We start from the raw sequence: 57,671 nt of genomic DNA, 5'->3' as shown, positions 1-57,671 counted from the left end.
CCGCCTGTTGAGTACCAAGTTCAATGGCGCGGCTGGTGCCGACGGCATGAGCGCATACACCAAGACTAAGCCCCATGGCCGCAGGACTGTCCATCCTGGCGGTTTTCAGCAGCGGCGGAATGATCAGAGCGCCGAAAACGCCAGTGATAATCACGAAGGCTGACGCCAGAGCACTGATACCACCCAACTGCTCGCTGAGGGTAACGGCTACCGGAGTGGTTACCGATTTCGTCGCCATCGTCGCAGTGACGGCCAGATCCCCGATCCAGATATCTGCGAGAATAACGGCCAGCCCCACTGTTGTTCCGCTGCCCAGAGTGATGGCCAGTGAAATACGCAGCCATTCCTTCTTCATTGCATGGATAAACTGATAGAGGGGCACGGCCAACATGACGACCACTGGGCCCAGCATCAGATGCAGATACTGGCCACCTTCCATATAGGTTTCAAAGGGCACGCCGGTGGCCTCTAATACCGCAGACACCAGAATAATGCCGGTGAGAATCGGTGGTAGAAATGCGCTGTTACCTAACAGCCGGTAGAGGTGTTGCCCGATGATAAATGCCGCTATGGTCAGAGTCGCCCAGAACAGTGGCATCTGCAGCAGTTGACTGAACATCAGCTCTTCCTCTTCCAGTTCATGATGAACGCACAGACCAAAGCACCGGGAATCAGACTGACGGCAAGAATGACTAACAGCGCGACCCCGTTTTCTTCGAGCAGCGCTTTCTGCGTCACAATGCCTACGCTCACCGGAATAATAAATAATGGCAGTAAGGGAGAGAGTGTCTTACTGATGTCCGTCAGACTGGAGGGCGTTCGTCCCCGAAGTACCAGAAAAAACAGCAACAGCAGCATGCCGATGATGGAGCCGGGAACAGGCAGAGTGAACTGCGCCTGGATTAAGTTCCCTGCTACTAGGAACAGCAGAAGTATCAGAAGGCCGGTCATGGATGCCCATCGAGGAATAACGTGTGACGCTATTGTAGCGGCGCATGTCAGTCAGAAGAAGGGACGAGGGTAGATACTAAGGTCGGATGGCGAGCAATGGCAGACAGGTTCCGTGATTCCTGGTCCTGTCACCGGGTAGCTGCTTGTAAAGTCGGTGGAGGGGAAAATGCTGTTTTCATTTATCTGAATGAAACCTCCAGACAATTCTGATGTGATTCATCCCTTATCCGTCTGCCACTGTTTTGGATATTGAAGATCTTGCTTGAGGGCATTTAATGGGAGGAGCAGAGCTATAAGCCCCGCACCGTCTCCAGTATTTTTGCATACTGATCATGCTTATCAGGAAACGCCAGCATCGCTTGCAGAGTCTGAATGGTCGCTGCCATTTTTACTGTATTCATTGCGCTCTTGTGCTCACTCTCGGCGATTGCCTGTAGTGAACTTACAAAGGCGTCCATCACTTCACGCACGGCATGATTGAAGCGGTCCGCAGACCCGAGGTTGCTATCGAGAGCGAATGTTATGGCCGCTTCGATCGATTCCTTAATATCCTGCTGTATCTCTTCATTGCCGGCGGTCAGGGCTTCGGTCTGTTGCTTGAGTGAGTCTCCGATCTCCGCAGTCTGGTTGGCGGGGGCAGACGTGTCCCCATTAATGGACTCATGCGGGTCTTTTTCTGTATGGCAGCTTTTATTGTTATCTGCAGTGGTTTTCACATTGGACGAGTTACTTTTTTCGAACTGGGCCGCTGTACTTGCCGTGTCGATGCTGTAAAGGGTTGCAATACCTTGAGTAAGAGCCGCTTGTGCGGTCACGGATGTCTGCTGCTGGGCTGTGGTGGCATTGTGCGCCGCGTTAGAAAGCGCCTGAGCCGTTGCCTGGTAGATGTTACTCATCGCCACTGCGGGTGCATCAGCAATGACTTTCACGTTGCTTTGAGTGACGGAATCTGTGATCTGATCGTTAACTGCGGTAGGGAAAGCCATGGGATTAATCCTTTAAATTTGATTAATCCCACAGTAAGGCGGTTTCTGGTTCTGGGTGAAGTCAGAACGCGCCAGCAACCCGGAAAAATATTCCGTAGGTTGCGTAGAAACTTTCAGATCCATACTCCGCCTCAACACCAGGGCCTGTGTCATAGTCGGATTCAAAGGCGTAAGTGTTGATTGTTCCCTCTACTCCAAGGCTCGCGCCAATGATGTAGTCAGCAACCGGAGCGACGGCCTGAAATCCAACGCCATAAGTGCTGCTGATTGACAATAGAGAAGTGGCTCCAGAGACGTTCAGCGCCGTGCCTTCTCCGGGGTTGCCAGTATCGGCTGCAACCTGTTGGGTTGCATTCTCATAGTCAGTTTCGACCTGATCGCCCGGTGTATAGGTCGAAAATCCAAGAAGCATATCAAGGTCCAGGAAGAGGCCAACATCCCGCTTTCCCGTCCTCGCTACTTTATCGAAACTGTTCTTCAGTGAATCAACGCGAAGCCAAAGACCCAGCGTTTCAATTGTGCCTTCTGCGTCGATCGCCTGGTAAGGATAATTACCCTCATCGTTGTGATTTTCAAACTCGCCTGTGCGGGGGTTAAAGCCAAATTCAGAATTCTGATTTGTATCTACGTCGAGAATGACCGGAAATACGTTTTTCTCATAGCCGATTCCAACATAACGATCGCCGTAGCGTTGTACCCCCACTGCGAGAAACTGAGACTTACCGTCGAACTCCGGATCTTCCGGAAGCAGCGTCTGAAACAGATCGTCAGGATCCTGATTTCCGGGAAATCTTGCTTCGTCAGTCTCTGAAAAACGCCCTTTGATAGAGCCTTGGCTGGTGACCAGCATGATGCCTCCCCAGTTAAAGATAGCCTTGAGCTGATCGATTTCTTTCTCTGCATCGAGGAGCGCAGATATCTCAACAGAGAATTTCTTGCTGGTGGGACTGGAGTATGTGAGCTCGGTGAAGGTGGTCGAATCAAACGTCACGCTGTCACCAGGAAAAACAACAGAGTCTTCGTCACCAAACGGGGTAACCTGTGTCTGTTTGAAAGAAACGAACTGCTTTTCGAGTGCGTGACTGCTAAGAGGCACTAGCGCACCAATCATCGTGGTCGCTATTCCAAGGCCAATGCGGCTTGCTGGTATAGGTTTGCGTTTCATAATGCTTCCCGGCGTATCTTTGTTCTTAGGCGATATTATGAGACAGATAGAGCCAGATTTCAGAGGGCAACTTGGGACAAATGTCAGGGATGATATAAAAGCACAGAGGAGTTCCTTACTCAGAGAGAGTAAGTGGTGCGGAAGGAGAGACTCGAACTCTCACACCTTGCGGCGCTGGAACCTAAATCCAGTGCGTCTACCAATTTCGCCACTTCCGCACAGAAGAGGCCGCGATTCTACGCAAAATGCAGCGTAATGCAAGCTACCTTGGCGTGTTCTTTGGAGTCGGGTATCGTACAGGCACTTTGCAGACAGGACGTGCTCCATGAATCAACCAGAGACCCGCCTTCATACCAATATTTTCCTGATTGCGGCGGCGTTTGTGATCGTCATCGCGGGTGTGAAAAGCGCCGCGAGTATCCTGATCCCTTTCCTGCTTTCTATCTTTATCGCCATCCTGAGCGCGCCTGTGATGCGCTGGCTGACGCGGCACCGGGTGCCTGAAATTGCAGCTGTGCTTCTTATCCTGGTGGGCTTTCTGCTGTTCGGGACGATTCTGGCAACCTTTGTTGGGCGAACAATCAATGCCTTCTATCAGGATATGCCCCTCTATGAGAGTAAACTTCAGGCACTGGTCGACCAGTCGGTTGCCTGGCTGCAGGCCAATGGCATTGATGTTTCTGACAATGTCCTGCGCGAATACGTGAACCCGGGTGCGGTCATGAAAATGGTCGCCAATGTGTTTAATGGCCTGGGTGGTGTGCTGGCTAATACCTTTCTGATTCTGTTTACCGTTATCTTCATTCTTCTGGAGGCCGCCGGCTTTCCTGAAAAGCTGCGCCGTGCGCTTGGGGACAAAACGCAGGCTGTTCAGCATTTTTCTCGCTTTTCTCAGCTGGTGCAGAAGTACCTGGTGATTAAGACTCTGGTGTCGCTGATGACAGGCGCGACGATTGGTGTGGCACTCTGGGTGATTGGTGTCGATTACGCTGCAATGTGGGCTCTGGTCGCGTTTCTGCTGAACTACATCCCGAATATCGGTTCCATTATCGCAGCGGTTCCGGCGGTGCTGGTGGCTTTGATTCAGTTGAGTGTGGGCGAAGCAGCGCTGACTGCGGCGGTCTACGTTATCGCCAATACCTTTTTCGGTAATATTGTTGAGCCGAAAATGATGGGACGCACACTGGGTCTGTCGACGTTGGTGGTGTTCCTCTCTCTGGTGTTCTGGGGATGGGTGCTTGGGCCGGTGGGAATGTTGCTGTCGATACCGCTGACCATGGTAGTCAAGATCGCTCTCGAAGTGAATGAACGTACCCACTGGCTGGCGACGCTGCTGGATCAGTAGGGCTGAGTCAGCTCGGGTGGTTAAGAGTAAAAAAGGGTAAATCGCTCTGGGCGGCTTTTCGGGCCAGAGGTACTCTGATGTCAGAGGTGAATTATGAAATCCGTACTGCTGATCGATGACGATCTGGAACTGGGCGAACTGCTCAAAGAATACCTGGCAATGGAAGGCTTTGAGCTGACTGCAGTCCAGGATGGTAAAACGGGTCTGGAACAGGCGTTATCCGGTAACTACAGCCTGATTCTGCTCGACGTTATGTTGCCCAAACTGAATGGATTTGAAGTACTGAAGGAACTGCGCCGTAAGTCTTCGATACCGGTCATTATGCTGACCGCACGGGGTGAAAGTGTCGATCGGGTGCTGGGGCTTGAGCACGGTGCCGACGACTATATTCCCAAGCCATATCATCATCATGAACTGATGGCGCGCATTAAAGCCTTGTTCCGGCGTATTGATATGTCTTCAGACCCGCAGGCCGCGGCCAGTCAGCTTCTTGAGGTGGGTGAGCTGGTGCTGAACCCGGCAACGCGCAGCGCTACACGTTCGGGAGAAGAGTTACCTCTGACTGGCGCTGAATTTGGTGTTCTGCAGTGTCTGATGGAGCATGTGGGTGAGCTGGTGGATAAAGACACTCTGTCACTGGCGGCGCTCGGACGTCAGTTGATGGCCTATGACCGTTCGATCGATATGCACGTCAGTAATCTGCGTAAGAAACTGGGTAAGCGTCCTGATGATTCTGACTGGATCAAAACGGTGCGTTCGCGCGGCTACCTGTTGGTTCGCGTGTGATTTTTCTGTCTGACATTTCCCAGCGGGGCGATCGCTGATGGTCCGCTGGTATCGTTCACTTTTCCTGCGCATTTTTCTCTGGTTCTGGTCGATCGTTATTCTGGCGATGGGCGCTGCCGTGGGGACCATCCTCTGGCTTGAGGACAACTACTACCGTACGGCGACACCTCAGGAGGTCAGGCACCTCGCTCTGCTGATTGAAAATCAACGTCCGGTACTGGCAGAAGAACGCCGGCTGTGGAGGCGTTTGCGCCCGGGCTGGAATCTGGTGATTACTCCCATCGACAGTATCGGGCAGCTGCCACACGACCTTGAACAGTTCGCTGACGCGGCGGCAGAACAATCAGAAATCCTCTGGGGTCAGGATGATGGCTATCTGATGATTGGCCCGGTGACACGCGGTGGTTATATCTACGTTGCCGTGGCCCGCAAAGATATGCAGTACATTCTGCAGGAAGAAGACCGCTGGGTGGTTCCTGTCGTTATGGCCGTGGTGGTGACCTTACTGTGTTTCCTCCTTGCCTGGACTCTGACGCGACCTGTTCTGCGGCTTCAGCGTGCGGTGCGCAGGCTGGCCGGTGGGGATTTCGATATGACCGCGCTCAGTGACAGTTACCGCAGGCATGATGAAATTGGCGCCCTGACGGACGAAGTGATCAGTATGGCGGCGTCTCTTCAGAGTCTGCTTCACAGTCACCAGCAGCTGCTGCGCGATGTGTCTCATGAGTTACGTTCACCTCTTACCCGTCTGCAGATCGCACTGGCCATTGCCCGGAAGAAAGATACCAACGATGTGCTGGTTGCTGAACACGACCGGATTGAGAGAGCGGTTGGGCAGGTTGATAACCTGATTGGCCAGATGCTGGACCTTGCTCGTCTGCAGCAACAGGATGAGACAGAGCTTCTGATCGAGAGTGACGATCTGAAAGGCCGGTTGACCGAATGGCTGGACGATGCCGACATCGAGTGTCGCAGCAGAGGGCTGACGGTACGCAGGCACTGGTCGTCGGGTGCCGTTGATGCCGATTGGGACTGGCTGCTGGTCGAGCGGGCGTTCGATAATATTCTGCGTAACGCGATCCGCTTCTCTCCCGAAGGGGGAGATCTGCTGGTGGGTTGTGATGTGCGGGATGGCGTAGCGTCCATATCGGTGCAGGATCAGGGGCCCGGTGTTCCGGAGGAGGAGCTTGGCCGGATCTTTGACGCTTTCACTCAGGTCGACAGTGCGCGAGACCACGCCGCCGGCGGATACGGTATTGGCCTCGCGTTGGTGAAACGGATCACCGAGCTGCATAGTGGGCTGGTCATCGCTGAAAACGTCGCGCCCGGGCTCAAAGTTACGCTGCGCCTGCCCCTGAACCCCGAAAACACTCCGAAGCCGCGTGGCAGCTGACTTAAATCACCTTTTGTGGTGGATTTTGCTGGAAGTTTGACCAGTTTTTTGTTATCAAGTACGGCCTTTGTCTCTGCGCTGCCGGGAATAGCGGTGTCAGTGACTACACAACACAAAAAAAGCGACGAAAACTGGACGAGCACTATGTCAGAAGATTTCAAACAAGCGGCTCTGGATTACCATCAATTTCCTAAGCCAGGAAAAATCAGTGTCGAGCTGACCAAGCCAGCTCAGACTTCGCGTGATCTGTCACTGGCATACAGCCCGGGTGTGGCTGAGCCGGTCAAGGAAATCGCCGCAGATCCTGAGAATGCTTATAAGTACACAGCGAAAGGTAACCTCGTCGCTGTAATCTCTGACGGCACTGCCATTCTGGGTCTTGGTGATCTGGGCCCGCTGGCTTCCAAGCCAGTTATGGAAGGCAAGAGCCTGCTGTTCAAGCGCTTTGCTGGTGTTGACTCCATCGATATCGAAGTTGAGTCAGAAAGCCCGCAGGCGTTTATCGACACCGTTCGTCGCATTGCAAATACCTTTGGCGGTATCAACCTCGAAGATATTAAAGCGCCAGAATGCTTTGAAATTGAGCGCACTCTGATCGAACAGTGTGACATCCCGGTATTCCACGATGACCAGCACGGTACAGCGATCGTAACTGTGGCCGGTGTACTGAACGCGCTGGAGATCGTCGGTAAGAAGATCGAAGACGTTAAGATGACAGTACTGGGTGCAGGTGCTGCGGCAATTTCGTGTTCTAAACTGCTGATCCTGGCAGGCATGAAGCCAGAAAACATCTTCATGTGTGACCGTAAAGGTGTGATCCACTCTGGTCGTGACGATCTGAACCAGTACAAAGCTGGCTTCGCAATCGACACAGACAAGCGCACTGTAGACGATGCTCTGGATGGTGCTGACATCTTCCTGGGTCTGTCTGGTCCGAACATGGTGACTGGCGAACAGATCAAAACCATGGCTGAGAACCCAATCATCTTCGCTTGTGCGAACCCGGTTCCAGAAATCATGCCAGACGTAGTAGCAGAAGCACGCCCTGATGCCATTATGGCAACTGGCCGTTCTGACTTCCCTAACCAGGTAAACAACGTACTGGGCTTCCCATTCATCTTCCGTGGTGCACTGGACGTTCGCGCTAAGCGTATCAACGAAGAAATGAAACTGGCTGCTGCTAAGGCGCTGGCTGACCTGGCGAAAGAGCCAGTGACTCAGGAAGTGCTGGATGCTTACGGTCTGGATTCTCTGGAATTCGGTCGTGAGTACATCATCCCTAAAGCGGTTGATTCCCGTCTGCTGGGTGCAGTCTCTACTGCTGTAGCGCAAGCGGCGATTGATACCGGTTCAGCGGCTGGTCCGCTGCCAGCAAATTACCCACTGAAGTCTATCGACGACATCTGATCAGTCAGAATCAGTGAGTAACAAAAAAGGCCGCTTATGCGGCCTTTTTTATTGCTGTCATATCGTTGGATTTCCACTTTCGCGGAAATGACATGCGCACTGTCATTCCCGCGTAGGCGGGAATCCATAATGAATCTACAAGCATAAAAAAACCCGGCATCGGCCGGGTTTTTTGTGAGCCTTAAAAAAGCTTATGCGCTTTTCTTTGGCTTAGCACGCTTACGCTCGTTTTCGGTCAACAGCTTCTTACGCAGACGGATGCTGGTTGGTGTTACTTCAACCAGTTCGTCGTCTTCAATGAACTCCAGAGCCTGTTCCAGTGTGTGACGCACAAATGGAGTCAGGGTCAGGGCTTCGTCAGTACCAGATGCACGGACGTTGGTCAGCTGCTTCGCTTTGGTTGGGTTAACCACCAGATCGTTGTCGCGGCTGTGCAGGCCAACGATCATACCTTCGTACACTTCAGTCTGAGGGCCGATAAAGAGGCGACCACGATCCTGCAGTGTGAACAGTGCATAAGCCAGAGCCTTACCAGCGACCATGGATACCAGTACACCATTGTGTCGGGTAGCACCAAGAGACGCCTGAACCGGACCGTAGTGATCGAAGACGTTGGTCAGGATGCCTGAGCCAGAGGTAAGGGTCAGGAACAGACCGCGGAAACCGATCAGACCACGTGCAGGAGCAATGAACTCCAGACGAACGCGGCCTTTGCCGTCCGGGACCATGTTGGTCATTTCGGCACGACGGTTACCCATCTCTTCCATGATAGAGCCCTGGTGCTCTTCTTCGATGTCGATCACGACCTGCTCGTACGGTTCCTGCAGTACGCCATCAACTTCTTTCTGTACAACTTCCGGTTTACCGATCGCCATTTCGAAGCCTTCGCGACGCATGGTTTCAATCAGTACAGACAGGTGCAGTTCACCACGCCCGGATACTTTGAATTTTTCAGGAGTCTCGCCGTCTTCAACGCGCAGAGCTACGTTGTGGATGAGTTCCTGCTCCAGGCGGTCTTTGATGTTCCGTGAAGTCACGTACTTACCTTCTTTACCAGCGAACGGAGAATCGTTCACCTGGAAGGTCATGCTTACGGTTGGCTCATCAACAGACAGTGGCGGCAGAGCTTCGACATTACCAACTGCACACAGGGTGTCGGAAATATTCAGACCATCGATACCAGAGATACAGACGATGTCACCTGCAGTTGCTTCAGCAACATCGACACGGTTCAGGCCGTGGAAGCCCTTCACCTGTTGAATACGGCCTTTGCGGATCTTGCCGTCGATATCAATCAGCTGAACGTCGGTGCCGGGTTTGAGTTTGCCGCGGGTAATACGACCCACACCGATAACGCCGACGAAGCTGTCGTAATCCAGAGCAGAAACCTGCATCTGGAACGGGCCATCAATTTCAACTGCTGGCGGCTGTACGTGGTCCACGATCATCTGGAAAAGAGGGGTCATGTCGTCAGCCATATTGTCCGGATCATCACCAGCAATACCGTTCAGAGCTGAGGCGTAGATAACCGGGAAATCGAGCTGTTCTTCGGTTGCGCCCAAACGGTCGAACAGATCGAAGATCTCGTCCATTACCCAGTCAGGGCGTGCGCCCGGACGGTCGATTTTGTTGATAACAACGATAGGGCGCAGGCCGCGCTCGAATGCCTTCTGGGTTACGAAGCGGGTCTGAGGCATCGGGCCATCTACCGCGTCTACCAGCAGACATACAGAGTCCACCATAGACATTACGCGTTCAACCTCGCCACCGAAGTCGGCGTGTCCAGGGGTGTCTACGATGTTAATGCGGTAGTCATTCCATTTGATGGCGGTGTTTTTCGCCAGAATGGTAATCCCGCGCTCTTTCTCCTGATCGTTGGAGTCCATCACGCGCTCGCCGCCCTGGTTGCGATCCAGAGTGCCTGACTGTTCAAGCAGTTTATCAACCAGGGTAGTTTTACCGTGGTCAACGTGGGCGATGATGGCGATATTTCTGAGATTCTCGATCACAACAGTTGCCTTCAGTATTGTGAGCACCTGAGGGCTCTGCGATGGCAGGGTCAGGAGCCGGTTAAAATTTGAGCGCGGAGTATACCTGAATCACCCCAGATCCGGGATATTTCTTTGATTGTATGGGTGAAGTTTTTCCATATGTCATTGCTGACGTTCAGCCCATGTTGGGCCAGATCAAAAAAGCCTGCGTTTTGCACCAAAGAGCATATACGGCGGGTGGGCAGTGAACCTATAATGTGCGGGCTTGCATACGCAGACCAGCTGTAGAAATCCGATTGAACCAAACTGGTGCAAATATTGTTATATATGCACAAAAGTGGTGCAAATAAGGTGTGTGTTCGTTCCCTGGGCCCAGTATTTTCAAGGGTTAGCAGGGTGTCCAAAATGGCACACTAATTGCTCTATCTGTGAGCATGGTAAGCCGGGGTGATCCCCCGAACTCATTTGAACCAGCATCTGGAGAAAAACAATGTCAGAGAACACTCTGAATCTGATCAAAGAAAATGACGTGAAGTGGGTTGACCTGCGCTTCACTGACACCAAGGGTAAAGAACAGCACGTAACCATCCCTGCCTCATACGTTGACGAAGATTTCTTCGAAACTGGCCAGATGTTTGACGGTTCTTCTATCGCTGGTTGGAAAGGTATTAACGAATCTGACATGATCCTGATGCCAGACGATTCTACTTGCTTCCTGGACCCGTTCACTGAAGACGCTACCCTGATCCTGCGTTGTGACATTGTTGAGCCTTCTACTATGCAGGGCTACGAGCGTGATCCACGTTCTGTTGCTAAGCGCGCTGAAGAATACCTGCAGTCTACCGGTCTGGGTGACACTGCTTTCTTTGGTCCAGAGCCAGAATTCTTCATCTTTGACGACATCACCTGGGGCGCTGACATGCAGGGCTGCTTCGTGAAAATCAACTCTGACGAAGGTGCATGGGCGACTGCTTCTAAAGTAGAAGGCGGCAACCTGGGTCACCGTCCACGCGTTAAAGGCGGTTATTTCCCAGTACCACCAGTAGACAGCCTGCACGACATCCGTGCTGCTATGTGTAACACCCTGATCGCTGTTGGTCAGGACGTTGAAGTACACCACCATGAAGTGGCAAACGCTGGTCAGAACGAAATCGGCGTTAAGTTCAACACTCTGGTTAAGAAAGCTGACGAAGTTCAGATTCTGAAGTACGTTGTTCACAACGTTGCAAACGCATACGGCAAGACTGCTACCTTCATGCCTAAGCCAATCGTTGGTGATAACGGTTCTGGTATGCACGTTCACCAGTCCTTCTGGAAAGACGGCGAAAACATGTTCGCTGGTGACGGCTACGCGGGTCTGTCTGAAACTGCTCTGTTCTACATCGGCGGTATCATCAAGCACGCTAAAGCACTGAACGCGTTCACCAACCCGTCTACTAACTCTTACAAGCGTCTGATCCCAGGCTTCGAAGCTCCAGTGATGCTGGCATACTCTGCCCGTAACCGCTCTGCTTCTATCCGTATTCCTTACGTTGCGTCTCCAAAAGGCAAGCGTATTGAAGCTCGCTTCCCGGATCCAACCGCTAACCCATACCTGGCGTTCGCAGCAATGCTGATGGCTGGTATCGACGGCGTTAAGAACAAGATCCACCCTGGCGATGCAGCTGACAAAGATCTGTACGATCTGCCAGCTGAAGAAGCGGCTAAGATTCCACAGGTTTGTGGTTCTCTGCGTGAAGCTCTGGACAGCCTGAAAGCAGACATGGACTTCCTGACTGCGGGTGACGTGTTCACTGCAGACATGATCGAAGCATACATCGATCTGAAGATGGAAGAAGTGTACCGTGTTGAACATACTACTCACCCAGTAGAATTCGATCTGTACTACTCTGTGTAATCTCCGGATTATCCAGCAGTGATAAAGAGGGTCGCTTCGGCGGCCCTTTTTTGTGCCTGTCATTTAACCAACCGCGACACCCGCTCTCAAAACTGGATAATAGCGCCCTGAATCCGCTTTTCATTGGTGCGCCCTTATGCAGATCAAGGTCAATTTTCTCGACAACCTCCGTCTCGAAGCCAAATTCGATGACTTCACTGTGGTGACTGACCAGCCTATCCGCTACAAGGGTGATGGGTCTGCGCCCAGTCCGTTTGATTACTTTCTGGCTTCGTCTGCGCTCTGTGCGGCTTACTTCGTTAAGGTTTACTGCCTGGCGCGGGATATCCCGACCGAGAACATCCGCCTTTCCCAGAACAATATCGTTGATCCTGAAAACCGCTATAACCAGATTTTCAAAATCGATGTAGAGCTGCCAGAGAATATCTCTGAGAAGGACCGTCTTGGCATTCTGCGCTCCATCGACCGTTGTACCGTTAAGAAGGTGGTGCAGACCGGGCCTGATTTTCAGATTGATGTGGTTGAAAACCTCGACGAAGATGCACAGGCGCTGTTGCAGGCACCGGAAATGGAAGGCGAAGGCACCAGTATTCTGGGTAAAGACCTGCCGCTGGAGCAGACCATCGCCAATATGACTGGCCTGCTGGCGGATCTGGGTATGAAGATCGAAGTGGCGTCGTGGCGCAATATCGTGCCGAACGTCTGGTCGCTGCATATCCGCGATGCGGATTCGCAGATGTGTTTTACCAACGGTAAAGGCTCTACCAAAGAAAGCGCTCTGGCGTCTGCGCTGGGCGAATTTATGGAGCGCCTGAACTGTAATTTCTTCTATAACGACCAATATTTCGGTGAAGAGATTGCTAATGCCGAGTTTGTGCATTATCCGGATGAAAAGTGGTTCCAGCCGGGGCCTGAAGACGAGCTGCCGGAAGAAATTCTGGATGAATACTGCCTCGATATTTACAACCCGGATGGCGAGCTGTGTGGCTCGCATCTGTACGATACTAATTCGGGTAATGTCGAGCGCGGTATCTGTTCTATTCCGTATGTTCGCCAGTCGGATGGCGAGACGGTGTATTTCCCGTCTAACCTGATTGAAAACCTGTTTTTAAGTAACGGTATGAGCGCGGGTAATACTCTGGCTGAAGCTCAGGTGCAGTGCCTTTCTGAAATTTTTGAGCGGGCAGTAAAGCGTGAAATTCTCGAAGGTGAGCTGGCGCTGCCAGATGTTCCTGAAAGCGTAATAAATAAATACCCGTCGATAGTCGCGGGTATTAAAGGCCTCGAAGAGCAGGGCTTTCCCGTACTGGTCAAAGATGCCTCGTTGGGCGGTCAGTTCCCGGTGATGTGCGTAACGCTTATGAACCCACGTACCGGCGGTGTCTTCGCTTCGTTTGGTGCGCACCCAAGCTTCGAGGTTGCACTCGAGCGTAGCCTGACAGAGCTTCTTCAGGGGCGCAGCTTTGAAGGCTTAAACGATCTGCCAGCACCAACCTTTGAAAGTAATGCGGTGACTGAGCCAAATAACTTTGTTGAACACTTTATTGATTCAACCGGGCTCGTTTCATGGCGTTTCTTCAGTGCAAAGTCCGATTATGACTTTGTTGAGTGGGATTTCACTGACAACGGCCAGCGCAACAATATCGTCGAAGCAGAAGCCCTGTTTGGCATTCTTGAAGACCTCGGCAAAGAAGCCTATATGGCGACGTACAACGATCTTGGTGTGCCTGCGTGTCGTATTCTGGTGCCGGATTATTCTGAAGTGTATCCGGTCGAAGATCTGATCTGGGACAACACCAATAAAGCCCTGTATTTCCGTGAAGATATTCTGAATCTTCATCGCCTTTCTCGTGAACAGCTCGAAGAATTAGTTGAGCGCCTCGAAGAAAGCGAACTCGATAATTACACCGATATTACGACGCTTATCGGTATCGAATTTGACGACAATACTGTCTGGGGCCAGCTCACGATTCTCGAATTAAAGCTGCTTTGTTATTTAGCGCTGGATCGTCTTGAAGAAGCCAAAGAACTGACCGAAACCTTCCTGCAATACAATAATAATACGGTTGAGCGTGGGCTGTTTTATCAGGCATTAAACTGCGTGCTCGAAGTCGCACTGGATGATGAACTGGAGCTGGAAGACTACCTGCACAACTTCACGCGAATGTTTGGTCAGGAGCGTTTAAATGCCGCTGTCGGTTCCGTCGATGGTTCGGTGCGCTTCTATGGTCTGACGGAAACGAGCATGAAGCTGGAAGGACTGGATCGTCATCTTAAGTTGATTGATAGTTATAGAAAGCTGCATGCGGCGCGAGGGAGAGCGTGACACAGTACTGGGGATATATTGTTGCGGCTGTACTATTTTCGCCGTTAATACTTCATCTGTTTAAACCACTGGTTGGCGCCAGTAAGAATGAAGTCAAAGATACCTTGTATAAGGTTGTTAAGGATGAAGATAAGGTGCTTTGGCGGGGAAATCTGAAAGGGGTCGCAATAGCCCAGTTTCTGGAGTTCCGGGTGTTGCTTTATCTGTTTATCATTATTGGTCTGATTCTCGTTGTGGGCACGCTATTTCAGGAGATTGGGCTTGGTGTTGCTAAGATTCTGAGTAAAGACTGATCTGGTATTTTACTTATAGCGTCGCTGCTAGCCGAGCTTTTATGTCTACTATTAATCTTAACGGGAGGCTGCTCTAAGAAATATGTCGTGAACTTCCATTGATGGTAGGGATTGGGCTTTAGTTGTAGACAAGGTGCGCAATAAATGTACAATGTATGCCAAGTGTAACCTTGTGTAATTTGGAAAGTCACGAATGGATGCAGTGGAAAGGATACCAAGCGGGCTAATTTCTCTCGCTATCACCCTTCATATCCTCAAAGTGAATGTGAATCTTGAGCAGGTTAGGCATGAGTACTGTGCTGGCCGCTCCGACATTGATGATGTTGGGATGCTCAAAGCTATCAAAGCGCACGATTGTAAGTCCAGAAGGATATCAGTAAAGAAAGACCGGCTGTCCAAAGTACCGGTGCCTTTCATTGCAAAAGATAACGATGGAGAGTATTTCGTCGTTGGAAAGTCCGAAAGCGAAGGCGTGCTGGTGCAGGTGCCCGGCCAAAAACCAGAAGTTCTTAGTGAAGATCAATTTTGGGCGAAGTTTTCAGGCGCAGCCATTCTTGTAAAGAAGAAAAATTCACTAGTTGAAGACGGCGTAAAATTCAGCCTGTCGTGGTTCTTAACAGCTATCCGTAAGTATAAGGGCCTTCTCTCCGAGGTTATTGTTGCCTCTATATTTGTACAGATGTTTGCTCTCATCACGCCTTTAGTATTTCAGGTTGTGATGGATAAAGTTCTGGTGCACAGCAGTGTTTCAACTCTTAATGTCTTGGTTTTTGCGCTGATAGTTATCGCTGTTTTTGAGGCAGTCACTGGAGGATTGCGAAACTACCTGTTCTCACACACGGCTAGCCGGGTCGATGTCATCCTCGGAGCCAAGCTCTTCTCGCACCTGATGAGTCTCCCTATTTCATTCTTCACATCCAGGCCTGTAGGCCAGATCGTTGCCAGAGTGCGCGAGTTAGAGACGGTAAGGTCATTTTTGACAGGAAATGCTTTGACTGCGGTTATTGATTTACTGTTTTCTTTCATATTTATAGCTGTAATGCTGATGTACAGTGTTGATTTAACCTTAATTGTACTCGCGTCATTACCCATTTACGCACTTATATCTATCGTTATTACCCCTCGACTTAAAGCACGAACTGAAGAAAAGTTTCAGCGTGGGGCTACCAATCAAGCGTTCTTGACGGAGTCTATTGCTGGCATTGAGACGTTGAAATCGATGTCTGTTGAGCCGTCCACGAGAAACAAGTGGAATCAGCAGTTATCTGAATACGTATCGTCTTCATTTCGGGTTGTTAAAATTAGCAATATCGGCTCTCAGGCTATTTCTGTGGTTGGAAAGATCGTGACTGCGCTGCTTCTTTGGCAGGGGGCGAAGTTAGTTATGGCTGAGGAACTGACGGTTGGTGCTCTGATTGCTTTTAACATGCTTGCTGGGCAGATAGCTCAGCCGATACTTCGGCTGTCTCAGCTGTGGCAAGATTTTCAGCAATTCAGAATATCACTTGATCGACTCGGAGATCTGATTAACACACCTGCCGAAGTATATGGCAAAAGCACCAAACAGCCTGATCTTAAATCCCACGGTATCGAAATGAAAGGTGTGGTTTTTCGGTATGCACCGAATAAACCTGAAGTGCTGAGAGACATTGATATAAATATTAAACCAGGTGAGACGATTGGCATTGTCGGTAGCTCCGGCTCCGGGAAATCGACAATAAGCAAACTCTTACAGCGTTTGTACATTCCTGAGCTTGGCTCAATCAAAATTGGAGGTGTTGACATTTCAGGTGTCGACATCGCGTGGCTTAGGCGTAAAGTTGGCGTTGTCATGCAGGACAGTAAGCTTTTCGAGATGTCCGTGCGAGATAATATCGCGATATCGGATGCTGTTATGCCGATGGAGAGGGTTGTACAGGCAGCAAAGTTAGCTGGAGCCCATGACTTTATTTCTGGATTGCCTGAAGGGTACGACACCCTTCTTGGTGAGAACGGTGTAGGTCTTTCTGGAGGACAGAGGCAGCGGATTGCTATTGCACGAGTTCTGGCGACCAACCCTGGAATCCTTATTTTTGATGAGGCTACCTCGGCGTTAGATTACGAATCAGAAAGCGTCATACATCAGAACATGGGAAAAATCTCTCAAGGGCGTACAGTGATCACCATTGCTCATCGCCTTTCATCTGTGCGGAATTGTGATCGAATAATCACAATTGAGAAGGGACGAATTGTAGAGGTCGGTAGCCATGACGAGCTGATGAGAAATAGCAGCGGCAGGTATTTCTATCTTAATAACCTTCAGCAGAGTAAGGGTGTTGAAGAGGCTACTGCATGAAATACCTCTTTTCATTTTATAAGGCATTTAAAAGAAGAATTGTCGGTCAAGACAGCTATGAACATGATTTCTTACCAGATGTTTTGGCTGTTATGGCAACGCCACCTAGTAGGGCATCCAGAATGCTACTCTGGACGATACTTACCTTTTTCGCAGTCGCGATACTTTGGTCGATTTTTGCAGAAATGGACGTCGTAGCTACTGCACAGGGAAAGCTCGAACCTGTTGGTAGCGTCAAAGTGGTTCAGGCGCTCGAAGCCTCAAAGGTTAATCGCCTCCATGTAACTGATGGTAAAAGTGTCAGGAAGGGAGATGTATTGCTGGAGCTGGACCCTACAGATCCTGAGACTGATCGGCGTCAGGTTGAGCTAGAACACGATCTGGCCCTTGCAAAAAGATATCGCTACGAAAAACTAATTGCTGCTGTTGAAATGGAGAGTGTGCAGATCGACAGTGGATTCCTTGTTGGTTGTAGCGATACTACCGGGCGTGATTATTGCTCCGATCAGGAATCTGTCTACAGAAAAGAGCTTCAAGCATATGTTGATAAATACAGCTTGATTGAGCAGGAAATTAATAATCGAAAACTAGCGGTTGAATCAGCAAAAACTGAGTTGAATTCAACCAAACGCATACTATCAATATCTTCAGATGATTTTGACTCGAAGAAGGCACTATTTTCTATTGGAAGTATATCCAGGAATCAATGGTTGGAGGCCAAGCGGCGGTTTCTTGATGACCAAGCAAGGTATTATGCTGCTGAATCTCAACTACGAGAGTCAGAGAGTACACTCCAGAGCGGGTATAAAGAGCGGGAAGATTTTAAGTCGACAAAATTATATGAGTATCACGAGGGGCGTGAGGATATTGCCTCCAAGATCAAAAGCCTGGAACTCTCTATAGTAAAGGCGAAAGAGAGAGAGTCTAACCGGTATCTAACCTCGCCGGTCGATGGTGTTGTTTCTCAGCTCAAAGTAACAACGGTGGGGGGCGTAGTGACACCAGCAGATATTCTAATGGTGATTGTACCTTCAGGCACTGAATTGCAGGCAAATGTCTCTCTCAAAAATCTGGATGTCGGATTTGTAGAACGTGGTATGTCTGCCAATATCAAAGTGGATAGCTTCCAATACACCAAATATGGGTCTATAGCCGGAGAGGTATCGACTATTTCAGCAGATGCTGTGATGGACGAAGCGGTTGGCTGGGTGTACCCGATAAAGATTTCGTTACAAGAGCAAGAAATTCAGGTCGGGGAAAAAATGATCCCGTTGTCTGCAGGGATGACGGTTTCTGCTGATTTGAATATTGGTAAGCGACCAGTAATCGAGTATTTTTTAACTAACTTTGTGGAATACGTCGATGAGTCTTTCACTGAGCGTTAAAGTTACACTCTGGAGTCTGCTGCTATTAGCCTTGGCAGCATACAGTTCATCTTCCTTCTCGCTGCCACTGGGTGACTATTTTGCTGCTGCGCTTGATTATGATCAGGAGTTCAGAAGAGTCAAAGAAGAGAAAGCCATTGATATCTATACAGAAGATACGGGTTATTTGGAATATCTCCCCGAAGCAGACTTGTCTTATGACTACTCCTACACTGAGGCAAATGACTCGGGAGAGGTAAGTGCTTACTCCAGTCAGGGGGACTATAAAAGGCGCTCTTTATCTGGGCGAGTAGTTCAGCCCATATACGATAAATCGAAAATTGAAATTATATCTGCACAGAAGTCAAAACAGTCGCTATACGGGGCTGAGATTGAATCTGCGAAAACTCACCTGTTAGATAGAGTATTCAGTGCCTATCAGCAACACTACTTGGCTAGTATATCGCTCAGAAACTCTGAAGAAATTCTGGGTTTGGAGCGTGCTCGACTCGCTCGTATCGAAGACGGAGCATCCTTAGGGGTTTCTAATGACTTAGAGTACATTGAGGCAGAGATACAGTTCAGTCAGGCCGTGGCTGACGTTGAGCGCTATGCTTCGGAGCTTCAGGAGGCTGAATCACTGTTGGAGATGTATACAGGGTATACAAGGCTTACTGCCGGTGTCGAATGTGAAGGTGCGCCCTCATTTCTTGCTCCTGTTGAACTGAATGACATGTTACTGATGGTTGATCAGTATCCAAGTATTGAACTCCTTCAGCGCGAATTGGAAGTGCTTGATAGCGAAGCAGCTAGAGCTAAATCACGCTTTTTTCCCACTGTTTATCTGAGTTATGAACGATCACGCTCGGAAACCATTAATGGATCTTTCGATGGTTCTATCAGTAATACTTCTGTGGCACAGCTAGGGGTCGATATTCCTCTTTTTGCTTCTTACTCGTCATATCGTCAAGTCTCGTCCTACTCCAGAAGGTCTGCGCTTTATTCTCAGCTATTAAGGCAGACAAGGTTAAATAGTATAAAAACTATTCGAAGTTTGTATTCACGGTATAAAAGAATGGAGGCGTCTTTTGATGCCACGAATGAGGCTTATGTCAGAAGCTCTGATTTGCTCACTATACGACAACAAGAGTACGAGTTAGGTCAGATTAGCACAGCAGAACTTGATAATTATATTCAGCAGAACTTGCAGGTCGCTCGGAAGCGTGGAGAGGTTTGCATGGCATTGCTGGGTATTCGCGTAGATATAAGTATTGAAACTGGTAATTTTAGTTACCTACTCATGGAATGATATGAAGAAGATTATATTTTTATTGGCAGCCGTATCGCCCTTAACTTTTGCATCTGACTATGATCACGATGGAATACCAGATTCTGTAGAATTGGGCATTGAATTCATACTGAGCGGCAGTGATGCTGACGCAGATGGTATTGATGACGCTATAGATTTTGATATTCAAGGCGGCACCGATGATAACTCTGACGGTGTAAGTGACGAATATGGAATTATAGATACTGATTCTGACGGTATTCTCGATTTTATGGACAGAGATTCAGATTCAGACTGTATTCCTGATGTTATTGAAGGCGCGTCAGATCATGATTTTGATAACATCCCGACCTATCTGGATTCTGACAGTAATGGTGATGGCCTACTGGATACTTCCACTTCGGGATGTAGTTTTTCTGATCAGGATGGCGATCAGATTGATGAAGCATACGATGTTGATTCGGATGGTGACGGTATAGTTGATCCAGGTAAGGCCGGAAGTCTTGAGTCGGGTGTTATAGATAATGTTATTGTCGACACGGATACTAATCTTATTCCCGATCATTTACAGATCGATCTCGACGGAGATGGTATTCCTGCATTTATCGAGTCTCGTGCAAGCTTTTCAGACTTTGATAATGACGGTATTGATGACGAATTTGATACTGACCTTGTGAGCCAGAACGAAATAGATATACGATTAGATTTTGATAATGACGGCGTTATCAATGCGGAGGATAGCGATAGTGATAATGATGGAATCTCAGATGCAGATGAAGCCAATATCGATTTCCAGGATGCAGATTCAGACCAGTTGACCGACCAGTTTGATTCCGATCTGGACGGTGACGGCTCTGCCGACATTGGCAGAGCAGACACAGATAGCAATGGCGTTCTGGACGATTATTACGGTGTGGATAATGACCAGGATGGCTTACCCGACTTCCTTGACCGGGATTCTGACGGAGACCTGATCCCAGACGTGATTGAGACTGCCAGTGATTTCGATGGAGACGGAACCCCAAATTACCTGGATTTAGATTCAGATAACGACGGGGTTCGAGACGATCAGGAATACGGTCTTTCAAATGATGACTATGATTCCGACGGTATAGTTGATGAACTGGATTCCGACGCAGACGGAGGGGGGAGTGTCGATTTCGGTAGGCTCGATGCTAACAATGATGGCGTAGATGATAATTTCAATTTCGATACAAACAGCAGTGGATCCCTCGACTACCTCGAAGTTTTTATTCCAGAAGGCTATTCATATTACGGTGATGCTGATCAGGATGGCATCCTGAATAGTGAAGAGCTTGCTTTTATATTTACGGACGTTGATGGTGATGGCATCGACGATTCCATCGATGCAGACAAAGATGGTACTCCCGGAGTCGATGCTGGAAGCACCGATGAAGACGGCGATGGCATTGATGAGACGCTAGTTCTCGATACAGACTCCGATGGCATGCCTGATTCTCTGGATTCAGACTCTGACAATGATGGTATAGACGATTCAGTCGAGTATGGCATTGAGTTTAAAGACATGGATGAAGATGGTATCCCGGATGCCGTTGATTCAGATCTTGATGATGACGGTGTAAATGACGGTACTTACACTGATGATAATAACGACGGCGTTGCTGACGGTGTGAGTGCATTGGATAGTGATTCTGATGGTACTCCTGATTATCTTGATCCCGACTCCGATGATGATGGCCTTCCAGATGCTATCGAGGGGCAGGATGATACGGACGTTGATGACCTACCGAATTATCTTGATACAGACAGCGACAACGACGGTATTTCAGATACCGTCGAAGCTTCACTATTCAGAGAAGACTCTGATGGAGATGACATTGACGACTTCTTTGATGCCAGCCTGGATGGAGACACCTTCGCCGATGTAGGTCGCTCAGATGATGATGCTGATGGCGTGAATGACTCCAGTATTCTTCCTGATACTGATCAGGACGGTACACCTGATGTATCGGATATCGACAGTGACAACGACTACATTCCCGATGCGATCGAAGGGAATATGGATACTGATGAAGATGGCATCATAAATTCGCGGGATACCGATTCAGATGCCGATGGGCTATCAGATGCAGTCGAAAGTGGTGCCTTACGCCGTGACACAGATGAAGATGGTATCGATGATGCTTATGACTTGGACGCAGATGGTGGTGGCAGGTTGGATATCGGAAAAACGGATGTGGACGGATCAGGGTATTACGAAGAAGGCTTGCTCGATAATAACGCCAACGGTGTGTACGACTACCTTGAAGTCGCTGAGGGTGAAGTTACAACGCCTGCAGCGACAGACAGTGATTCAGACGGCATACCAGACAGCGTAGAGAGTAACTATACCGGCAATGATCGTGACGACGATGGCATCGACGATTTCATTGATGCTGATCAGGATGGCACCCCAGGCACCGATGAAGGAAGTACCGACCAAGACGGCGACGGTATAGACGAGACAAAAGTCCCGGATACAGACAAAGATGGCACGGCGAATTATCTGGATACAGACAGCGATAACGATGGTATCTCCGATCGCGAAGAATCTGGGATAACGGGCCGCGACTCTGACAATGACGGTATTGACGATTATTTCGATGCAAATGCCGATGGTGATACCCAAATTGACTCTGGCAAGTCAGATGAAAATGAAGACGGTCTTGATGACGGCGCCATTGGGATTGATAGCGACGCTGATGGCTTTCCGGATTACGTTGATCGTGATTCAGATGGCGATTTAGTCCCTGATTTTATCGAAGGAACGCAGGACAGCGATAGCGATGGTATTCCAGATTATCTTGATGACGACTCAGATAACGACGGCATATCAGACACAGAAGAGAGTGGCTTGGAAGAAGTCGATACCGATAGCGACCAAATCGTTGATGAACTCGATACCGATATTGACGGAGGCGGTGGTATCGATTCAGGTAAAGAGGATGCTGATAACAATGGCATCGTGGATGACTACTCCTTCGATAAGGATCGAAACGGCACCAGCGACTTAATTGAATTCCCAGCAGAAGCGGTGTCGCCATATGGCGATGCGGACCTCGATGGTATTTTGAATATTGTGGAATGTCCGTTACCTGATGGCCGGGAGCTGTCTGAATTTCCTGTAGAGTGCCCTAACACAGACGGTGATGAACCTTCTGACGATCTGGCGAATACAGGGGGGCTCGATATCTTCGATACAGACTCCGATGATGACGGTGTGCTGGATGCCCAAGAGCGTGGCAATAACTCAATGGTACCCGTAGATACCGACCGGGACGGAATCCCAGACTATCTGGACCTGGACAGCGATAATGACCGGCTGAGTGATTTTACTGAATCTCAGTCCGACGAGGGTGTGTCAGACATCGATTCAGACGGCATCCCTGATCGGGTAGATAACCTGTTTGGTGAAAACGACTCAGATCTTGTGCCGGATCAGATAGAGTGTCAGTTTTATCCACAATGCCCAGACACCGACGGAGATGGCTACCCAGACTACACAGATAATGACAGTGATGCCGATGGCCTACCTGATCGTCTTGAAACCTTTGCATTTAGTGATTCTGATGTTGATGGTATAGCCGATATCTTTGATGCAGACAAAGATGGTAACGGCTTGGTTGATGATGATGCTTCAGATGAGAATTCAGATGGTGTAAAGGATAGCTATCGTCTTGCTGACTTCGATCTGGATGGAATGCCTAACTATCGGGATACCGACTCCGATGGCGATGGCGAAAGTGACACAGACGAAAGTATTGCATTAGTTATTGATACCGACGAAGACGGCATTGATGATGCGTTCGACTCAGATGTGACTTCGGGGCCAGACAATGACTTCGACAGCATTGATGATGAAGTGTTGGTAGCCATAGGCCTGGATAGCGACGGCGATGGAATCCCCGACTATGCCGATACGGGTACTGATACCGATGGTGATGGCTACCCAGACACAGAAGAATGCACAGAATTCCCAGCGTGTTTAGAGTTTGATGACGACGGCGATGGTATTCCCGACTACCTGGACGGTGATGCCGAATACAACCTCGATAGTCAGCAGGGAGCAGGTGCAACGGGCTTGCTACTTATATGTCTCGGGGGACTGTTAGTTCTGCTAAGAAGCCGCGAGCAAAAAGTCGCAGCGCTTTTTTTATTTACGGTGAACGCATCAGCGATAGAGATAGGTGCTTCAGGTAATGTTCAGTCTTTGCCATACCTCGATAATGGTAATATTGAAACTGAACATCAGTGGCAATCAGGGTACGGTGTCTTTGTATCGGATGAGATGGCTAATAATCTCAACTGGTATCTGGGGGCAGTCCAACAAACACCGAAAACACAAGAGCTTGGTAATGGCGGAGATATTCTAATCAAATACCGCAGCATAAATTTGGGTATTGAATCGATTTTTTCATATGAGTTGCTGAATACCCGCCCCATCCTGCAATTGGGCGGTAGTTATCAGCGACTGCATGCTGAGGGCGACATTAATTATCAAGAAAGGGATTACTTTTCTGCTCAATTTGGAGTGGGCATTTTGACTCGCTGGAGCGAGAATACAGGAAGCAGACTATTGGTGATTTCTGATCCTAACATCGATCGCCCTCAGGTTGCCTTTTCACTTGCTTATCGGTTCGGCCAAACAATTCCCCAGCTTTTACAGAACACTAAGCAGCAATTGTTTAGCGAGGATAGATCGCGCACGTATGAGAAGGTCCAAAAAATTGAAGACGATAGTGCATTATGTGAGCTTCAGGAAGGGTATTCAGTAAATTCAGCACTTCGCTGGCAGGATGGCGTACTGACGAATCGGGCGAATGCTTATCTGGCGACATTGGCGGGGTTTCTACGACTACCTGAAAATCAGGGCCGACGAATTGAGGTGGAGGTCTATGATCGTAGCTCTGCAATTAACTCAATACAGATACTCGAGTATACGGAAGAAAAAGCTAAAGAAATCAAAGAGGTACTTGTAGGTGAGGGAGTATCGCCTTCTCGTATTATCTATCAGGGCTATGGAGTGGATTTAAACGCTGATCTTGCCCCAAGTCAGGAATTCCAGATAAAGCTTCTCGGCAGTGAAATCTGTCGTGATTAAACATATGACTCAATAAGTCCCTTTGGATACTATTGATAAAATTGACAGCCAGGGAGTGGCGATAGCGGCGCTCTTTGTCAAAGACAAGTACATGGAGTAGCGAATGAGCGCCACCTATCAAAAGACATCTTCTGCAACACAGTTCGAAGTTCAAGCTGCCGGTGAAAAGACATTGGCCACTGTCATTGGTGAAATAGTGTGGCTTTTCAGCCAGTCTGCTTCACACCGTCACCTGTCCATCGGTGACCTCGAATGGGCGGTGATGCCCCCAGTCCTGTTAGATCAATACAAAATCTTCAAATCAGAAGGCCAGGTCGTTGGGGTGGCTCTCTGGGCCTATCTTAGTGAAGAAGCAGAGAAAAAGTTAATGGCGACAAGCCGTTTGGCTCCGCAAGACTGGGGGAATGACGCAACCATCTCAATAGAAGATGGTATTACTCCGAATGAAGGTGGAAACCTTTGGTTAATTGAAGCCCTGGCACCGTTTGATAGTAAAGAGAATAATCACCAACAGCAGATGCTAGTAGACTTGCTAGAGCAGGATTTTTCCAATTCTAAGTTGAAAACAATTCAGATAAATCCGAAGACAGGTCAGAAAGAAGTTTTAGAAATTAAAGGAGCTACACATGTCGACTGACATTTCTGATAAGTATGCAACAACGTATGAGCCGGTCCAAGGGATGGATGTAGTGTATCGCCCTATTGCAGGTACGTTTTCTGTTGGTGATATGGTGCTGGAAACAGTCATTGCTTTTGATCAGAATGATTACAAATTCTATAAATTCCATGTTGATGGGAAAGTGATACCAGTTCACATTAAATATGAAAAGGCTACCAGGACATATACATTGGTTGACATCGAGTCTCCAATTTTTCGAGGTATTGCAGACGCAAGTGGCCCTATGGTACCTAAATATATTTATTTAAATAATGAAGACAAAAAGAACATGTTGCAACAGGTTTTGTTTGTTCTCGATATCTGGGTGAGGATATCAGAGAATAATCTAGTGAATAATATAGAATTATAAGATAAAGGGAATTTTCATGTCTTACGCGAATGCAGATGAAGCTTTTGACTATCTGAATGCTATTTCTGGTGGTCCATCAATAGAGCAAATAAAATTGGCAATCACTGAAATTGATTTGCCCTCGCCAGAGGCTGGTGTGCCAACAGTACTTTATTCGAAGGACTATAATGGGGTTAGTACAGGTGTTTATCTGGAATCATTACGCCAGCAAGCAGAACAATCTGGTGTGAAAATTCGTGTAATTGATGATACGCAAATCTTTGAATTTTTAAACAAATACGAAGCTGATATTAAGAAATGGACGAGGGATGACCTGGTCCGAATTGACCCAAATACAGGCAATGGCACCGATCAAGATTTATCATTGCCTAAAAATGCTGATCTGCTGGAAGAGGCAGTTAGAAATCAGATAGGTGGAGGATCAGATCAAAGTTACTGGGGGGTGGGCTCAGGGAAATTTGCTTCTGAAGCAGTTGGGGATGTGGTTACACTGACACCAAACGCTATAGCGACACCAGATAAGCCTGAAATACGGATATTTCAAGCGGTCGAACTTGGGGAGATAATAAATAATTCAAGTGCGACTAGTATTAACGGTATGCAGATTACACCGGAATTGAGAGCTAGGTATGCTGTAGATCCTGAGGCAGTTTTGAAAGAAGTTAATTTGGCTTCAAAAAATGGCCTTGATCGTGGATCGAGTATTGTAAACGGCCGAGTGGTCTATAACACCGATTTCTTTGAAGGCTATGGCCTGGCAGGTAGAAACTTAATAGGAGCAGTTTATTATACTGATGTGAATGGAGAGTCTCGTTGGGTTCTTTCACCAGATTGGTCGGCACAAATAAATAGGCTTGACAAAGCCAGTGGGATTTTTGGCGGTGTAAGCATAGCAATAACTGCAGCTTCCTTGAAAAAAATAATGGAAGATCAGTTGGGTCGAGAAGCTACTATTGAAGATGTAGCGACTGTAATGGCTGAGTTTGCTGGAGGGCTAAGCCGAGAAGAGATACAGGAAATCGTCCAGAGTGTTGCGACAGATCTTGCTATAGATGTCGCGATTAATTCTCTGCGTGGCCCACTGGTGATAGTTACCACCGGCTATAATTTATATCAGAATTACGACGGACTTACAGGCGCTATGGCGCTTGCAGGTCAAGCGTATCCGGACAACGAAAATCTAAGAAGAGCAAACGAAAGCATACAAAGTTTAGAAGAGTATCTTGACGATAAAATGGTCTCATCGGAAGACGCTCCTGGTGCTGGTGACTCTTTTGTTTTAAAAGCAGATCTTGGTAATTTTCATACCGATGACGTAGTGGAGCGTTCTCAGTCAGCCTACGCTCTAGGCGGAAAGGTAATTCTGTCGGTTGAATCTTCAGGTGGTAGAACGCAGTATTCGGACTACTACGATATAAGCGGAAGTTTTAATCCTAGTGATTCACTAACTATAGATCCAAATGGGGATATCACCGCAGAAGGTGGGATGCTTAGTTTTAGTGAGGACGGGCTTGACTATCAGTATACTGTTGGTTATGAGGATTCAATTGCTGTTACTACTTTAATTGCTTACGACAGCGAGACAGGCGAGAAGGTTTACAGCAGTGTTAGGGCATTTTCCATTGAGATAGATGCGGAAACAGGTGCTTTAACTTCAACGTTGAATGTCGAAAGAACTCAATATATAGATCCTGTTGGTGGGTTTGTAGAGTTAAATTCCTCTTTATCTCAAGACGCGATATACAAAATTGCGAGTTCCAGAGAATATTCTGGTGTTACATCAGCAGACATGGTGTATGTCGATCCAAATTCAAATTCAGGGGTAGTCTCAGTTTTTTATAGAGACGAAAACGGAGATCTGAAGTCAAGAGTTGAATATTTTGAGGATAGAACTCAGACCGAGCTTGATTTAACTAACCTCGCTACTCAAGAAGCGATACTGTCGGGTAATCTCACGCAGTTTGGCGAGTTGGCATTGAGTGATGAAGGTCTGTCTGAGGCATTTCCTGAGCTCGCTGACTTAGACACCTCCTATACACTTTCTTTTTCCGTTATCGATGGTCGAATGGCTGTCGTGAGTGAAGACATTGCGGGTAATGTTCTTGGTAGTACTCAAATTATTAATGGTCAGAAAATTCAGAGATTTTATACTGAGCCTGCACCTAGAGATAGTGACGGTAATATACAGTCAGCTATATTTATCGAAAAGAATCAAGAAACAGGCAGGGTCGATGTAAAAAGAAGAATCGTCAACGATGATGGAGAGGTCGTTGAGAGAAGTGTCGGCGATATAGGTCGGGCTTTTGGATCTGGGCTCGGTCAGATAATGGGCCTCAACTACGGTTGGAACAATGCAGGAACAAAATTAGCGACTGGTATATTTTCGGTCATTGGAGCTTCACTCGAACAGACAGTCGTAGCAACCTCTAACTACACTACATTAGAAACTGCCCGAGAATCAGCATTTGAGAGCTTCTGGTCTGATCTTGGAGGGACGGCAATAGCTACGATAAAAGGTAGCGCAAGCTCAATGCTAATGACCAGGTTGATTTACCATGCCGGATTGAGTGACGACCCCAGAACAGCAGAAATTCTATCTACAGCGGCTGGTCCATATGTCGGTGCACTTGTTGATGCTACCTTTGCTGGCCTGACACCCGGAGGTGCCAGTTTCGGTGAGACACTAGAAGCTGGTACTGCTGAAGGAGCGATCAACTGGACCAGTATTGTCGCAACTTATGCTGGAAAGAAGCTTGCAGATAAAATATATGCGCCCCAGACGCGTGAAGGTGCAATTCTAAGCAGTGTTGGAGCCTCAGTCGGTGCCTATGTCGCGACAGCTGCTTTGTTGGGACCTGTTGGGATTGGAGGAGCGATCTTATTTGCGGCGGCCGGAGCTTTGCTTGGCTCTAAACTGGGTGATTTATTCGGGCAGCCCCCGAAGGCTGGTGCAGACCTTATATTTGATAGCGAAAGTGGCGAATTTTATATTACTAATGCTAGCTCCAAAGGTGGAGCACAGCGCTCCACTGCTATTGGTTTCGCGGAGAGTGCACAAGGTATTCTTGAGAACATTATAGGGCAGACAGGTGGTAAAATTGTAAATGACGGAGAAGTTTTTGCTGGGCGCTGGGGTTTATATAAAGATAGATTAACCTTTTCGGCTGGTAAGAGAGTGAAGTTTAGTGATGCTGAAAGGATGTTTGACTATGGTATCGCGCATGTACTTCCTGCTCTGGAAATCGCAGGCGGTGATATATACGTTAAGAGGGCTCTATATAACGCGATCAAAGAATATATGGGTGCTGACAGCGTATCGGATTTTGTAGGGTTGAGTGCTAAAGATGTGTATACGCGTTATGGGTCCAACATATATGAGGCATCCTCAGATGGGCTAATGACTACGATAAACGGCCAAATTACCCTAGCTACCGATTATAGTGCATATAAAGAATCATCCGGAATTATAGATGCATTAATGACTTTACTTCCCGATAGTGGGGCTTCGGGAGCTTGGCATACGATCCATCAGAACGCTGCAGATGCAGGCCTACTTAAACGCTCGGCAAGTGACTCATTCGGTGGTTGGCGGTATAAGTTCGAACAAGAACTTGCATCTCTGTCTGATTCAATACTAGGTTCTGAGAGTAATGAACCGGCATTTTATAGTTCTGCAGAATTTAGCTATTTTAATCGTGCCCGAAATATTTCTGTAGAAAAAGCTGATGGTTCAGAGACTTCACTCATCGATGGAGTGGACTATTTTAATAAAGGAATAATCCAAGGCTCGCAGTTATCCGACATCGCAGGGAGTATTGCTGAATCCGATAAGGCTTCATATTTGATCAATGGTAGTAATCAAGCAGATACGATTACTAGTGGTGATTTAGGTAATGATATTTTCGGTCTGGGCGGAAACGACACGATCACGGGTGGCCGGTTAGATGACTGGATTGATGGCGGTGCTGATAACGATACACTTCGTGCTGGCGGTGGCAACAATAACGTTCTGATTGGAGGCAGTGGCAACGACGAACTCCATGGTGCAGAAGGCTCTGATTGGCTTATCGGTGGTGCTGATCAAGATGATATCTGGGGTAATGGCGGTGATGATATCATTGAAGGCGGAGCTGGTGACGGAGATGTTCTTAATGGGGGGCGCGGTAATGATGTGTATATTTTCCGTCGCGGTTCTGGCGAAGATATTATTCATGACTCAGATACAATTGCAGAGCAAAAAACTGCATATCAGCAGAAGCTAGATGAGTATCAGGCAGCACTCGACGCGGGTGAAAACCCTGAAAGACCTGTAGCCAATTTCAAAGCTGAATCTAATATCATTGAATTTGAGTCTGGTATTACGCTAGACCATATACGTATTGAATATAACGATAATACTGATCAGTTATCGATAGTACTGCTTAATTCTGAAACGGATGAAGATACCAATGATAGAATTATTATTGATAAATGGATTGCTGAAAATCCGATAGAGATACTTCGTTTTACCGATGGCGTGTCTATCAATATTTCCGGTATTGAAAGCTTTATTACTGGTACTCAGGGTGATGACCGGCCCCTTAATGGCACATCGGGGCGTGATTTTATCCATGGATTATCGGGTAATGACATTATCAATGCGCTAGGGGATAACGACTTTGCTATCGGTGGCCGTGATGACGACGAAGTTCATGGTGATGATGGTGATGACTATGTGTTGGGTAGCCAGGGCAGCGACGATCTCTATGGTGAAGCAGGGAACGATACGCTGCTTGGTGGCTCTGGAGATGATGAACTGTTCGGAGGCTCTGGGAACGACACCATGTTCGGTGACTCGGGTAACGATACGATCGTAGCGGGTAGCGGTGATGATACCGTTGTGTTTGGTCGAGGTGATGGCAAAGATACATTGCACGACGCGAATACCTCGGGCGGCGATAGCGGCTCAGACACGATCGAATTCCGCCGTGGCTTGAACATTCTGGATGTTCGAATCAACAAAGATGGTAATGACCTTCAATTCGGTATTGAGCCAGCGGATAACGACAATATTGCATTCGCAGACTTTGAAGATTCACTGACTCTTCGTAATTGGTTTAGCGGCAATAAGATTTTTGAAACTGTGCGCTTCTACGGTTCATCTGCTGACTTGAGTATCGATATCGAAGCTATTAATAGTTGGATTGGTGATGAAGTAGGTACAGCAGATGGTGAGGAGGGTGACAATGTAAGCTCATCATCAGGCCGCGACTGGATCACGACAGGATTCGGCAATGACATCATTAACAATGTTCGCGGCAATGATATCGTTCATGGTGGAGCTGGTGAGGACTTAGTCAAAGTCTCACAAGTTGGCAATTTACTGCTGGGTGGTAAAGGGACTGATTTCGATGTGTTGTCATATGAGTCACTAGGACAGGGCGTCTATTCAGATTTATCCAGAGGTTTCTCGGTTAATAAGTCGGTATACGACAACGGAGATCTTCTGAATCCCGATTCTTCCTATGAAGTCGATACCGTTATCAACTTCGAGGGCCTTACCGGTTCTGGTCACAACGATATCCTGATCGGCGACCGTGGAGAGAACATCCTTCACGGTAATGGGGGTAATGATTACCTTACTGGTGGATTTGGTGATGATACTTATGTTTTCAATCGTGGTGACGGTTCCGTCGTCTTTGAAGAGTTTAACGATGACTTGGGTCTTGGAGATAGGCCACCAGAATTTGGTTTGAATGATGCTGTCGATACTGGTGCTGATAGGATTCTCTTTGATGCGAGTATTGGTCAGGAGGACCTCATATTCCAACGTTCCACATCCAATGATGCTCTCGATCTCATAATTCAGGTCTATGGTACTGATGATCAGATTGTATTGAAGAATTGGTTCCTCGATGACTCACGTAGAATTGAGTTCCTGAGCTTTAATGACAACTCAGAAATCGATATCACTAAAATTTCCTTCGATGACGATCGTTTACACTTGGCCAATTGGATCACTGGTACTGCATCTAATGATGTAATTCGTGGTTTCGGTGGCAACGACCTTCTGAGTGGGCAAGATGGTAACGACACACTTGAGGGCGGTGACGGAGACGACATTCTTTATGGCGGTGTGGGTGCTGATGAACTCATAGGCGGTGCAGGTCACCTTGACGCTGCGTATTATGATGACTCGTCTGCCGGTATTAAAATCTCATTAGATAATGCTTTTGCTTCTGAGGGCGGTACAGCTACTGGCGATACTTTCTCCGGTATCGAGGCGGTTGTCGGTTCTTTGCACAACGATGAAATTCGCGGTGATGCATATAACAACACAATAAACGGTCATGAGGGTGATGATGATCTTTATGGTGGTGATGGTGCAGATACACTTCAGGGCGGCAAAGGCGATGATAATATCTATGGCGAAAGAGGCACCGACACATTAACCGGGCATCAAGGCAGTGACACTATCTATGGTGGTAGTGGTGCAGATGAAATCTCCGGGGGAGATGATAACGATTATCTTTACGGTGGCGATCATAACGACTACATCATCGGTGATGATGGTGATGACTTTATCGATGGTGGTTCTCGTGATGACCTGCTGTTAGGTGCCAAGGGGAACGATACTATTCATGGTGGCTCTGGTGCTGACGACATTCGTGGCGGTCTCGACAGCGATACACTTTACGGTGGCTCTGATGATGACAAACTCTTCGGTGAAGATGGAGTAGATACGCTCTACGGCGAGGATGGCAATGACTATCTGTCGGGTGGAGACGAAATCGACGAAGACGGTAATCACCTTACGGGAGACACGCTCTACGGAGGCTCAGGTTCGGATGTAATTCAGGGCGGAGCCGGGCATGATGAGCTATATGGAGAATCGGGAGGCGATACGCTTTCTGGTGGATCCGGAGATGATCTACTCGTGGGCGGTGCTGGTAAAGATATTCTCATGGGCGATGCCGGTAATGATCGCCTGGAGGGCGGTGCGGATACGGATGTGTACATCTTTGCTGGAGAGTTCGGCCAGGATACCGTGTATGAGGCACCGGACAGAAACGCCGCAGATGAACTTGTATTCTCCGGTTACGAACTAAGCGACCTTTGGTTTGAAAGGGATGGCAGTGATCTTGTGATCTCTGTTATCGGCACCGATAACTCTGTTCGTATTGAAAACTACAATCGCTTCAATGTTAATTCTGATGCTGCATCTGCTGCTATTGAGCAGCTCCAGGAAATTTTTGATAGCTTGACACCAGTTGAGTCATTAACGGTTGATACGCAGCGGCTGGACGCAAATGCCCTTGAGACCGTTATTGATGTGATGGCTGAACTTGATCGACCTGAAAGTTCAGAAGCGGTACAACAGGAAGTGTTCGATGCACTGGAGCAGTATTCAGAAGAAACTTCTCTGCAAGAGTCCATTGAGTACGCACCAAAGCTCACCGGCGAGGTCCTCACGCTGAATGAGGATGAGAGCTTCACTGGTACTTTCAGTGCTACAGATGCGAATCCAAATGAGACGCTGACTTATCGTGTTATAGAGAACTCACCATTTGGTTCTCTCGATCTGAACGAGCAGACGGGCGAGTATACCTACACACCAGCAGAAGATTTTTCGGGTAATGATGTATTCAGAATTCAGGTTGAGGATTCCACCGGCCTGACATCCACTGCAGTAATGCGTTTCAGGGTTCTGCCAAGTGATGATGAAGGCTCGTTCGTTCCTTATATCAATCTGGTAACAGCAGAGGGCTCTGCCGTAGAAGGTGATTTAGGCTTCTCAGATCCGGATAACATCCTGGGAGGGTATGAAATTGAGGCCAGTTCCTCATTGGGTAATTTCGATTTTTCTTTCGATGAGTCAGGTAAGTTCACCTTTACGCCCGGGCCCCACCTTAATGGTACAGAGGAAATTACCCTCAGATTTACTGATAAGAGTGGCCGTGAGTACACCACGCTAGTCGACCTCACGGTAACGCCAGTCAACGATATCCCGGTGTCCGATGAACTTATTGAAATAAACACCTATGAGGATGCTCCTACCGATATAGTAGGCCAGATCGGTGTGGTTGATCTGGATCCAGAGGATACTTTCACATACGAGGTAATTCAGGAGGCTACAGGTACCTTAACCGTTGATGCTGACGGCTATATTCACTACACGCCAGCATTGAACTACAACGGCCAGGAGGAATTTCTTGTGCGTGTTTATGATTCTTCCGGTGATGAAAATTCTTATTCCGATACTCGTATTCTGGTTAATGTCGAAGCAGTCAATGATACGCCGGTAACACCAGATGCGTTGGTACTGGAGACATCAGAAGACACTGCGATTGCGGGAGAGGTGGTTGCCTCGGATGTCGATGGAGATATCCTGACGTACTATCTTGATCCGGATAATTTACCACAGCACGGCTCACTTCAATTTACTGATGGTGGTAAATTTGAATATACGCCGGGTACGGACTTCAATGGTAACGATGTCTTTGTCGTCCTCGTGGATGATGGAAAAGGTGAGGAAAATAGTATTTCGGCAACGCAGGTCGCTATCACGGTAGACCCTGTTAATGATGCACCTGTGTTGAGTCAAACTGAGTACACCCTGAGCATTAAAGAGAATATTGATCCTCCGCAGGTTCTTGCGGCCGTGGGTGTTACTAATGCTGCAAATACCAATACCTTTATCGATGCGACAGACGTTGAAAACTCGCCACTAACATTCTCATTGACCGATGCTGATGATACGGATGGTGTGAATGCCCTTGATTACTTCGAGTTGGTTGATGGCAAGTTACAGACAAGAGCAGAGTTTGACTTTGAAAATAATGCGGACATCCCGAATGAATTCAATCTGAATATTACGGTAACCGATGCTGATGGAGCGCAAGATACGTCCTCCGTCACTATTTCTGTGGATGACGCGAATGAAAGACCGACAGGTATCTATTTCGAAAAACCTACTGAGGATTATTATCCTACCTTTGGAGAAGAAACCCCAATAGGCCTTCTTCCTGATGGCGAACCAGCACATGTTGTTGCTCAATTCCGAGCGAATGACCCAGATATCTCAGACGCATTGTATTATTCATTAGATGCTGCTGAGTCTGACCCAGCATTTTCTATTACACAGGACGGTCGTTTGTATATGACCGAATCCTTTGATTTCAGTTCTGCGTTTGTTAACCCCAGTGTCAGGGTGCTAGTTCAGGATCGCCCATTTGGTGACCCTGACGCTTTGATGTGGGGTGATGAGTTCGAAATTGTTTCAAATGCCATCGACCATGCCCCAACGGATGCCAGTTGGTCTGGTGGGGGAAATCCAAACATACTAGAAACAGCGGGAGTTAACACAGTCGTCGGTACTGTAGAAGTTGAAGACACTGATGATACCGCAGATAACCCTGATTTCAGGAACTATGTGTTTGATCTGGAAGAGGGAAATGCGACAGGGCGATTTACTATCGATCAATATACTGGTGTCGTTAGGGTAGCTCAAGGAGCTGACCTTGAAGTAGGTGGAGAAGGTGGTTCTTATACTATCAACGTGACAGTCAGCGATGAAGACAACCCCAGCTCGTATATCGTTAAAGAGCTGACTATTGATGTGGATAATGTCAATAAAGCTCCGGTCAATATTGATGATGACTCCGCAGCTATTAATGAATACTCGGCTTGGCGCCCAAGTGACGGAGGACCTTCAAACGGTGCTGCAAACAACCAGCTTATTACCAGTAATATCCAGTCTCTCTTCCGTGATCCTGATGGTGATGCTTTAAGTTTAAGTATCGTTTCTGGTAACTCTGACAATGCATTTAAGCTGGTTGAAGAGAGTGGTATTTGGAAACTAAGAGTCAATAATGCTTATAGGTTGAACCGTGAATGGTATAGCAAAAGAACTTTGTCCATCTCGGCAATGGATACAGAAGGAAATGTATCGGCGGAGAACGCTAAATTTGAGGTGACGTTATCTGAGATTGTTGAGAATCAAAAAATTATTGAGTGGAATAAAAATAACTTAGTTACTGTTTCGGATAGAAAGTACAGTTACGCATATAATAATTTGGCTAGTGGTTATAGTGTTGTAGATACAGATGAAATTAGATTGTACAGCAGCCATTTTAATAAGCATCGATATGTTTATGAGCAATCAATAAGGCGTGGTAATACTGAGGTTGCATATAGAGAGATAAATGACGTTTCGACACCTAGGTCTGGTTATGAAGAACGGTATCAGTATGTAAATGCAGAAATTCAAGATTTGGCATATAGCTATTTTGCTGAGAATGCTTACGTTCAACAAGAAAATTCAGCTTACGAAATGGTTGGTGATGATGTTGCGCGTCTGTCATCTTCACAGAGTATTTGGAGAGACTGGAATAAAGTCGCATACCCTGTTGCAATCGATCTGGGTTCAGACGGCCTTGAATTCGTAGATAACATTCTCTTTGATTACGATGGCGATGGCGTCAGGGAAATATCCTCTGGCTTGTCCGGCGACGATGGCTGGTTAGTACTGGATCGCAATGGCAATGAGAATATTGATGATATCTATGAAATGTCCTTCGTATACGATCTTGCCGGTGCCACTACTGACATGGAAGGTTTGGTTGTATATGACAGCGACGCAGATGGGCAGTTAACTGCAAGTGATGATCGCTTTGGCGAATTCCAGATCTGGCGAGATCTTAATCAGAATGGTGTTAGTGAAAGTGATGAGCTATTCAGCCTTGGCGAAATAGGTATTGAGTCTATTCGTTTACAGCCTCTCGACCCTTATGATCAGGCTTCAGGAGCCCAGGGAATTGAGATTGTTAACACCAGTGACGCAATAACTACTACTGGCGACTCTCTACTAGTTGGCGATATACAGCTATCATTCGACGAATATGACCTGAACAATCCTGAACACCACGCCTTAATTGTGGGCACCGAAGGTGACGACTCTATCAGCGGGCTGCTAAGTGCAGACCGTATCGACGCTCTGGCAGGCAACGACAAAGTATTTTCCGGTGAGAGCAATGACGTAATAGATCTTGGCGACGGTGACGACCTGGCCTTTGCTGGCGAAGGTGATGATATCGTTAAAGGTGGCTTGGGGCAGGATGAAGTTTACGGTGATGTTGGCAGTGATCAACTGTTCGGTGATGCTGGTGATGATCACCTGTTCGGCGGTGCTGATAACGACTTATTAGTGGGGGGAGACGGTGCTGACACTCTGAGAGGCGGCGAAGGCAGTGATGAACTGATCGGTGGCTCGGGTGACGATATCCTAGTTGGTGAGGGTGGCGATGATACACTGGTTGGCGGTACGGGTAATGACCGTATTCTTGGTGGAGCAGGCCGTAACCTGCTGGCTTTCACGCTAGGTGATGGTTTAGATACCGTTTCTGCCGCTGACGAGGGTTCGTACGAACTCTATCTGTTTGGTATTGCTCCAGAAGACGTTGAAATTGAACAACAAGCCAGAGGAATGCTATTTAGGTTTAACGATGCAGACAGTATTTTCTTTGAAGTAACTGACGTGTTACCCCTGCAAGCAGTAATTTTTGATGACGGTACGGTATGGGATCAACAATTACTGGCTAATGAAATAGACCGTCAGTTGCTTGGTGGAATTGTTGGTACGATTAGCGATGATCATATCAGTGGCACAGCCGGGGCGGACAGTATTGAAGCCTACGCAGGTAATGATACGGTTAATGCTGGTGCTGGAGATGATGAAGTTTATGGTCAACAAGGAAATGACCAGTTGTTTGGCGAGCTCGGTGATGATGTGCTTGATGGTGGACAGGGGAATGATGAACTTTCAGGTGGGGAAGGGAGTGATGACCTTTACGGCCAAGCGGGCGCAGACACCCTGCATGGCGATGCCGGTGACGATACCCTATACGGCGGGCACGACAACGATACTATGTACGGCGATGAAGGTGCCGATACCTTGTACGGTGGTGAAGGAGATGACAGCCTGAGCGGTGGTGAAGGTGATGACATTCTGACTGGTGATGGCGGTGCGGATACCCTATTGGGGGGCGCCGGATTGGATCAGCTGTATGGAAATGAAGGCGACGACAACCTCGACGGTGGTGAGGATGACGACTATCTCCAGGGAGATGAAGGTAACGATACCCTGAATGGTAATTGGGGCAACGATATCATCAACGCCGGCAGTGGTGACGATACATTGATCGGTGCGGCCGGTGATGATGTACTTATTGCTGATGAAGGTGACGACACGCTGATGGGCGGTGATGGTACCGATAGTTTGTTCGGCGATCGTGGTAACGACTACTTATCGGGCGGCGAAGGTACCGATAACCTCTTTGGCGGTGACGGCAATGATCTTTATATCGTGGATAATGAAGAAGACATTATCGAAGAGCGCGAAAATGAAGGTATTGATACCGTTCAATCCTCTGTGAATTGGACACTTTCCGATCATGTTGAGAATGTAGTACTTCTCGCCGATGCTCTTGAAGCAACGGGTAACGAGCTGGATAACCGTCTCACCGGTAATGATCAGAATAACATTCTCGATGGTGCTGCAGGCGTAGATACAATGAACGGCGGCCTTGGGGATGACACTTATATCGTTGATGATGCTGAAGATATAACCACTGAGCTGGAGGCTGAGGGCAATGACTCGGTACTTGCATCTGTTGATTATTCACTTGCCGAGTTCCTCGAGAATCTTGAATTAACGGGCACAGCTTTATCAGCGGTTGGCAATGCTCTCGGTAATACACTTAAAGGCAATGATCAGAGTAATACCCTCGAAGGTTTAGAGGGTGACGATATTCTTATCGGTGGTCTTGGGGATGATTACATTGACGGTGGTTACGGCAACGACCGTATTGTATTTAATATGGGTGATGGTCACGATTTCATTAAAAAAGCCGTTGGCTCCTATGCAGTAACGCTTGTCGGAATCTCTTCAGATACCTTGAGATTTGATGTGTCAGAAAATGGTGTGCTTAAGCTTGATCTGGGTGAAAGTGGAAGTCTCACATTCGAAGGATTTGACTTGCAGGACTCGGAGGATACTTTGCCGCTGTCTGAGATTCGTTTTGAGAATGGAGATGACGTCGAGATTCTGACGCGAGACCAAATTTCATATCAGCTTGAAGCTACTATTGCTTCGCATGTTGGCGAAGCTGGCGATGACTATATTTGTGGTACATCTGGCTCAGATCGAATCCACGCGATGGCAGGTGATGATTACGTTCTTGGTTATGCCGGTGACGATACCCTGTTAGGTGGTAGTGGAGATGATTCACTGTATGGTGGCGCTGATAATGACACCCTGCTCGGCGGGGAAGGAAACGATTACCTGAAAGGTGGCAGTGGGAATGATGTCCATGACGGTGGAGTCGGTAATGATGAGCTAGAGGGCTCGTATGGCGATGACATTTATCGTTTCTCGCTGGGAGATGGAGATGACACCATCTACGACATTAGCGGCTTGTCAACGATTCAGTTTGGTGAGGGGATTTCACCTGAATCACTCAAATTGATTAAGGACGGTTACCACCTGATACTTGAGTATGGGCGTTCTGACTCGGTGGCGATCAAGTATGCTTACGAGTATGAACTGGGTGAACCTGTTATTAGCGCAGATTTTGTCGTTGAGTTCTCAGACGGTACAGCCTTAACTATGCGCGAATTGCGCGCTGATAAGGTTGTATACAGTTACGGTGATTCAGGCATAGACACGCTAGTTGGTGACGTGGCTGCAGATTACATTGACGGTAGCAGCGGCGCGGACAACCTTTATGGTAATTCTGGTGATGACGTGTTGATCGGTGGTGATGGTTACGATGACCTCTTCGGAGAATCTGGCAACGATACATTGATCGGTGGTACCGGAAATGATGATCTGTCAGGTGGAGATGGCGACGATATCTTGCATGGAGATGATGGCAACGATGACCTCTATGCAGGGGCGGGCGACGACACTCTGTATGGAGGGGAGGGTGATGACAATCTGGATGGAAATTCTGGAAATGACACGCTCATGGGCGATGCCGGCGATGATAATATCGATGGATACTCCGGAAACGATATCTTGCTGGGAGGTGCGGGCAATGACGATATCGAAGGTGGTGATGGTGATGACACCTTAAGTGGCGGATCCGGGCACGACATTCTCGATGGCGGTGATGGTAATGATACTTACCTATTCGGTCGTGGTGATGACAGCACTCTGATTAAAAATCATAGTTACGACACAGGGTACGATGTTGTTGAGGTCAGTGATGGGATCAGCATCAATGAGCTGTTCTTTGAGCGAGACTGGTACGACCTGACGATTACAGCAATGGATGGTGGTGAGATTCTTGAAGTCGATAGTTGGTTTGTCAGCGATAGTTATAAAGTTGATGCAATCAACGTCGGTGGATATGAACTGAACGCAGAAGTTATTCAGATGCTGGTTCAGGCTCATTCGGCACTTGGAAGTTCAGCTTCTGCAAGTGATCGCTCGTCACTGGCCGCTCAAAATGAGAATAACCTCAATACCTGGATGGCCGTTGGCTAATTCGGGAACTTATTCTCGACTATACAGAAGCCCCGCATCGCGGGGCTTTTGTTCATTCAAAACTTCATAAACCCCCTCTATACTCATAGCTGTACTTTCTGAACAGGCATCCCATGAACTGGAATCGCGACACGCTTATTGAGGAGTTAGGTGAGTTTGACTGGTCTTTACCAGAGGCGGAGCCTGGTCCGCAGCTGAAAGGATATAGCCAGCATTACCGCCTTAACTTTGATGAATCTGCTGACGCGTTGAGTCATCAGGCCGGTAAGCTGAAGATCGCAGATTATGAAATCGCGCTACAGCGCTGGATGTGTCCGGGTGCGGTGGGGACGGCGGTTCTGGTGCACGGCTATTATGATCACCTCGGTCTCTATGGTTCGCTGATCGATTTCTGCCTGCGCCAGAAGTTGAATGTCGTGGCGTTTGATCTGCCGGGGCATGGCTTGTCGAGCGGTGAGCAGGCCAGCATTACCGATTTCCAGGAATACGATGCGGTCTTCAGTGGCCTGATGCAGCAAGTGACTGAGCACATGCCCGGGCCGCTGGTCGCATTTGGTCAGAGCACGGGCGGCGCTATTCTGGTGAATTATCTGCTGAAACGTGGATTTAAAAAGGCTCAGAACCCATTTGCTGACGTAATACTGCTTGCTCCGCTGGTCCGTCCAGTCGGTTGGCTGAAGGGCGCAGTAATGCATCCGGTCGCGAGTATGTTCGTGAAGCAGATGAAGCGTAATCATGGTAACTCTTCATCGGATGAAGACTTTCTGGATTTCGTCCGTACCCAGGACCCCTTGCAGTCTGTTTATCTGAGTGTGCAGTGGGTGGGGGCGATGTTGCGGTGGATACGCTTTATTGAGGCTCAGCCGGCGCTCGACCTCCCGGTGTATATCGTCCAGGGGGATCAGGATGGTACGGTCGACTGGCAGCACAATATGAAAGTGCTTGAAGAAAAATTTCCTCAGCGCGAATTATTTATTCTGGAAGATGGTCGTCACCATCTGGTGAATGAATCGCTCGACAAACGGGCGGATATGTATGCGCATATTGCCGGGCGTCTTAACAGCACTCTGGCGCCAGAACTTACGCCAGCTCCATAATGTAGTCCCACTCTTCTGCGGTCACTGGTTGTACTGACAGGCGGCCGCGATTAAGTAATAACATATCTTTAAGTGCGTCATGCTGGCGCAGCTCTTTCAGAGTGATGACCCGCTTAAGTGCACATTTCGCGACAACTTCAATAGTTATCCATCTGGGCTTGTCTGCAGACGACTTAGGGTCGTAGTATTCTGATTCAGGATCCAGGGAACTTGGGTCTGTCAGTCCTGTCTGAGCAACGCGGCAAATACCTGCGATGCCAGGCTCTTTGCAGCTGGAATGGTAGAAAAAGGCAAGATCACCCACTGAAATATCGTCACGCATGATATTTCGTGCTTGATAATTGCGCACGCCATCCCATACTGTGCGCCCTTCGGGTGCGTGCTCCAGGTCGGTATACGAAAATGTGTCCGGCTCGGATTTAAGTAACCAGTATTTCATAATTAAGTATCAGGCTTGGCCTATTGGTTGCTTGCTTGAGTGCAAAACAGATTACTGAAAAACAATAACAAATGTTCCGGCTAATCACAGCCGGAGCAGATAATTGCTACATTGGGATTTGCAGGACAATGAGAAAGCCGGATATTTTGCTGTTTCTCACTTTACTCGTGGTGCTGGGCTCTGCCGTTACCAAACTGGCCGCCGATGAGCGCCGGGAACCTACGGTACTGGCCTCAGAGACCAGTATCCGCTGACAGAGGCCTGGCCTCCTGATCGGTGACTATCAGTTGCAGCGGTATATCCCAGGATTCCGCTGGCAATAGTCTGACCTCCTGAAACGCGTATGCACAACCTGCCAGGCGGGGTTTCTGCCCCTGATGGTGGGTGAATGCCAGTGTGCGGTCGTAAAAGCCGCCGCCCATACCAAGACGATTACCACGTGAATCGAAAGCAACCAGTGGCAGACAGATCAGGCTGAGAAAACGCGCTGACACCTGTTTTCCGCGACGGAAGTCGGGTTCGCTGATCCCGAATCGGTTATTACGCATTGGGGTATTCCGCGCGTAGCGGATAAACACCAGCTCACCTTTACGCAGTGGATGCAGCACGGGCAGGAAGGCCTGTTTTCCCCGTTTCCACAGATCCTGAATTGCCCACTGTGGGTCAATCTCTCCATCATTACTCAGGTAGAGTGCAACACGATGGGAGTACAGGTATTCAGGACGGGCGGTTAACTGTTTCAGTAGCCGGCGTCCGGCGATGTTTCGTTCTGAAGGGGTGAGGTCGCGGCGCTTCTGACGGATCAGTCTGCGCAACTCTTTCTTGTTCACGGAAGGAAAGCTCCCTGGTGTACCGTATGTCGGATAAAGCCCTTGAACCCTGTGGTTCAAGGTGGAAGGTCCGGTCATTGAATCAGGCTTTCCGGTCATGCCGGACATGCTCACAACAACGAGAGAAACCCTCCAAGGTTTTAAGCATCGGCTCGAGGTCTTTACCGACTGGTACTCCAAGGAGCCAGTTCAGTATAGCAAAGCCATGGGTGTGGATGTCACGTGTTGTTTTGTGAAATCTGTCAGAGTTCGAGCTGAGAGTCTTCTGCCAGCAGCGCATCAATACGGTCACTGATGCGTTGAATGCCACCATTGACGTCTGCTTCTCGGTGTTCCGCATCAAGCAGTTGGTGCGTGATGTTCAGTGCAGCAATCACAGCAATGCGGTCAGTGCCCAGTACTTTCCCGGCTTTTGAGCCGGCGTCGCGGATTTCTTCCATTTTTTCATTCAGAAAGCGTGCTGCTTCGCGCAGATCGGCTTCGGCACCCTGTGGGCAGTTCACCCGGTATTCGCGATCGAGAATGGTCAATGCCAGTGTTTTTGAGCTGTTAGCCACTGTTACGCTCCAGAGTTTGCAGGCGGGTAATCATTTCATTGACCTTTCGGCGGGCAATTTCGTTTTGTTGAATCAGTTTTGCCCGCTCAGCCTGCCAGGAGGCCTCGGCAGCGCGCATGGTTTTATTCTGTTCGCGCAGGTCTTCATGAATATCGAGTAGTTTCTCGATTTTGCGCATCAGAGTTTGTAGTTCGGCCTCGTGCATTGCGATCCGTCACCTTATTCAGAACAGTGCTTAATATAAGAGGCCGCCGCCAGTCGGGTCAATGGAGACAGGCGACGCTGTTCCTATGTTGGCTTGAGCTTCAGTGTTGAGGTACGTGAAGTGCTGAGGTGGTAGAATCACCTTAATAGTTCACAGCGAGGCCAATATGACGATCGAATATCCTGCGCTTGCAGACCTCTGGGATGAATCCGGATGTTACCAGACGCCTTCAGCCCTGCACGGCTGGCTCAGTGGTTATCTTGCCAGTGGTGGCCGACTGACAGGAGATGCCTGGCAGCAGGAGGCGATGGACTATCTGGAGATTGATGAGCTCAGTGATGCACTTAAGGGTGTGCTGGCAGGCTTGTACACGGCTGTACTGAAGCAGATGCAGGCAGAAGACATGAGCTTCACTCTGTTGCTGCCTGATGATGAAGAAGCTGATATCGATGAACAGGTGGATTGTCTGGCGCAGTGGAGCAAAGGATTTCTTGATGGTCTGGGCGCTTCCGGCAAAATCTCCGGTCGTCCGGATGCTGATGTGCTGGAAGTTCTGCAGGATCTGGATGCCTTCTCTCAGGCGCAGATCGACGATGTGAACGACCCGGAAAACACTCAGCTGTATCTCGAACTGGCGGAACATGCCCGTGTTGCTGCCCTGACAGTCTTTTATGCTTTTAATCAGCCTGCGCCAAAAGCGCCGGAAACTCTGCACTGAGGTGAAATATGCTGCGTCTGGATTCTGCTGAGTACGCTAAGCGTCGTCGTTCGCTGATGGACCTGATGAGTCCGAACAGCATTGCCATCATCCCGTCTGCGCCGGTCACAGTGCGCAATCGCGACGTGGAGCACCCTTTCCGCCAGGACAGCGATTTTTATTATCTGAGCGGCTTTGCTGAAGAGCACTCAGTCGTGGTGCTGATTCCGGGCCGTGATCACGGCGAGTACGTACTCTTCTGTCAGGAAAAAATTAAAGAACAGGAAATCTGGACCGGCCGTCGCGTCGGGCCAGAGGCCGCCCCTGAGGTGCTCGGCTGCGATGATGCCTTCCCGATTTCTGATATTGACGACATCCTGCCCGGGCTTATTGAGGGTAAGGATCGTATATACGCCAGTCTGGGTGTCAGCCCTGAGTTCGACCGTCAGCTGATGCAGTGGGTTAATCACATTAAAACTCAGGTGCGTAACGGCGCGACGCCACCCCATGAATTCAGTGCGCTGGATCATTTGCTGCACGAGCTGCGTCTGATTAAATCGCCGGCAGAAGTCGAAGTGATGCAGGCGGCCGCCGATATCAGTGCCGAAGCGCACACCCGGGCGATGCAGGTGGTGCGTCCGGGAATGAAGGAATACCAGCTTGAAGCCGAGCTGATGCATATATTCATGGCGGCGGGCAGCCGCTGGCCAGCGTACCCGTCGATTGTCGGTGCCGGCGATAATGCCTGTATTCTGCATTACACCCGCAATGACGACACCATCAGCGACGGTGACCTTATTCTGATTGATGCGGGCTGTGAGCTGGATTATTACGCCTCTGATATTACCCGCACTTTCCCGGCGAATGGGGTTTTCAGTGACGCGCAGCGCAAAATGTATCAGCTTGTTCTGGATGCTCAGTACGCGGCCATTGAGGCGGTGAAGCCGGGCAACCACTGGAATCAGCCGCATGAGGCTGCGGTTCGTGTCCTGACGGAAGGGTTGGTGAAATATGGCCTGCTTCAGGGCGACGTTGACGAGCTGATTGAAGCGCTCGCATACCGCCAGTTTTATATGCATAAAACCGGACACTGGCTCGGCATGGATGTACATGATGTGGGTGAATACCGCATTGATGGTCAGTGGCGGGTACTGGAGCCGGGGATGGTGATGACCGTCGAACCTGGCCTGTATATCGCGCCGGATGATGAGTCGGTGGAACCACAGTGGCGTGGTATCGGCATCCGGATTGAAGATGACGTCGTAGTAACTGAAGGCGGCTGCCACGTGCTGACCAGTGCGGTGGTCAAAGAGGTTGCCGATATCGAAGCCCTGATGAGTGCCTGAGTACGCATGACTGATACCCACCTGAATGCTGATATCACCATACTTGGTGCCGGAATGGCCGGTGCCAGCATGGTTCACCTGCTTGAACCTGCGCGCCAGGCCGGTCTGACGGTTGCTCTTATTGATCGTCAGCCTTTGGTCTGGAATGACGCGACGGACAGGCCCCCGAGCTTTGACGGCAGAGCAACGGCGTTATCCTGGGGAACCCGTCAGATTCTCGAAGCGCTCGACCTGTGGCAGCACATCAGCCCGTGGGCCTGTGCGATTGATCATATTCAGGTGAGTGATGAAGGGCGCTTCGGGCAGACTCAGCTACATGCCAGCGAGCAGGGTACCGACGCGCTCGGTTATATCATTGAAAACCATCGCCTTGGTCACGGGTTGTTGAACGGCCTGGACGAGGCTCGTGGGTTGTTGTCACTGGCGCCGGCCGAAGTCACTCAGGTAACAATGAACGCCGATGGTGCCGGGCTGCAGCTCAGCGACGGACGTACTCTGCAGACTGGTTTGCTGGTTATGGCGGATGGTGGGCGATCGCCTCTTATGCCTCAGCTGGGGATTGTCCAGCAGCGACGCCCCTACGGGACGCAGGCTCTGGTCACTCAGGTGCGTTGTGATCAGCCGCATGAGCATTGGGCCTTTGAGCGCTTCAGTGAAGACGGTCCTATCGCGTTTCTGCCACTTCACAGTCATGACTATGCAGTGGTCTGGACGCTCAGCGACGACGAAATGGCAGATGCTCTGGCTCAGGACGATGCCACGCTGATCGCGCGTCTGCAGGAGCGTATCGGCTATCGCGTCGGGCGTATCACTGACATCGGAGAGCGCCTTACTTATCCGCTGGCGCTGGTAAAAGCGAACGAGCAGGTCCGCCGTTCGCTCGTTCTGCTGGGAAATGCCGCACACAGCCTGCACCCGGTCGCCGGACAAGGGTTCAACCTGACTCTGCGTGACGCTGCCGTGCTGTCTGAGCACCTTAACCGCGCGGTCCGGGAAGGTCGTCAGGTGGGCGACCTGCGGGTGCTGATGGGATATCTCGAACAACAGAAGACTGACCAGCGCAATACGATTCTGGCCAGCGACTTGTTACCGCGCCTGTTTGGCAGTCGCGCACCGGGCGTGGCGATTCTGCGGGATGCCGGTCTTCTGGGCATGTCGGCGGCGCCGGTTGCCCGTCGTTTATTTGCACGCCATGCGATGGGCCTGGGCCACACCGCAGCCAAACTGGGATAAAACGCCATGCAATTTGATGTTGCCATTGTAGGAGCAGGACTGGTCGGGCAGGCAATTGCCGCCGCTCTGGCAGGCGGCTCCGATACGGTCCGTGTTGCCCTGATCGACCCGGCAGATATACAGGCTCCGGCCCCCGTCGGCGGACTGCAGGACTATGACCTCAGGGTCAGTGCCCTGACAGCTCAGACGCAGGCATTTCTGACCCGTCTGGGTGTCTGGGAAAACATTCCGGCCGGTGTACTCAGTGGCTACACCCGGATGCATGTCTGGGACGCTGAAGGCACCGGAGCGGTCACATTCAATGCGGCTGAACTGCATGTGCCAGCACTCGGGCATATTGTCGAAAACCGCCAGACCCTCTGGGCACTGCAGCAGGTCAACGCTGCGCTTGAGGGCGTCACTCAGTTACGGACTACGCTCACCAGTCTGGATAACCCGGATGAACACGGCTGGGTACCGATATCCCTTGGTAATGGTGAGACTTTGACGGCGCGGCTAGTCATCGGTGCAGACGGTGCTTTGTCGCGGGTGCGTCAGCTGGCAGGCGTGGCAACCACTGAATGGGACTATGAGCATCACGCCATCGTAGCCACCGTCAGAACAGAGAAAAGTCTCGCCGGCACGGCCTGGCAGCGCTTCCGGCCACAGGGACCGCTGGCGTTTCTGCCACTGCATTCGGATGAGCATGTCGCATCTATCGTCTGGTCCACTATGCCCGAAGAAGCAGATGCGGTGCTCGCCCTCGAAGATGATGCGTTCTGTGCGGCGCTTACTCAGGCCTTCGAAGGTCATTTGGGCAAGGTGACAGAGGTCTCTGCCCGTCAGCGTTTTCCACTACGTCAGCGTCACGCTCGTCAATATTATGAGCGCGGCGTGGTTCTGGCCGGGGATGCCGCTCATACCATTCACCCGCTTGCCGGTCAGGGTGTGAATCTGGGCTTTAAAGACGCCGAAGTGCTGGCGGAAGAGATTCTCCGTGCTCTGAGCAAAGGTTTAAACCCGGGCAGCGATGCAGTGCTCGGACGTTATCAGCGTCGCCGGCAGGCCGACAATCTCGCGACGATGGCACTTATGGAAGGGTTCAAGCGTCTGTTCGCGGCGGATGCTCCACTGATCCGGCTACTGCGGAATGAGGGTATGCGTCTGTTTGACAGGGCGCTACCGGTGAAGCAGCATGTTGTTATGAAGGCGATGGGGCTGGAAAAGGTCTGACTCAGTAGTTCTGAACGCTGACGCCACTCTCCTGGTAGTTGAAGGTCAGTTGCTCAATGTCGTAATCGCCGATGCCCAGATAGGCCAGAATCTCCGCCGAGCTGGCCTGCCACTCCAGATCTTCAGACTGGCGCCCGAGTATCCGGTAGTTTCCGCAGATATGTTCCGCGATCTTCAGAATCCCCAGTAGTGTTTTGCGGGTATCGTCGCTCTGGTTGTCGGGCTGAAAGTAGCGGGTTGCGTTGTGATGTTCGGCAATAACGTCGCAGATGGGCTTAGGTATCCGCCAGGACTTGGCCGTGTAATAACCGATCACAGCGTGGTTGGTGTTCAGCAGTTCATTCTCAGTATCTACCACTCTTTTTTCAGGGTGGCCGTACGACTCTTCCATGACTTTGAAGTAATTATCAAAGCGCATCATCATCAGCGGGATACCACAGTTGTGGAATAACCCGAGCATGTACGCCCAGTCAGTCTGTTCAAAGCCGATAAAACGGGCGATATCGACGGAGGTGTTGGCGATGTCTGTTGTTGTGTCCCAGAAGCGGTTGAGCTGAACGATATTTTCATCGCTCAGTTCGCTGCGGATGGCGAGACCATTGATCACGTTGATAACACTGCCGACCCCGATCAGGCTGACCGCCTGCTGCACCGACAGGATCTGGGATCTGAGGCCAAACGCCGGAGAGTTGACCACTTTCAGTATGGCGCCCGAAAGCCCGACGTCCTGACTGATCAGGCGCGAAATCGCCTGAAGGTCAGGGTCTGGGTTCAGCTGTTCGATCTGCAGGTCCACCAGTATCTGAGGCTGGGGTGGAATCTTGATTCCCTGCATGATCTCCAGTATCTGGGCTTCGGTCAGTTCGCTGGCCATAGTTGATACGAGTATCCTGAATGCCTGGATACACGAAGTTTAGTCCGGCTCGCGTATAATGAATGTTAATTTTGTTATCTCTGACGGACTTACTCCATCCGTCAGCTTTCCTGAGGAATCATCATGTTGTCCGTACTCCGCCTGAAACCCAAAGCCGAACGCCGTCTGAAGGGTGGTCACCTGTGGGTGTACAGCAACGAAGTTGACACTGCAGCGACACCGCTCAAGGACCTGACAGCGGGAGAGCAGGTTGTGGTAGAGGCTGCCGGTGGAAAGCCGCTGGGCGTAGCTGTGGTCAGCCCGGAGCAGTTGATCTGCGCCCGACTGATCAGTCGCGATACCCGCCAGTTACTGGATGCATCGCTGCTGGTGCACCGCCTGCAGGTGGCCATGAGCAGTCGTGAGCTCTGGTATCCCCACAGTTGTTACCGTTGGGTGTATGGCGACAGCGACGGCCTGCCGGGGCTGGTAATTGATCGCTTTGGTGATGTCGCCGTGGCTCAGATCTCCAGTGTCGCGATGGAACTGCTGAAGGATGAGATCGTACATGCGATTCAGAAAGTCGCATCGCCACGAGTGATCGTTCTGAAGAACGACGGTAAGCTCCGGGCTGTCGAAGGCTTACCGGAATACGTCGAAGTTGTTGAAGGGGCTCTGGAAGACGACTGTGCACCGCTGATTGAGAACGACACCCGCTTTATGGCACCCGTGATTCACGGTCAGAAAACCGGTTGGTTCTATGACCACCGCGAGAACCGCGCCCAGCTTAACCGACTGGTGAAAGGTAAGCGCGTACTGGATGTATTCAGCTACGTCGGTGGTTGGGGCGTGCAGGCTGCCCGTCATGGTGCCGCCGAAGTGCATTGTGTCGATGCTTCAGCGCAGGCGCTGGACTGGGTGGAGCAGAACGCCGCACTTAATGGCGTAGAAGAAAAGCTGCACTGCTGGGAAGGGGATGCCTTTGCTGCGCTCAAGCAGTTACGGGATAACGCTGAGCGCTTCGACGTTATTGTGGTCGATCCTCCGGCGTTTATCCCGCGCCGCAAAGACATCAAGGCTGGCGAGCAGGCTTATAAGCGGATCAACCAGATCGCGATGCGTCTGCTGAACCGCGACGGGATTATTGTCAGCGGCTCATGCTCAATGCATCTGGCGGACGATCGTCTCCCGGATATCCTGCGGACGCTGGGGCGGGAGCTGGATCGTGAGGTGATGATCCAGCACGTGGGCTCGCAGGGTGCAGACCATCCGGTATTGCCGGCGATTCCCGAAACCCGTTATCTGAAAGCGGTATTTGCTCGCGTGCTGCCTACTCGCTGAGCGGGACTTCCATTCCGAGTTGCTGCGCCGTCTGATCCAGTGCGGACAGCAGCTCAATCAGTTTCAGGCGACAGTTCTGGCGCGCCAGCGCTTCACTGTCGTTCTGTTCCCAGTCATTCAGGCACTCTTCTGTTCCGGCAAACCCTGCCTGCAGGCGCTGACTCAGCTCAGGATAAGGCACCAGCATGGGATTAAGTCCGGTTGCGCTGTCTTCAGGAAGGAGCAGGTGAGACAGGCCCGTCGTCAGTGCGCTGATGTCTGCCTGGCTCTGTTTGCTGAACGGACTGCTTTCTTCGTTCATGTAGCGGTTTAACAGTTCATCTGCGATCAGCGACTGCGCCGTTAACATGCTGGCCTGCAGGGTTTTCTCGGGACTGACCTCGGCCAGACGGCTGGCGTAATAACCCGTTTCCGGAGACCAGCGTAGTTGCAGTCGCTGCATATGCTGGCGGAGCAGGCGCACTGTGTGTAGCAGGTAGTCACCCCGTCGCTCCTGATTGATGACGGCGGGACGCTCCTCGCTGGCAACCGTTTTTAATGAGCGGTCAAAGTCTGCGGCGGTGCGCTGACCGCTTTCGCCCCAGAGCAGAAACTCAATCGCGTGAAAACCAATACTCACGTAGCTGTCGTCGGCGAACTGATGTTGATCCAGCAGGCTGCTTTCCGTCAGCTCCAGTGCAGTATCATTCACGATCCCGGAATACGGATACCCTTCCAGATAATCTATGTAACCGGGCTCAATTGGCCAGCTGTTGATCTGGCGTTCGAGGTCGTCGCGTGTCAGGCCAGCGCTTCGCCATTCTGGCGGCTCACTGACGGGCAGGCGCATAGATGCCTGTGCAATCAGGTATTGAGAGTAACTTTCACGCCATAGCCGCCGGGCCTGACGGACAGCGTCTTCTTCGGGTTGAGCAATCAGTGTCTGTATTGCCTGTTCCAGAGACGAAATAGCGGCTTCTGCGGCGGTGAGATGCTCGTAGCTTTCTGCAATCAGATGGCTGGTGTAGTGCTGCGCCTCAGGAATCGCCGGAGGCGCGGGCAGTACTGATGCTGCAGGGGCCAGCGGACGGGCTTCTTCCTGTTGTGAGCAGCTGGTGAGGCCTGCTGCCATCACTAACGCCGCCAGAGCATAACGCCGCATGAATTTACTCCGGGTCAACCAGGCTGATGATGGGCCAGCCAGCCTTTTCGGCTTCGGCTCTGAGCGTCGGATCGGGATCAACCGCAACCGGGTGGTCAACCAGTCGCAGCAGCGGCAGATCATTGTGCGAGTCACTGTAGAAATAACTGCCTTCCAGATCGTGCTGGTGGGTTTCCATCCACTCTTTCAGGCGGGTGACTTTGCCTTCGTGAAAACTCGGGACGCCGACGGTTTTGCCTGTGTAGCGGCCTTCGATGACTTCCGGATGTGGCGCAATGATATGGGCAACGCCCAGGCGCGCGGCAATCGGGTAGGTGACGAAACCGTTGGTCGCGGTGATGATCAGTAGCGTATCCCCCTGCTCTTCGTGCTTGCGGAGCAGGTCACGGCTGCGCTGGCTGATCAGGGTCTCGATGCGCTCATCAAGAAAGACTTCTCGCTCTGCATGCATCTTGTCGGGTTCGTGCTCCGTGAGCGGGCGCATCGCAAATTCCAGATATTCATGGATATCCAGGGTGCCTGCTTTGTACTGCTCGTAGAAATGATCGTTGCGGAGCTTGTGGACTTCGGGGTCTACCAGGCCCCTGTCGACCAGAAACTGGCCCCAGGCGTGGTCGCTGTCTCCGGACAGCAAAGTGTGATCAAGATCAAAAATAGCGAGTGCCACAGTCAGGAATCCTGCATGAAATAAATCGCTATTCTACCGGGAACAGCGCATACTTTCCTCACTTGTAACTTGCGCTCTGGTGAACAAATGGGCACCGGAAAGCGACCGGATATCAGATTCCGGGATAATGGCTATTGACCTTTGGCACGAAATCGGCAAGGTTTGAAGCCAGAAAGAAATATTTGGATGGCATTGTGATAGACGAACAAGGTTACCGTCCGAACGTGGGCATCATTCTCTGCAATGAGCAGGGACAGGTGCTTTGGGCGAAACGGATTGGTCAGAATGCCTGGCAGTTCCCGCAGGGGGGAATCAAACGGGGCGAGTCTCCGGAGAAAGCACTGTACCGAGAACTGGCTGAAGAAGTTGGTCTCCAGCGTGAGCATGTCGAGATTCTCGGCTGTACCCGCGGCTGGTTGCGTTACAGATTACCCCGGCGCATGGTCCGCCATGACAGCCGCCCTGTGTGTGTTGGGCAGAAACAGAAGTGGTTCCTGCTGAGACTGACCGGTAAGGAATCGGACATTAATCTCGCAGCAACCGGAAAACCCGAATTTGATGGCTGGAACTGGGTGAGTTACTGGTTCCCGCTTGGAGAGGTCGTCTCGTTTAAGCGGGACGTATATCGCCGTGCAATGACGGAGCTGGCGCCCCGTATCGCGCGGTTACAACGCCATGCTGGCTGAGGATGCATGCTAGATATACTCAGGAGAATCGTACAGGAGGTCAGCTCAGTTACTGAACTGAGTGAAGCTCTTAAAGTGGTCGTTGCCCGTATCCGCGAGGCGATGCGCACTGAAGTATGCTCTGTATATCTGTACGATCCGGAGACCAAACGCTATGTGCTGATGGCGACCGAAGGCCTGAAAGAAGAAGCCGTCGGCAAAGTCAGCCTTTCCAGCTCGCAGGGCCTGGTTGGTCTTGTCGGGACCCGCGAAGAGCCTCTTAATATCGATAATGCGCCGGCGCATCCGCGCTTTCAGTTTCTGCCTGAGACCGGTGAAGACCCATTCCTCTCGTTTCTGGGTGTGCCCATTATTCACCACAAGCGCCTGATGGGCGTGATGGTGGTACAGCAGCGTGACAGCCGCCAGTTCGATGAAGGTGAAGAAGCTTTCCTCGTGACTATGTCTGCTCAGCTGGCCGGGGTGATTGCACACGCGGAAGCCACGGGCAATATTCTGCACATTCCCAAGACACCTTCAGAACAGAAGAAGTCAGCGCGGTTTAATGGTGCGCCTGGTGCGCCCGGTGTTGGTCTCGGGGTTGGTGTGGTCATCTCTCCGGCGGCAGACCTGGCCAGTGTGGTCGATCGTGAGCCGGAATCGATCGCCGACGAACTGGCCCGCTTCGATCAGGCGTTAGATGCTGCGCGGAATGAAATCCGTAAGCTCGGTGGGCAGCTCGAGGGTGAGCTGCGGCCTGAAGAAATGGCGCTGTTCGATGTCTACCTGAACATGCTCGATGACAATGCGCTGGGGGCGGAGGTAAAAGCGGCCATTCAGCGCGGTAACTGGGCACAGGGCGCTCTGCGTGAAGTGGTGATGGAATATGTCGGCCACTTCCAGATGATGGAAGACGTCTACCTGCGTGAGCGGGCTACTGACATCATGGATCTCGGAACCCGCATTCTTGCACATATGCAGGGTGCTGAAGTTGAAACCAGTGAAGATGATTATCCCGACGCCACGATTCTGGTCAGTGAAGAGCTGACACCCGCGATGCTGGGCGAAGTCCCGACGCATAAACTCCGCGCTCTGGTCTCCGTAAAAGGATCATCAAACTCTCATGTGGCAATTCTTGCCCGTGCGATGGGTGTGCCTACCGTAATGGGGGCCGTCGATCTTCCTTACGCCCAGTTGGAAGGCATTGATATCGTTGTCGATGGTTATCGCGGTCTGCTGTATTCCAACCCGAATGAAGAGCTGCGCGAACAGTATCAGGCCATTTATGAAGAAGAACAGGCGCTGGCGGAAGATCTTGAAGGTCTGCTGCATCAGCCTGCCGAAACTCTGGATGGTCATCGTATTCCACTGCTGGTGAATACAGGTCTGATCACCGACGCTCTGCGCAGTCTGGATCGCGGTGCTGAAGGGGTAGGCCTTTACCGGACCGAAGTGCCCTTTATGATGAAGGACCGCTTCCCGTCCGAAAACGAACAGCAGAAAATCTATCGTGAACAGCTGGAAGCCTTCAGCCCTAATCAGGTGACGATGCGCACGCTGGATGTTGGCGGTGATAAGTCTCTGACGTACTTCCCGATCAACGAAGCCAACCCTTTTCTGGGCTGGCGTGGCATCCGGGTAACTCTGGATCATCCTGAGATTTTTCTGGTGCAGGTGCGGGCCATGATGAAGGCCAGCGAAGGCCTGAATAACCTTCGCATCATGTTGCCTATGATCAGTAACGTTTCGGAAGTTGATGAAGCCCTGCATCTTATCTACCGGGCGCATGTTGAAACCCTGGAAGAAGGGTTTCATGTTGAGATGCCTCAGGTCGGTGTAATGATTGAGGTGCCGGCTGCGGTTTATCAGATTCCTGATCTGGCGCAGCGGGTGGATTTCCTCTCGGTAGGCAGTAACGATCTGACGCAATACCTGTTAGCCGTTGACCGCAACAATCCCCGCGTGGCTGATCTCTATCAGGCGTTTCATCCCGCCGTGTTGATGGCGCTGAAGAAAATTGTGGATGAAGCCCATGCCGAACTGAAGCCCGTCAGCGTCTGTGGTGAGCTGGCGGGTAATCCGATGGGGGCTGTGCTGCTGATGGCGATGGGATACGACAGCCTGTCGATGAACGCGACGAACTTACCGAAAGTGAAGTCGATTATTCGTGGTATCAGTAAAGAGTGGTCTGAACAGCTTCTCGCTGAAGTACTGACCATGGAGAGTGGTCAGGTAATCGCATCAACCATGCAGCTTATGCTCGAAAAAGCCGGCTTTGGTCGTATTATCGGTCCGTCAGTCCGTTAACCCTGCCAGCGGCGTACCCGTCCTGTATCCAGGTGTACGAAACCATCCTCTGGGTAGTAACCCACTCCACCGAAACGCATGTTCAGCGCTGCTTTCTGCAGGTCGTTTGTTGAAACGCCAGGAATCCGCAGATCAATCGCTCGTCCCTGCATATGCAGACTGCGCTTTGCCACACCATTCGAATTAGCGCTCAGGCGCGCGTTTGTGCCTGGTGAGCGGTAGCCCGAGATGATATTGAGAGGCTGTTTAGCATTGAACATTGTCTGCAGGCGGTGCAGATGATGGTATAGCTCACGCTCCATGGCGATCACGTCGTTGGCGCGGAAATCTCTCAACAGCATGTCCAGCGTTTCAATTTCTGAATCAATGTAAAAACCTTCAGCCCAGAAAGTGCTGCTGACCGTTTCGCCAGTGTGAATGTTATACAGGTGAAGGGTTTTTTCTGCGGGGGAAGACGCTTGCGCATTCATGCTGAAACCTGCCATTCCTGCCGCTGATACGGCAGCAGCCTGTTGCAGAAATACTCGGCGATTCAGCATGTTACGGGTCTCCGTTACAGATCAGTTACAACACGGAGTATGCCAAATAAATTCTGACCTGACTCAAACAAAGGTCACAGGTTACGCATGCCGGACAGGTTAGTCAGGGAAAAAGTGATCAGAAAATGGTCAGGTGTCTGTTTCAGAGACTGGCGTGGGTCGCTGCGCCAGCGACGAGATCGCGTTGATAGACATCGTCGCGTATCTGTAGCTTGCCCTGTTCGTCGACCCAGGTCGTCCAGTACATCAGGTATACAGGTACCGGGTCTTTCAGACGGATACGGCTGGTCCGGTTGTGATCGATCGCTTCATCGATCAGACCACGGTGCCAGCCGTCCTGGCTGCGCAGTAGCTTTTCAGCCAGCAACCGGGGTTTTTCGACGCGCACACAACCCGAGCTGAGTGCGCGCTCGTCGAGGCTGAACAGCTCCGGCTGAGAGGTGTCGTGAAGGTAAATATCCTGCGGGTTCGGGAACAGGAATTTCACCGTGCCGAGCGCATTGTCTTTGCCCGGGCGCTGAACAAAGGTATAGGGCAGATAGCGCGCGCTGTAACGTTTCCAGTCGATATCCTGTGAGGGCACGTGCACCAGTGCACCATCACGCCATTGCATAACATCAAAGCCTTTCTGTTGCAGATACGCAGGGTTGCGCTTCAGCTTAGGCAACAGATAAGACGACGCGATCCGGGTTGGTACGGTCCAGGTCGGGGCGATTTCGATCAGGCGGATGGTGTCTGTCATGACCGGGGTGCGGCGGTTCGGCTTGCCGATGATCACTTTCATATCCAGTTCGGATTTTCCCCGGTTTATCAGATTCATATGGAAATCCGCCATATTCACCATGACATAGCGTTCGCCGAGATTTTCCGGAAGATGACGCCAGCGCTTCATGTTGAGCGCGATACGCTGAGCCACCTGATGTGGGGGGATATTCAGCATTTTTACGGTCGGTTCATCAATTTCGCCGGTGGCTTCGAGTTTATTGCGTTGCTGAAAACTCATGACTGCGTCCCGCAGAGGGCCGTCAAACAAGAACCGGACTTCGTTCAGGTCGACCACTTCGTGCTTCGCCGGCCACTGCAGAGCGTTCTTATCGGAGCTGAACAGCCAGTTGAGTGCACCTTTAGGGAGGTCGCCGTATTCGTCGAGTAACCAGCGCAGGTATGGCACCAGACGGTGGTGATCACCCGCGGCCAGTGTCAGGTCTGCAGGCATGACCATCCAGCGGCCTGAGCGGTCAATGCGACGGTAGCGGTCCAGCTCGGTGCGCAGGCGGCGGTAACCTTCATGCTGAGGAGCCAGACTGGACACCAGATCATTGAGGCGATCCTGCCGCACGGCTTCATGCAGAAGGTTAATCACTTCTTCCTCAGAAATAGACGGAACATCGATATTTGCGACTTTGCGGATAGGGTGGTCACCCTCTCCTGTGTCTGGCAGAAGTTCGTCGTTCAGGGCCTGCTGCGCGTAGGTAATAAAGGCGTCAGACAACAGAACTTCAATGGCGGTCGCCTGTTCCGGGATATTGCTGAGGCGCAGGGTTTCCCGCTCGAGGGTTTCCAGAGAATATCCATACTGGCGCCAGTCATCGACGGCAGTCTCCCGCAGAAGCTGGAGTAACTCTCTGGCTTCGGGGCGTAACTGGTAGCTGTCCAGCCAGATAGGCTGATAGTCGCGCTTCAGATAGAAGGGCTCCAGATTGCGGATGTGACGCAGCCTCACCTCTCCGGCGACGTGACGGGCACCTTCAATCAACCAATGCTCCATGTGACGCTGTGCCACGCTCGGCGGCATATAGGGCTTGGTGTAAACACTGGCACCCAGAACAGCGAACAGCAGCAGCATACAGAGGCCCCCGATCAGGAGTGGGACCTTATGTTGAGGCGTGCGTGTACTCTTGCGATTCAGGCAATTCATACCTGAAAGTATGGACGGGGATTTTCAGAGTGAGAGGGTGTTCACGTTTTTGTTTGCAACCGTTTGTAACCTCCAGCCTGTCTTACCTGTGCAACTGGAAACTTACTTCTTTATCAATTGTGCCTTCCGCGCTCCAGGTCGTTTCTGCGAGATAAATATCGTCGTTCAGCGTCCGTATTCCGGTACTGCAGCGGGTGCCATAACCGGGGGCCCGGATAAACTGGGCAGAGAGCATCCGCTCCCAGGTGATTGGCACGCCAGTGGCAGGCAGCTCGTTGTCCGGCCAGATATCCCGGCGTGACAGCAGGCGTGTTAACTGTTGCTCATCGGCCGGTGCCTGAGCCATCTGAGCTTCTGCGAGACGAGCTTTCGGCCAGGGGCTGTTCAGGTGCGCATTGCTGAGGCTGTGGATGCCCGGCG

38 protein-coding genes, 1 tRNA gene and 1 other RNA gene (2 of these 40 only partly in view) are annotated in these 57,671 nt (G+C 50.2%); 23 read left to right on the top strand and 17 right to left on the bottom strand.

The window, feature by feature from the left end; all coding sequences use genetic code 11:
• The 5 genes from Q1L85_RS04235 to Q1L85_RS04215 form a co-directional block, all read right to left on the bottom strand.
• On the bottom strand, positions 1-619 hold the 5' portion of the coding sequence (locus Q1L85_RS04235) for an LrgB family protein (protein WP_300426973.1). It extends 68 nt beyond the left edge of the window; the window shows 619 of its 687 coding nt (coding positions 1-619); the start codon lies at positions 617-619; its stop codon lies beyond the left edge, outside the window.
• Positions 619-951 (bottom strand): CidA/LrgA family protein, encoded by a 333-nt coding sequence (locus tag Q1L85_RS04230; protein ID WP_300426972.1) that lies wholly within the window; start codon positions 949-951, stop codon positions 619-621. Before Q1L85_RS04230 ends, Q1L85_RS04235 begins: the two co-directional genes overlap by 1 nt.
• A 290-nt stretch (positions 952-1,241) precedes the next feature.
• Positions 1,242-1,937 carry a RebB family R body protein gene (locus Q1L85_RS16700; protein WP_307726794.1) on the bottom strand — a complete coding sequence of 232 codons (696 nt, stop codon included), beginning with the start codon at positions 1,935-1,937 and terminating at the stop codon, positions 1,242-1,244.
• Positions 1,938-1,998: 61 nt separating this feature from the next.
• Positions 1,999-3,102 carry a hypothetical protein gene (locus Q1L85_RS04220; protein WP_300426971.1) on the bottom strand — a complete coding sequence of 368 codons (1,104 nt, stop codon included), beginning with the start codon at positions 3,100-3,102 and terminating at the stop codon, positions 1,999-2,001.
• A 133-nt stretch (positions 3,103-3,235) separates the two neighbouring features.
• A tRNA-Leu gene (locus tag Q1L85_RS04215) sits at positions 3,236-3,320 on the bottom strand.
• Between the two features lie 107 nt (positions 3,321-3,427).
• On the opposite strand from Q1L85_RS04215, the gene Q1L85_RS04210 reads away from it, so the two are divergent.
• The 4 genes from Q1L85_RS04210 (at position 3,428) to Q1L85_RS04195 (ending at position 8,033) form a co-directional block, all read left to right on the top strand.
• A complete protein-coding gene (locus tag Q1L85_RS04210; RefSeq protein WP_300432383.1) occupies positions 3,428-4,447 on the top strand; it encodes an AI-2E family transporter in 1,020 nt (339 codons plus the stop codon).
• Between the two features lie 93 nt (positions 4,448-4,540).
• Complete coding sequence (locus Q1L85_RS04205; protein ID WP_300426969.1) at positions 4,541-5,233, top strand: response regulator; 693 nt, start codon at positions 4,541-4,543, stop codon at positions 5,231-5,233.
• A 37-nt stretch (positions 5,234-5,270) separates the two neighbouring features.
• Positions 5,271-6,626: a HAMP domain-containing sensor histidine kinase gene (locus Q1L85_RS04200; RefSeq protein WP_300426968.1), complete on the top strand. Its 1,356-nt coding sequence runs from the start codon at positions 5,271-5,273 to the stop codon at positions 6,624-6,626.
• Positions 6,627-6,770: 144 nt separating this feature from the next.
• Positions 6,771-8,033, top strand: coding sequence for a malic enzyme-like NAD(P)-binding protein (locus Q1L85_RS04195; protein ID WP_300432380.1), 1,263 nt, complete (start codon positions 6,771-6,773; stop codon positions 8,031-8,033).
• Positions 8,034-8,224: 191 nt separating this feature from the next.
• Here the strand turns inward: Q1L85_RS04195 and typA are convergent, their stop codons facing one another.
• Positions 8,225-10,042, bottom strand: coding sequence for a translational GTPase TypA (gene typA, locus Q1L85_RS04190; RefSeq protein WP_300428656.1), 1,818 nt, complete (start codon positions 10,040-10,042; stop codon positions 8,225-8,227).
• Between the two features lie 472 nt (positions 10,043-10,514).
• Here typA and glnA point away from each other — a divergent pair, with 472 nt between their 5' ends.
• The 11 genes from glnA to Q1L85_RS04135 all read left to right on the top strand — a co-directional run bounded on the left by glnA (position 10,515) and on the right by Q1L85_RS04135 (position 41,301).
• A complete protein-coding gene (gene glnA, locus Q1L85_RS04185; protein WP_300432378.1) occupies positions 10,515-11,921 on the top strand; it encodes a glutamate--ammonia ligase in 1,407 nt (468 codons plus the stop codon).
• Between the two features lie 136 nt (positions 11,922-12,057).
• Entirely contained in the window at positions 12,058-14,247 is a 2,190-nt protein-coding gene (locus tag Q1L85_RS04180; RefSeq protein WP_300432376.1) for an OsmC domain/YcaO domain-containing protein, read from the top strand.
• Positions 14,244-14,540, top strand: coding sequence for a hypothetical protein (locus Q1L85_RS04175; protein ID WP_300432374.1), 297 nt, complete (start codon positions 14,244-14,246; stop codon positions 14,538-14,540). Before Q1L85_RS04180 ends, Q1L85_RS04175 begins: the two co-directional genes overlap by 4 nt.
• 193 nt (positions 14,541-14,733) lie before the next feature.
• Positions 14,734-16,875: a type I secretion system permease/ATPase gene (locus Q1L85_RS04170; protein ID WP_300432372.1), complete on the top strand. Its 2,142-nt coding sequence runs from the start codon at positions 14,734-14,736 to the stop codon at positions 16,873-16,875.
• Positions 16,872-18,260 carry an HlyD family type I secretion periplasmic adaptor subunit gene (locus Q1L85_RS04165; protein WP_300432370.1) on the top strand — a complete coding sequence of 463 codons (1,389 nt, stop codon included), beginning with the start codon at positions 16,872-16,874 and terminating at the stop codon, positions 18,258-18,260. Before Q1L85_RS04170 ends, Q1L85_RS04165 begins: the two co-directional genes overlap by 4 nt.
• Positions 18,238-19,548 carry a TolC family protein gene (locus tag Q1L85_RS04160; RefSeq protein WP_300432368.1) on the top strand — a complete coding sequence of 437 codons (1,311 nt, stop codon included), beginning with the start codon at positions 18,238-18,240 and terminating at the stop codon, positions 19,546-19,548. The genes Q1L85_RS04165 and Q1L85_RS04160 overlap by 23 nt, the downstream gene beginning before the upstream one ends.
• Positions 19,549-19,639: 91 nt before the next feature.
• A complete protein-coding gene (locus Q1L85_RS04155; RefSeq protein ID WP_300432366.1) occupies positions 19,640-24,649 on the top strand; it encodes a hypothetical protein in 5,010 nt (1,669 codons plus the stop codon).
• A 103-nt stretch (positions 24,650-24,752) separates the two neighbouring features.
• Entirely contained in the window at positions 24,753-25,286 is a 534-nt protein-coding gene (locus tag Q1L85_RS04150) for a toxin-activating lysine-acyltransferase (protein ID WP_300432364.1), read from the top strand.
• Positions 25,276-25,677 (top strand): hypothetical protein, encoded by a 402-nt coding sequence (locus Q1L85_RS04145; protein WP_300432362.1) that lies wholly within the window; start codon positions 25,276-25,278, stop codon positions 25,675-25,677. The genes Q1L85_RS04150 and Q1L85_RS04145 overlap by 11 nt, the downstream gene beginning before the upstream one ends.
• A 16-nt stretch (positions 25,678-25,693) precedes the next feature.
• Positions 25,694-40,204 (top strand): tandem-95 repeat protein, encoded by a 14,511-nt coding sequence (locus Q1L85_RS04140; RefSeq protein WP_300432360.1) that lies wholly within the window; start codon positions 25,694-25,696, stop codon positions 40,202-40,204.
• 113 nt (positions 40,205-40,317) lie between these two features.
• Complete coding sequence (locus tag Q1L85_RS04135) at positions 40,318-41,301, top strand: alpha/beta hydrolase (protein ID WP_300432358.1); 984 nt, start codon at positions 40,318-40,320, stop codon at positions 41,299-41,301.
• Here the strand turns inward: Q1L85_RS04135 and Q1L85_RS04130 are convergent.
• Positions 41,285-41,740 (bottom strand): EVE domain-containing protein, encoded by a 456-nt coding sequence (locus tag Q1L85_RS04130; RefSeq protein ID WP_300432356.1) that lies wholly within the window; start codon positions 41,738-41,740, stop codon positions 41,285-41,287. The two genes, Q1L85_RS04135 and Q1L85_RS04130, sit on opposite strands and share 17 nt — an antisense overlap.
• 128 nt (positions 41,741-41,868) lie before the next feature.
• Between Q1L85_RS04130 and Q1L85_RS04125 the strand changes: the two genes are divergently transcribed.
• A complete protein-coding gene (locus Q1L85_RS04125) occupies positions 41,869-41,994 on the top strand; it encodes a hypothetical protein (protein ID WP_300432353.1) in 126 nt (41 codons plus the stop codon).
• Here Q1L85_RS04125 and Q1L85_RS04120 read toward each other — a convergent pair.
• From Q1L85_RS04120 to Q1L85_RS04105, 4 genes are all read right to left on the bottom strand, one after another.
• On the bottom strand, positions 41,974-42,570 hold the full coding sequence (locus Q1L85_RS04120; protein WP_300432351.1) for a 5-formyltetrahydrofolate cyclo-ligase: 597 nt from the start codon (positions 42,568-42,570) through the stop codon (positions 41,974-41,976). The two genes, Q1L85_RS04125 and Q1L85_RS04120, sit on opposite strands and share 21 nt — an antisense overlap.
• A gap of 6 nt (positions 42,571-42,576) precedes the next feature.
• Positions 42,577-42,757: non-coding RNA, 6S RNA (ssrS, locus tag Q1L85_RS04115), on the bottom strand.
• A 55-nt stretch (positions 42,758-42,812) separates the two neighbouring features.
• Positions 42,813-43,127 (bottom strand): cell division protein ZapA, encoded by a 315-nt coding sequence (locus Q1L85_RS04110; protein WP_300432349.1) that lies wholly within the window; start codon positions 43,125-43,127, stop codon positions 42,813-42,815.
• Positions 43,120-43,332, bottom strand: a complete 213-nt coding sequence (locus Q1L85_RS04105) for a TIGR02449 family protein (protein ID WP_300432347.1) — start codon at positions 43,330-43,332, stop codon at positions 43,120-43,122. The genes Q1L85_RS04110 and Q1L85_RS04105 overlap by 8 nt, the downstream gene beginning before the upstream one ends.
• 166 nt (positions 43,333-43,498) lie before the next feature.
• Between Q1L85_RS04105 and Q1L85_RS04100 the strand changes: the two genes are divergently transcribed.
• From Q1L85_RS04100 to Q1L85_RS04085, 4 genes are read left to right on the top strand one after another with little or no spacing between them, the layout of a single operon-like run.
• On the top strand, positions 43,499-44,050 hold the full coding sequence (locus Q1L85_RS04100; protein WP_300432345.1) for a UPF0149 family protein: 552 nt from the start codon (positions 43,499-43,501) through the stop codon (positions 44,048-44,050).
• Positions 44,051-44,058: 8 nt separating this feature from the next.
• Positions 44,059-45,375: a Xaa-Pro aminopeptidase gene (gene pepP / locus Q1L85_RS04095; protein ID WP_300432343.1), complete on the top strand. Its 1,317-nt coding sequence runs from the start codon at positions 44,059-44,061 to the stop codon at positions 45,373-45,375.
• A 6-nt stretch (positions 45,376-45,381) separates the two neighbouring features.
• Positions 45,382-46,608 (top strand): 2-octaprenyl-6-methoxyphenyl hydroxylase, encoded by a 1,227-nt coding sequence (gene ubiH, locus Q1L85_RS04090; protein WP_300432341.1) that lies wholly within the window; start codon positions 45,382-45,384, stop codon positions 46,606-46,608.
• Positions 46,609-46,614: 6 nt separating this feature from the next.
• Positions 46,615-47,820: a UbiH/UbiF/VisC/COQ6 family ubiquinone biosynthesis hydroxylase gene (locus Q1L85_RS04085; protein WP_300432339.1), complete on the top strand. Its 1,206-nt coding sequence runs from the start codon at positions 46,615-46,617 to the stop codon at positions 47,818-47,820.
• Between the two features lies 1 nt (position 47,821).
• On the opposite strand, the gene Q1L85_RS04080 is transcribed toward Q1L85_RS04085, so the two are convergent.
• Complete coding sequence (locus Q1L85_RS04080) at positions 47,822-48,694, bottom strand: HDOD domain-containing protein (RefSeq protein ID WP_300432337.1); 873 nt, start codon at positions 48,692-48,694, stop codon at positions 47,822-47,824.
• A 120-nt stretch (positions 48,695-48,814) separates the two neighbouring features.
• On the opposite strand from Q1L85_RS04080, the gene Q1L85_RS04075 reads away from it, so the two are divergent.
• A complete protein-coding gene (locus tag Q1L85_RS04075) occupies positions 48,815-50,014 on the top strand; it encodes a class I SAM-dependent rRNA methyltransferase (protein ID WP_300432424.1) in 1,200 nt (399 codons plus the stop codon).
• On the opposite strand, the gene Q1L85_RS04070 is transcribed toward Q1L85_RS04075, so the two are convergent.
• Together Q1L85_RS04070 and Q1L85_RS04065 are read right to left on the bottom strand one after the other, a co-directional pair.
• The gene (locus Q1L85_RS04070) at positions 50,004-51,155 is read right to left on the bottom strand and encodes an imelysin family protein (RefSeq protein ID WP_300432335.1); all 1,152 of its coding nucleotides are present in this window, start codon (positions 51,153-51,155) and stop codon (positions 50,004-50,006) included. The two genes, Q1L85_RS04075 and Q1L85_RS04070, sit on opposite strands and share 11 nt — an antisense overlap.
• Positions 51,156-51,159: 4 nt before the next feature.
• On the bottom strand, positions 51,160-51,822 hold the full coding sequence (locus tag Q1L85_RS04065) for an HAD family hydrolase (RefSeq protein WP_300432333.1): 663 nt from the start codon (positions 51,820-51,822) through the stop codon (positions 51,160-51,162).
• A 194-nt stretch (positions 51,823-52,016) separates the two neighbouring features.
• On the opposite strand from Q1L85_RS04065, the gene rppH reads away from it, so the two are divergent.
• Together rppH and ptsP are read left to right on the top strand one after the other, a co-directional pair.
• A complete protein-coding gene (gene rppH / locus Q1L85_RS04060; RefSeq protein WP_300432331.1) occupies positions 52,017-52,508 on the top strand; it encodes an RNA pyrophosphohydrolase in 492 nt (163 codons plus the stop codon).
• A gap of 6 nt (positions 52,509-52,514) precedes the next feature.
• The gene (gene ptsP / locus Q1L85_RS04055; protein ID WP_300426861.1) at positions 52,515-54,794 is read left to right on the top strand and encodes a phosphoenolpyruvate--protein phosphotransferase; all 2,280 of its coding nucleotides are present in this window, start codon (positions 52,515-52,517) and stop codon (positions 54,792-54,794) included.
• Here ptsP and Q1L85_RS04050 read toward each other — a convergent pair.
• From Q1L85_RS04050 to Q1L85_RS04040, 3 genes are all read right to left on the bottom strand, one after another.
• Positions 54,791-55,333: a DUF882 domain-containing protein gene (locus Q1L85_RS04050; protein ID WP_300426862.1), complete on the bottom strand. Its 543-nt coding sequence runs from the start codon at positions 55,331-55,333 to the stop codon at positions 54,791-54,793. The two genes, ptsP and Q1L85_RS04050, sit on opposite strands and share 4 nt — an antisense overlap.
• Before the next feature lie 142 nt (positions 55,334-55,475).
• On the bottom strand, positions 55,476-57,179 hold the full coding sequence (locus Q1L85_RS04045; RefSeq protein WP_300426863.1) for a murein L,D-transpeptidase: 1,704 nt from the start codon (positions 57,177-57,179) through the stop codon (positions 55,476-55,478).
• A 154-nt stretch (positions 57,180-57,333) separates the two neighbouring features.
• Positions 57,334-57,671 carry the 3' end of an NRDE family protein gene (locus Q1L85_RS04040; protein WP_300426864.1) on the bottom strand. It continues 433 nt past the right edge of the window, so only the last 338 of its 771 coding nucleotides appear in the window; its start codon lies beyond the right edge, outside the window; its stop codon occupies positions 57,334-57,336.

It is taken from the genome of uncultured Thalassolituus sp., assembly GCF_950066645.1.
Lineage (GTDB): Bacteria > Pseudomonadota > Gammaproteobacteria > Pseudomonadales > Oceanobacteraceae > Thalassolituus.
The sequence above is the reverse complement of the archived record's forward strand: the minus strand, read 5'-3'. Positions and strand labels throughout refer to the sequence as shown.

Coding starts and splice junctions, on each gene's coding strand:
- Q1L85_RS04125 (WP_300432353.1), top strand. CDS start 41,869: ATGAGAAAGCCGGATATTTTGCTGTTTCTCACTTTACTCGTGGTGCTG.
- Q1L85_RS04050 (WP_300426862.1), bottom strand. CDS start 55,333: ATGCTGAATCGCCGAGTATTTCTGCAACAGGCTGCTGCCGTATCAGCG.
- Q1L85_RS04210 (WP_300432383.1), top strand. CDS start 3,428: ATGAATCAACCAGAGACCCGCCTTCATACCAATATTTTCCTGATTGCG.
- Q1L85_RS04195 (WP_300432380.1), top strand. CDS start 6,771: ATGTCAGAAGATTTCAAACAAGCGGCTCTGGATTACCATCAATTTCCT.
- Q1L85_RS04045 (WP_300426863.1), bottom strand. CDS start 57,179: ATGCTGCTGCTGTTCGCTGTTCTGGGTGCCAGTGTTTACACCAAGCCC.
- ptsP (WP_300426861.1), top strand. CDS start 52,515: ATGCTAGATATACTCAGGAGAATCGTACAGGAGGTCAGCTCAGTTACT.
- Q1L85_RS04140 (WP_300432360.1), top strand. CDS start 25,694: ATGTCTTACGCGAATGCAGATGAAGCTTTTGACTATCTGAATGCTATT.
- Q1L85_RS04070 (WP_300432335.1), bottom strand. CDS start 51,155: ATGCGGCGTTATGCTCTGGCGGCGTTAGTGATGGCAGCAGGCCTCACC.
- Q1L85_RS04200 (WP_300426968.1), top strand. CDS start 5,271: ATGGTCCGCTGGTATCGTTCACTTTTCCTGCGCATTTTTCTCTGGTTC.
- Q1L85_RS04130 (WP_300432356.1), bottom strand. CDS start 41,740: ATGAAATACTGGTTACTTAAATCCGAGCCGGACACATTTTCGTATACC.
- pepP (WP_300432343.1), top strand. CDS start 44,059: ATGCTGCGTCTGGATTCTGCTGAGTACGCTAAGCGTCGTCGTTCGCTG.
- Q1L85_RS04165 (WP_300432370.1), top strand. CDS start 16,872: ATGAAATACCTCTTTTCATTTTATAAGGCATTTAAAAGAAGAATTGTC.
- Q1L85_RS04085 (WP_300432339.1), top strand. CDS start 46,615: ATGCAATTTGATGTTGCCATTGTAGGAGCAGGACTGGTCGGGCAGGCA.
- Q1L85_RS04150 (WP_300432364.1), top strand. CDS start 24,753: ATGAGCGCCACCTATCAAAAGACATCTTCTGCAACACAGTTCGAAGTT.
- Q1L85_RS04160 (WP_300432368.1), top strand. CDS start 18,238: ATGAGTCTTTCACTGAGCGTTAAAGTTACACTCTGGAGTCTGCTGCTA.
- Q1L85_RS04230 (WP_300426972.1), bottom strand. CDS start 951: ATGACCGGCCTTCTGATACTTCTGCTGTTCCTAGTAGCAGGGAACTTA.
- Q1L85_RS16700 (WP_307726794.1), bottom strand. CDS start 1,937: ATGGCTTTCCCTACCGCAGTTAACGATCAGATCACAGATTCCGTCACT.
- Q1L85_RS04145 (WP_300432362.1), top strand. CDS start 25,276: ATGTCGACTGACATTTCTGATAAGTATGCAACAACGTATGAGCCGGTC.
- Q1L85_RS04100 (WP_300432345.1), top strand. CDS start 43,499: ATGACGATCGAATATCCTGCGCTTGCAGACCTCTGGGATGAATCCGGA.
- Q1L85_RS04135 (WP_300432358.1), top strand. CDS start 40,318: ATGAACTGGAATCGCGACACGCTTATTGAGGAGTTAGGTGAGTTTGAC.
- glnA (WP_300432378.1), top strand. CDS start 10,515: ATGTCAGAGAACACTCTGAATCTGATCAAAGAAAATGACGTGAAGTGG.
- ubiH (WP_300432341.1), top strand. CDS start 45,382: ATGACTGATACCCACCTGAATGCTGATATCACCATACTTGGTGCCGGA.
- Q1L85_RS04205 (WP_300426969.1), top strand. CDS start 4,541: ATGAAATCCGTACTGCTGATCGATGACGATCTGGAACTGGGCGAACTG.
- Q1L85_RS04080 (WP_300432337.1), bottom strand. CDS start 48,694: ATGGCCAGCGAACTGACCGAAGCCCAGATACTGGAGATCATGCAGGGA.
- Q1L85_RS04105 (WP_300432347.1), bottom strand. CDS start 43,332: ATGCACGAGGCCGAACTACAAACTCTGATGCGCAAAATCGAGAAACTA.
- Q1L85_RS04220 (WP_300426971.1), bottom strand. CDS start 3,102: ATGAAACGCAAACCTATACCAGCAAGCCGCATTGGCCTTGGAATAGCG.
- Q1L85_RS04180 (WP_300432376.1), top strand. CDS start 12,058: ATGCAGATCAAGGTCAATTTTCTCGACAACCTCCGTCTCGAAGCCAAA.
- Q1L85_RS04170 (WP_300432372.1), top strand. CDS start 14,734: ATGGATGCAGTGGAAAGGATACCAAGCGGGCTAATTTCTCTCGCTATC.